Source organism: Symbiopectobacterium sp., from assembly GCF_047692315.1.
Classification (GTDB): domain Bacteria; phylum Pseudomonadota; class Gammaproteobacteria; order Enterobacterales; family Enterobacteriaceae; genus Symbiopectobacterium.
Genome location: NZ_JBLLJS010000021.1, coordinates 115,343 through 173,013 on the forward strand (window position 1 = coordinate 115,343; position 57,671 = coordinate 173,013).

Annotated in this window: 32 protein-coding genes, 22 pseudogenes and 1 riboswitch (2 of these 55 running past the window's edge); of the genes and pseudogenes, 23 read left to right on the forward strand and 31 right to left on the reverse strand. The window is 53.0% G+C overall.

All coding sequences use genetic code 11. The annotated features are described in order from the left end of the window. Positions 1-10: pseudogene (locus ACMZI0_RS11480) on the forward strand (DUF3750 domain-containing protein); it begins 756 nt to the left of the window's first position. Between the two features lie 49 nt (positions 11-59). On the opposite strand, the gene ACMZI0_RS11485 reads toward ACMZI0_RS11480, so the two are convergent. After that, on the reverse strand, positions 60-617 hold the full coding sequence (locus ACMZI0_RS11485) for a helix-turn-helix domain-containing protein (protein WP_415673062.1): 558 nt from the start codon (positions 615-617) through the stop codon (positions 60-62). 124 nt (positions 618-741) lie between these two features. On the opposite strand from ACMZI0_RS11485, the gene ACMZI0_RS11490 reads away from it, so the two are divergent. Both ACMZI0_RS11490 and ACMZI0_RS11495 read left to right on the forward strand, forming a co-directional pair. Beyond that, positions 742-1,449, forward strand: a complete 708-nt coding sequence (locus tag ACMZI0_RS11490; RefSeq protein WP_415673063.1) for a DMT family transporter — start codon at positions 742-744, stop codon at positions 1,447-1,449. Positions 1,450-1,835: 386 nt separating this feature from the next. After that, entirely contained in the window at positions 1,836-2,234 is a 399-nt protein-coding gene (locus ACMZI0_RS11495; protein ID WP_415673064.1) for a VOC family protein, read from the forward strand. A 257-nt stretch (positions 2,235-2,491) separates the two neighbouring features. Here the strand turns inward: ACMZI0_RS11495 and ACMZI0_RS11500 are convergent, their stop codons facing one another. Next, a complete protein-coding gene (locus ACMZI0_RS11500) occupies positions 2,492-2,890 on the reverse strand; it encodes an H-NS family nucleoid-associated regulatory protein (protein WP_415673065.1) in 399 nt (132 codons plus the stop codon). A 568-nt stretch (positions 2,891-3,458) separates the two neighbouring features. After that, a riboswitch (TPP riboswitch) is annotated at positions 3,459-3,555 on the forward strand. Between the two features lie 37 nt (positions 3,556-3,592). On the opposite strand from ACMZI0_RS11500, the pseudogene thiM reads away from it, so the two are divergent. Together thiM and thiD are read left to right on the forward strand one after the other, a co-directional pair. Further along, positions 3,593-4,389, forward strand: a pseudogene (gene thiM / locus ACMZI0_RS11505) (hydroxyethylthiazole kinase). Further along, a complete protein-coding gene (gene thiD, locus ACMZI0_RS11510) occupies positions 4,386-5,210 on the forward strand; it encodes a bifunctional hydroxymethylpyrimidine kinase/phosphomethylpyrimidine kinase (protein ID WP_415673066.1) in 825 nt (274 codons plus the stop codon). The pseudogene thiM and the gene thiD overlap by 4 nt, the downstream one beginning before the upstream one ends. A 297-nt stretch (positions 5,211-5,507) precedes the next feature. Here the strand turns inward: thiD and ACMZI0_RS11515 are convergent, their stop codons facing one another. Then, a complete protein-coding gene (locus tag ACMZI0_RS11515) occupies positions 5,508-6,245 on the reverse strand; it encodes a hypothetical protein (protein WP_415673067.1) in 738 nt (245 codons plus the stop codon). A gap of 420 nt (positions 6,246-6,665) precedes the next feature. On the opposite strand from ACMZI0_RS11515, the gene ACMZI0_RS11520 reads away from it, so the two are divergent. The 7 genes and pseudogenes from ACMZI0_RS11520 to psiE all read left to right on the forward strand — a co-directional run bounded on the left by ACMZI0_RS11520 (position 6,666) and on the right by psiE (position 13,891). Next, on the forward strand, positions 6,666-8,009 hold the full coding sequence (locus ACMZI0_RS11520; RefSeq protein ID WP_415673068.1) for an amino acid permease: 1,344 nt from the start codon (positions 6,666-6,668) through the stop codon (positions 8,007-8,009). Positions 8,010-8,015: 6 nt separating this feature from the next. Then, complete coding sequence (gene arcA / locus ACMZI0_RS11525; protein ID WP_415673119.1) at positions 8,016-9,299, forward strand: arginine deiminase; 1,284 nt, start codon at positions 8,016-8,018, stop codon at positions 9,297-9,299. Positions 9,300-9,451: 152 nt separating this feature from the next. Then, positions 9,452-10,509, forward strand: a pseudogene (locus ACMZI0_RS11530) (efflux RND transporter periplasmic adaptor subunit). Beyond that, a pseudogene (locus tag ACMZI0_RS11535) lies at positions 10,509-12,185 on the forward strand (efflux RND transporter permease subunit). Before ACMZI0_RS11530 ends, ACMZI0_RS11535 begins: the two co-directional pseudogenes overlap by 1 nt. Beyond that, positions 12,148-12,852 (forward strand): hypothetical protein, encoded by a 705-nt coding sequence (locus tag ACMZI0_RS11540; protein WP_415673069.1) that lies wholly within the window; start codon positions 12,148-12,150, stop codon positions 12,850-12,852. The pseudogene ACMZI0_RS11535 and the gene ACMZI0_RS11540 overlap by 38 nt, the downstream one beginning before the upstream one ends. After that, positions 12,830-13,099: a hypothetical protein gene (locus ACMZI0_RS11545; protein WP_415673070.1), complete on the forward strand. Its 270-nt coding sequence runs from the start codon at positions 12,830-12,832 to the stop codon at positions 13,097-13,099. The genes ACMZI0_RS11540 and ACMZI0_RS11545 overlap by 23 nt, the downstream gene beginning before the upstream one ends. Positions 13,100-13,483: 384 nt before the next feature. Then, a complete protein-coding gene (gene psiE / locus ACMZI0_RS11550) occupies positions 13,484-13,891 on the forward strand; it encodes a phosphate-starvation-inducible protein PsiE (protein ID WP_264623672.1) in 408 nt (135 codons plus the stop codon). A gap of 8 nt (positions 13,892-13,899) precedes the next feature. Here the strand turns inward: psiE and yegS are convergent. From yegS to ACMZI0_RS11570, 4 genes and pseudogenes are all read right to left on the reverse strand, one after another. After that, positions 13,900-14,797, reverse strand: a pseudogene (yegS, locus tag ACMZI0_RS11555) (lipid kinase YegS). A gap of 415 nt (positions 14,798-15,212) precedes the next feature. Further along, positions 15,213-16,566, reverse strand: a pseudogene (yegQ, locus tag ACMZI0_RS11560) (tRNA 5-hydroxyuridine modification protein YegQ). A gap of 151 nt (positions 16,567-16,717) precedes the next feature. After that, positions 16,718-17,659 carry a glutathione S-transferase family protein gene (locus ACMZI0_RS11565; RefSeq protein ID WP_415673071.1) on the reverse strand — a complete coding sequence of 314 codons (942 nt, stop codon included), beginning with the start codon at positions 17,657-17,659 and terminating at the stop codon, positions 16,718-16,720. 278 nt (positions 17,660-17,937) lie between these two features. Beyond that, positions 17,938-18,489 (reverse strand): substrate binding domain-containing protein, encoded by a 552-nt coding sequence (locus ACMZI0_RS11570; protein WP_415673072.1) that lies wholly within the window; start codon positions 18,487-18,489, stop codon positions 17,938-17,940. A gap of 65 nt (positions 18,490-18,554) precedes the next feature. Here ACMZI0_RS11570 and ACMZI0_RS11575 point away from each other — a divergent pair, with 65 nt between their 5' ends. After that, positions 18,555-18,746 carry a hypothetical protein gene (locus tag ACMZI0_RS11575; protein WP_415673073.1) on the forward strand — a complete coding sequence of 64 codons (192 nt, stop codon included), beginning with the start codon at positions 18,555-18,557 and terminating at the stop codon, positions 18,744-18,746. A 36-nt stretch (positions 18,747-18,782) separates the two neighbouring features. After that, the gene (locus ACMZI0_RS11580; protein ID WP_415673074.1) at positions 18,783-19,610 is read left to right on the forward strand and encodes an isochorismatase family protein; all 828 of its coding nucleotides are present in this window, start codon (positions 18,783-18,785) and stop codon (positions 19,608-19,610) included. Positions 19,611-19,663: 53 nt separating this feature from the next. On the opposite strand, the pseudogene baeR reads toward ACMZI0_RS11580, so the two are convergent. The 7 genes and pseudogenes from baeR to galR all read right to left on the reverse strand — a co-directional run bounded on the left by baeR (position 19,664) and on the right by galR (position 31,208). Continuing rightward, a pseudogene (baeR, locus tag ACMZI0_RS11585) lies at positions 19,664-20,394 on the reverse strand (two-component system response regulator BaeR). Between the two features lie 7 nt (positions 20,395-20,401). Then, positions 20,402-21,773 (reverse strand): annotated as a pseudogene (baeS, locus tag ACMZI0_RS11590) (two-component system sensor histidine kinase BaeS). Between the two features lie 7 nt (positions 21,774-21,780). After that, positions 21,781-23,191 (reverse strand): annotated as a pseudogene (gene mdtD, locus ACMZI0_RS11595) (multidrug transporter subunit MdtD). A 51-nt stretch (positions 23,192-23,242) separates the two neighbouring features. After that, positions 23,243-27,396: pseudogene (locus tag ACMZI0_RS11600) on the reverse strand (efflux RND transporter permease subunit). A gap of 27 nt (positions 27,397-27,423) precedes the next feature. Continuing rightward, positions 27,424-28,651: pseudogene (locus ACMZI0_RS11605) on the reverse strand (MdtA/MuxA family multidrug efflux RND transporter periplasmic adaptor subunit). A gap of 156 nt (positions 28,652-28,807) precedes the next feature. After that, positions 28,808-30,186: pseudogene (locus tag ACMZI0_RS11610) on the reverse strand (NupC/NupG family nucleoside CNT transporter). A 23-nt stretch (positions 30,187-30,209) separates the two neighbouring features. Then, on the reverse strand, positions 30,210-31,208 hold the full coding sequence (gene galR, locus ACMZI0_RS11615) for an HTH-type transcriptional regulator GalR (RefSeq protein ID WP_415673075.1): 999 nt from the start codon (positions 31,206-31,208) through the stop codon (positions 30,210-30,212). Between the two features lie 238 nt (positions 31,209-31,446). Here galR and galT point away from each other — a divergent pair, with 238 nt between their 5' ends. Both galT and galK read left to right on the forward strand, forming a co-directional pair. Continuing rightward, complete coding sequence (gene galT, locus ACMZI0_RS11620) at positions 31,447-32,508, forward strand: galactose-1-phosphate uridylyltransferase (protein WP_415673076.1); 1,062 nt, start codon at positions 31,447-31,449, stop codon at positions 32,506-32,508. Continuing rightward, positions 32,495-33,556, forward strand: a pseudogene (gene galK / locus ACMZI0_RS11625) (galactokinase). The gene galT and the pseudogene galK overlap by 14 nt, the downstream one beginning before the upstream one ends. Here galK and mgtE read toward each other — a convergent pair. Together mgtE and ACMZI0_RS11635 are read right to left on the reverse strand one after the other, a co-directional pair. Beyond that, positions 33,545-34,972: a magnesium transporter gene (mgtE, locus tag ACMZI0_RS11630; RefSeq protein ID WP_415673077.1), complete on the reverse strand. Its 1,428-nt coding sequence runs from the start codon at positions 34,970-34,972 to the stop codon at positions 33,545-33,547. The pseudogene galK and the gene mgtE sit on opposite strands and share 12 nt — an antisense overlap. A 223-nt stretch (positions 34,973-35,195) precedes the next feature. Next, positions 35,196-35,387 carry a YfgG family protein gene (locus ACMZI0_RS11635; protein WP_415673078.1) on the reverse strand — a complete coding sequence of 64 codons (192 nt, stop codon included), beginning with the start codon at positions 35,385-35,387 and terminating at the stop codon, positions 35,196-35,198. A 552-nt stretch (positions 35,388-35,939) separates the two neighbouring features. Between ACMZI0_RS11635 and ACMZI0_RS11640 the strand changes: the two are divergent. From ACMZI0_RS11640 to ACMZI0_RS11650, 3 genes and pseudogenes are all read left to right on the forward strand, one after another. Beyond that, a pseudogene (locus ACMZI0_RS11640) lies at positions 35,940-36,563 on the forward strand (nitrate- and nitrite sensing domain-containing protein); the annotation flags it as partial. Between the two features lie 219 nt (positions 36,564-36,782). Further along, complete coding sequence (locus ACMZI0_RS11645) at positions 36,783-36,965, forward strand: HAMP domain-containing protein (protein WP_415673120.1); 183 nt, start codon at positions 36,783-36,785, stop codon at positions 36,963-36,965. A 171-nt stretch (positions 36,966-37,136) separates the two neighbouring features. Next, a pseudogene (locus ACMZI0_RS11650) lies at positions 37,137-37,690 on the forward strand (methyl-accepting chemotaxis protein). A gap of 196 nt (positions 37,691-37,886) precedes the next feature. Here ACMZI0_RS11650 and ppx read toward each other — a convergent pair. The 8 genes and pseudogenes from ppx to ppiB form a co-directional block, all read right to left on the reverse strand. Then, a pseudogene (gene ppx / locus ACMZI0_RS11655) lies at positions 37,887-39,228 on the reverse strand (exopolyphosphatase). A gap of 9 nt (positions 39,229-39,237) precedes the next feature. After that, positions 39,238-41,301, reverse strand: a complete 2,064-nt coding sequence (gene ppk1, locus ACMZI0_RS11660) for a polyphosphate kinase 1 (protein WP_415673079.1) — start codon at positions 41,299-41,301, stop codon at positions 39,238-39,240. A gap of 729 nt (positions 41,302-42,030) precedes the next feature. Next, positions 42,031-42,888: pseudogene (locus ACMZI0_RS11665) on the reverse strand (L-serine ammonia-lyase); the annotation flags it as partial. A gap of 131 nt (positions 42,889-43,019) precedes the next feature. Beyond that, positions 43,020-44,286 (reverse strand): annotated as a pseudogene (locus ACMZI0_RS11670) (HAAAP family serine/threonine permease). Positions 44,287-44,792: 506 nt separating this feature from the next. After that, a complete protein-coding gene (purK, locus tag ACMZI0_RS11675) occupies positions 44,793-45,857 on the reverse strand; it encodes a 5-(carboxyamino)imidazole ribonucleotide synthase (RefSeq protein ID WP_415673080.1) in 1,065 nt (354 codons plus the stop codon). Next, entirely contained in the window at positions 45,854-46,363 is a 510-nt protein-coding gene (gene purE, locus ACMZI0_RS11680) for a 5-(carboxyamino)imidazole ribonucleotide mutase (protein WP_415673081.1), read from the reverse strand. The genes purK and purE overlap by 4 nt, the downstream gene beginning before the upstream one ends. Before the next feature lie 200 nt (positions 46,364-46,563). Further along, positions 46,564-47,286, reverse strand: a complete 723-nt coding sequence (lpxH, locus tag ACMZI0_RS11685; RefSeq protein ID WP_415673082.1) for a UDP-2,3-diacylglucosamine diphosphatase — start codon at positions 47,284-47,286, stop codon at positions 46,564-46,566. A 10-nt stretch (positions 47,287-47,296) separates the two neighbouring features. Further along, positions 47,297-47,791 carry a peptidylprolyl isomerase B gene (gene ppiB / locus ACMZI0_RS11690; RefSeq protein WP_415673083.1) on the reverse strand — a complete coding sequence of 165 codons (495 nt, stop codon included), beginning with the start codon at positions 47,789-47,791 and terminating at the stop codon, positions 47,297-47,299. Between the two features lie 341 nt (positions 47,792-48,132). On the opposite strand from ppiB, the pseudogene ACMZI0_RS11695 reads away from it, so the two are divergent. Continuing rightward, a pseudogene (locus ACMZI0_RS11695) lies at positions 48,133-48,567 on the forward strand (DoxX family protein). A 204-nt stretch (positions 48,568-48,771) separates the two neighbouring features. After that, a complete protein-coding gene (cysS, locus tag ACMZI0_RS11700; RefSeq protein ID WP_415673084.1) occupies positions 48,772-50,160 on the forward strand; it encodes a cysteine--tRNA ligase in 1,389 nt (462 codons plus the stop codon). A gap of 98 nt (positions 50,161-50,258) precedes the next feature. Here cysS and ybcJ read toward each other — a convergent pair. From ybcJ to ACMZI0_RS11720, 4 genes and pseudogenes are all read right to left on the reverse strand, one after another. Continuing rightward, positions 50,259-50,470, reverse strand: a pseudogene (gene ybcJ / locus ACMZI0_RS11705) (ribosome-associated protein YbcJ). A gap of 85 nt (positions 50,471-50,555) precedes the next feature. Further along, a complete protein-coding gene (folD, locus tag ACMZI0_RS11710) occupies positions 50,556-51,419 on the reverse strand; it encodes a bifunctional methylenetetrahydrofolate dehydrogenase/methenyltetrahydrofolate cyclohydrolase FolD (RefSeq protein ID WP_415673085.1) in 864 nt (287 codons plus the stop codon). A 115-nt stretch (positions 51,420-51,534) separates the two neighbouring features. Next, on the reverse strand, positions 51,535-53,085 hold the full coding sequence (locus ACMZI0_RS11715; RefSeq protein WP_415673086.1) for a diguanylate cyclase domain-containing protein: 1,551 nt from the start codon (positions 53,083-53,085) through the stop codon (positions 51,535-51,537). A 237-nt stretch (positions 53,086-53,322) separates the two neighbouring features. Then, a pseudogene (locus ACMZI0_RS11720) lies at positions 53,323-54,487 on the reverse strand (MFS transporter). Between the two features lie 153 nt (positions 54,488-54,640). Here ACMZI0_RS11720 and ACMZI0_RS11725 point away from each other — a divergent pair. Then, a pseudogene (locus ACMZI0_RS11725) lies at positions 54,641-55,543 on the forward strand (LysR family transcriptional regulator). On the opposite strand, the gene ACMZI0_RS11730 reads toward ACMZI0_RS11725, so the two are convergent. From ACMZI0_RS11730 to ACMZI0_RS11740, 3 genes are read right to left on the reverse strand one after another with little or no spacing between them, the layout of a single operon-like run. Beyond that, on the reverse strand, positions 55,540-56,463 hold the full coding sequence (locus ACMZI0_RS11730; protein ID WP_415673087.1) for a dihydroorotate dehydrogenase: 924 nt from the start codon (positions 56,461-56,463) through the stop codon (positions 55,540-55,542). The pseudogene ACMZI0_RS11725 and the gene ACMZI0_RS11730 sit on opposite strands and share 4 nt — an antisense overlap. Next, complete coding sequence (locus tag ACMZI0_RS11735) at positions 56,460-56,738, reverse strand: hypothetical protein (RefSeq protein WP_415673088.1); 279 nt, start codon at positions 56,736-56,738, stop codon at positions 56,460-56,462. Before ACMZI0_RS11735 ends, ACMZI0_RS11730 begins: the two co-directional genes overlap by 4 nt. A 23-nt stretch (positions 56,739-56,761) precedes the next feature. Beyond that, complete coding sequence (locus tag ACMZI0_RS11740; RefSeq protein WP_415673089.1) at positions 56,762-57,220, reverse strand: FAD-binding oxidoreductase; 459 nt, start codon at positions 57,218-57,220, stop codon at positions 56,762-56,764. A gap of 215 nt (positions 57,221-57,435) precedes the next feature. On the opposite strand from ACMZI0_RS11740, the gene ACMZI0_RS11745 reads away from it, so the two are divergent. Beyond that, a protein-coding gene (locus ACMZI0_RS11745; protein ID WP_415673090.1) for a helix-turn-helix domain-containing protein crosses the window boundary here: on the forward strand, positions 57,436-57,671 show its beginning. Its footprint extends 652 nt past the window's final position; the window shows 236 of its 888 coding nt (coding positions 1-236); the start codon lies at positions 57,436-57,438; the stop codon falls past the right edge of the window.

Genomic DNA, 57,671 nt, shown 5'->3' on the forward strand with positions numbered 1-57,671 from the left:
GGAACTCTGACGGTGAAGGCGTGGTGTGATAGCCGGTGTACCCTGCGGAGAGCACCCCGCTATGGGTGCTCAATAATCATTATCGCGCAGGTATCCTTCTCCAATGCTTCGAAGGTGTGTGGCCCATCTGCGGCATAGCTGATGTAGTCACCTGCGTTAAGCTCAATCTCATGTCCCTCAGGACCAAGCATGGCACGCCCACTGCTTAGCATGACATGTTCTAGCGTGACGGGTTGATGGGGGCCAGATCGGCGTACACTTCCCGGCTGCGCTGTCACGCGATAGATATCGCGTTGCATCCCCCTCGGACAGACGGCGAGCAGTGTCACAAAATAATGTGCCTGCTCAGCGGCTACGATTTCTCCCTCATGCGCACGGATCACCTGTACACGGGGCTGCGGTGCTGCAATCAACTGTGTTACCTGCACATCAAGTGCCATCGCCAGCGCCCACAGCGTTTCCAGACTGGGATTACCGCTGCCTGATTCCAATTGGGATAGCGTAGATTTTGCGATACCGGCACGTTTGGCCAGTTCACTGACGGAAATACCTATCCGCTCGCGTTCACGTTTTACCGCTATGGCAAGAATACCAATAGGCGTTGACGAGAGTTGCATGTCGTTCTCCATAAAAAACGATCGTTCTTTTTGACAGTTGATGATGCGATGGCCATTATACCACGCGTTCTTTTTGTCGAACAATCGTTCGTTATGTGGTTTTCTTCTGTGCGGGGTAACATGTATGGCATCTGATCAACGTGCCGAGTGGGAGGCGGGATCACTAAAGATGGCGATTGCCATGATCATTTCAGGAACTGTGGGATGTTTTGTGTTAGCCACAGACTTACCTGCGTTAACTGTCGTCTTTTGGCGCTGTGCATTCGGAGCGATAGCCATGGCGATGTTCTGTGCTGCGCAAGGTCTTTTGCGTCGTGGAATTCTTTCGCGCAGGCAGTTTTACTGGGTTATTTTAGGCTGCATTACTCTGACGCTGAACTGGGTTTGTCTGTTTACCGCGTATGCACAAACCTCTATTGCAGTCGCAACAGTAACCTACCACGTACAGCCGTTTATTTTGGTTGCTCTAGGGGCAGTGTTGTTCAATGAAGTGCTTACACTTCATAAGCTCGGGTGGATGGTCATTGCCTTCTTCGGTGTGATGCTGATTATGTTGGGAGGTCAGTTCCAGGATCAGGATTCCGGCCAATACTTCTATGGGATAGGCTTTGCATTGGCTGCTGCATTTTTTTTACGCCATCACAACAGCGATTACCAAGACATTGCGCGATGTACCTCCTTGCCTGATGGTCTTTATTCAGTTAGGGGTTGGTTGCGTGATATTGCTGCCTTTTGTCTCGCTGCCCACTGCACCCTCTGTCAGCTACGTTTGGGGGCTGCTGTTAGTGATTGGCTTTGTGCATACTGGCCTGATGTCTGTGCTACTTTATAGATAGCGCGGTACAAAAAATTCCGACAATATTGGTCGGCGGACTCGCTTTTATCTACCCTGTCGTGGCCATTTTGGTCGATGCTTGGGTGTTGCGTCGACCATTGAATGTGTGGCAATTGACTGGAACCCTGATCGTTCTGGCTGCGGTTGCCGGCATTAATTTCCGGTGTCGTTTTTTCCCCAGAGACGTCAGCTCTAATCTTCCTCATTAACGCGTTATGCTGGCCTGCGTTAAAATTGACCAAGGTCAGCATCAGGTATGGCGGGTTTAGGCTACGATGCGGCACCATCGCGATATTTTCTCGCTAAAGGGTATGAGTTTTCAGGATGAAAACAGGATGCATGAATGTGCAGGCGGTTTAGTTTTATAACAGGGGGAACGTTCAATGTTAGATCATTTAAGTGTTCCGGTGACAGATATTCATCGCAGTCGGCAGTTTTATGAAAGTGCACTGGCACCGTTAGGTTATCGTCTGATTAAAGATTTTAATCATGCGGTAATTTTTGGCGTGTTGGAAGGATATGGAAAGTCCAGCGATCCTGGCGGCGAATTTTGGATCTATCAGGGAAAAGCATTACCTTGCCCGGCGACACATTTTGCTTTTAGTGCTGCCTCGCGTGAAGTTGTTGATGCTTTTTATCTGGCGGCAGTCGCGGCTGGTGGACAAGATAATGGTAAGCCGGGAATTCGAGAGCATTACCATGCCCATTATTATGCGGCGTTTGTGCGCGATCCTGATGGATATAACATTGAAGCCGTTTTCCATCGTAGTATTGCGCCTTAGCGTTATCACTTCATATGTTGGCGATAGGGATCGAAGGAAATCGGATCCTGATTGCTACGCATGCTAATACATCTGCGGTATTAATTTATCGTCATTTTTAATCGGGTCTTTTAGTGGCGAAAAGTTTTTGTCACGGAAAGTATGAACGAAAGGCGTGATAAAGATCGCGGATGGGTAAAGATATGTATGGAGTACGGCTGCACTCCATGTATAACAGGACAAGTGATGCGCGCTAATACGGCAAGGAAGAGAGCAAATTAAATCTCAAAATCTTCCAGCGTTTTGCTTCCGCCATCAATGGCTTCACGAATTGCTTTTGGTGTACGGCCTTGGCCGGTCCAGGTTTGTTCCGTGCCATTCTCATCAATATATTTATATTTCGCCGGGCGAGGATCGCGTTTGGCCTTGGCCGGTTTAGATTTCACGCTCTCCAGCAGCTCTGCCGGATCAATACCGTCTTCAAGAAGCTGTGCACGAATGGCATCCAGTTTTGCCAAACGTTCTTCCTGCTCTTTCTGAATTTTGCTGTCTTCTTCGCGACGCTCTTCCACAATTGCAGTGAATTTGCTTAACAGCTCTTCCAGGGTTTCAAGATCGGTATCTCGGGCCTGAGCGCGAAGAGAACGAATATTACTTAGCATGTCAAAACTCATCATGGTGTTCCTTTAAAAGAAGAGACATTATTAGCTTACAAGATATTTTTTGATTTTCCAATATACACCAGATGTGTCGGCATGAAATATTTTTTTATAGTGACTTGTGTAAAAAAATGCGTAACGGGAGGAGTGAGTAAAGCGGGCGTGTTAATCGTAAGGTGGTTAATAACTCTACAACCAGTGGTTGCCTCTATTTATTATTCATAACTGTACCAACCATACTTTAGGTTAGTTGTACGCTAGCGACATTGGCATAGCGAATCGCCCAACAGTGCCAGCCTATCTGGACGCTCTCATTTTAGGTCTCTTCATGATGCTAATTATTTAAGGGTATAAAACGTAAATGAGAAGAATATAATGCCAATCTGACATACACCGGTATGAAGGTGGCTGCGGTAGGCAAGTGCGAACAGCCATACCGTTTTGCTTTCATTTCAATCGGGATTGAAAGAATGTCTGCGTGGCAGGTACCCTCTGACTTTACGAGAATACAAACCAATTTACACATGTGCGTTTGGTGATTATCCTGAATATGTTTTGCTGTGACAGTAACTCGGCAAATGTATGTTGCGATGACTCGGGGTGCCCTTCTTGGTGAAGGCTGAGAAATACCTGTACCACCTGATCTGGATAATGCCAGCGTAGGGAAGTCTCGGTATTCCGATCGGCTACCGTCTTCTTGCACGTCGGTTGGGAGTAATGATGAACGACCTGCCCACCGATTTTTCTGCTGCCCAAGTGGCGGCAGTCTTGCACGATTTCTCAACGGCTTCGCCGTTAGTCCATTGCCTGACCAACGATGTGGTCCAGTCCTTTACCGCCAATGTATTGCTGGCACTTGGTGCATCTCCTGCGATGGTAGTGGATCCCAGCGAGGCAACACAGTTTGCTGCGCTGGCCGATGCGCTTCTCATCAACGTGGGGACATTAGAGCGAAGCCGAGCCGATGCGATGCTGGCAGCGGTACACAGCGCTAATCAGGTATGGAAACCCTGGGTGCTGGATCCCGTTGCGGTTGGCGGATTGCGTTTTCGAACCGATTTTGTGCGCGAACTGCTGCCTTGCAAACCGGCGGCGATTCGTGGCAACGCATCGGAAATTATCGCGTTGTCTGGCGTTGCTTCGCAAGGACGAGGGGTTGATAGCGTAGACGCCTCCTTTACCGCCATCCCGGCCGCGCGTGAACTGGCGACACGTTGGTCAACCGTGGTGGCGGTGACGGGGGAGGTGGATTACGTGACGGACGGTACTCGCATTTGGGCGGTGAACGCGGCGGCCATCCGGTGATGACGCGCGTTGTCGGCACCGGGTGTGCACTCTCGGCGGTGGTTGCTGCATTCTGCGTGCGCGGTGAGGATGTCCTGTCTCAGGTTGCGACGGCCTGCGCAGTTATGGCGCGGGCTGGAGAGCGTGCCGCCGAGCAGTCCAACGGGCCGGGCAGTTTTACGCCGGTGTTTTTGGATGCGCTTGCGCAGTTGCGTCAGGAGGCACAGGCATGAGCGTTATAAAAGAAAAGGCTCCCCGAATAAATACGCTAACGATAGCGGGCACCGATCCTAGCGGCGGCGCGGGGATCCAGGCCGGTCTGAAGACCTTCTCTGCCCTGGGTGCCGATGGCACCAGTGTGATCACCGCGCTGGTGGCGCAAAATACTCAGGGGGTGCAGTCGGTTTATCGTATTGAACCTGATTTTGTGGCGGCTCAACTGGATTCAGTACTGAGCGATGTGCGTATCGACAGCGCAAAGATCGGCATGCTGGCGCAGAGTGATATTGTGGAAGCGGTCGCTGAGCGCCTGCAACGTTATGCGGTACCTTATATTGTGCTGGATACGGTGATGCTGGCGAAAAGTGGCGATCCTTTACTGGCACTTGAAGCCGTTGCCGCTATTCGCCATACGCTGTTGCCTCGCGTTTCACTCATAACCCCTAATCTGCCGGAAGCGGCGGCGCTGTTGGCTTGCAATGTGGCGACGACGGAAACGGAGATGAAAGCGCAGGGGCAATGGTTGTTGGAACCGGGATGTCAGGCGGTATTGATGAAGGGAGGCCACTTGAGCGAAGCGGAGAGCCCAGACTGGCTGTTTCAACGTGGGCAGGCTCCGCGGCGCTTTTGCGCACCACGCGTCAATACGCGCCACACGCATGGCACGGGTTGTACACTGTCTGCGGCGCTGGCAGCGCTGCGTCCCCGTCATCACGATTGGGAAAATACCGTTCAGGAGGCGAAAAATTACCTCCAGCATGCATTACTGGCGGCAAATTCACTGGAAGTGGGGCTGGGGATTGGGCCGGTGCATCATTTTCATCAATGGTGGTAAACATTACGCTTAAGATTGTCGGCGGGCGGTCAGTCGCCGACATGTCTGTTGGGTGACCGCCAGATCAGAAAGAGATGATCCTGGCGGTAAACCTGTTTAGCAGCAGTAAGCGGCACAACAGAACCGATACGATAAACACCAATACCAGCAAAACAAATTTCAGGTTAACGTAGTTGAAATCATATAGCGTGCTAATGAAATAAAATACGCTGTAATGGACAATATAGACGCCTATCATTGCCGGGCCGATAAACTCGACGACGTACGTTATAAATTTGTTTTTTTATAGTGATATTCTCAAACACAATGAATAATGCCAGACACATGGCCAGCAGATGCACATGTTCCAGAATGAGCCACGGTGTGACAATATTCTGAGCGTGGGTTGACAGAAAGCGTTCGTAAAAGAACATCGAAATACCAACGGGTACCACCATCATGCGGGCCAGCCAGATGATGCCGGGCTGGTGTGTAAACAGCCTGCCAGCGGGGGGTTCCCAACATTCTTCCCAGAATATAGTAACCGCCCCATATCCATATAAATGAGTAGCTGTGTATAAATAGCGGGTCATCGCGCATATCTAATGGGCTGAATATATCGAACAGAAAGATAATAGCGAACAAGCTCGCAAAAAATGCCAATGTCATTTTTACATTATGCATTGCTTTAATAATAAGGGGGTAGATGATATAAATTATCCCAATGGTTAACATTATTCCATTTTGCAGGATATATCCCTGTTGAATATATTGAAATGTAATCAATAACAGGATAATATTCCAAAATACGATGATGAATACCACGTTTTTTATTTTTATCCTGACCTCTTTTCTTGTCAGGTTATCGATATTATCAAAACAACAAATTAGCATAAAAAATAATGGATTAGCTATTGTTGATAAAAAGTAAAGCACGCTCATGGCGTTAGCATTAATAAAACATTCGTTAACACAAAGTTGACTGGTTGAGTAAAATGTGACGGCGGCAAAACAACTCAAGCTTTTCAAGGCGTGTTGGCTGACATCTCTGAGCATGGCGCATTCACCTTTGGCCGTAAGTCCTATGGTTATGTTACTGTTTTTACTAAAGATAAGAGTAGTGTTAAAACGGTTAGCCGCCTAGTGATAGATTAATGCAAAGCGCGTCGCCACCGCGTTTATCTCGATACTCACCTTATTTTACTTCATGATTTTTAATGTTTTTAGTGGTGCAGAGTAATCAATATCCTAATTTTTTCGGATTGATGAGTGTCGTCTGGATATTGCGACTTTTTCTAATATTATTGAAGTGATAGCAATAATAAATAGGAGTGAGTGCCACTCACTACGCTCAAATCAGATATTTCCCTTAACGAAATCTTGTTGTTTGTATCCTTACAGAAAAAGAGTAGGTCAGAAAATTAATACTCTTCTATAGCCCATCACATCAATATCCTTGTGTCAGGAAGGAATACCATGGCGAGCTCATCAGTAAATAAGCTGTCCTTATGGTCTCTCACGGCGTTGGTCGTGGGATCCATGATTGGTGCTGGAATATTTTCATTACCGGCGACATTTGGACGCGCAACCGGGGGATTTGGTGCCATTATCGCATGGTGCATCGCGGGCGGCGGCATGTTAATGTTGACATTTGTTTTTCAGTCTCTGGCGCAGCGTAAACCCGATCTTGATTCTGTAGTATTTATTTATGCGAAGGAGGGATTTGGTGATTATCTGGGGTTTGCCTCTGCATTAGGGTTCTGGGCAGGAACCTGTATCGGCAACGTCTCCCATTTCGTGCCGATTATCGCGTTTGTCGGGGTGCTGATCTTCGCGTTCCAAAGTGACATCTTCATACAAAACTTCTGGGGTTCTCCGGCGACTGCGCCCGTGACGCCCGACCTTGAGCACCTTAACGATTATGGCTATGTCGGTCATGCGGCGGCAGCGATTATGCCGGCTCAGGAGCCTGAATCTCTGTTCAGTCAAATTCGCAGCACCATGTTGGTGACCGTTTTTGTGTTCCTGGGAATTGAAGGTGCCAGCGTCTACTCCCGCTATGCCAAAGAACGCCGTCATGTGGGAATTGCCACCGTGATGGGGTTCATCGGCGTATTAGGGCTGTTGGTGCTGATCACGCTGCTCTCCTACGGCGTGCTGCTGCGACCGGAATTGGCTGGCATGCGCCAACCCTCAATGGCGGGCGTGTTGGAAGCTGTAGTGGGGCCCTGGGGGCGCGTCTTCATCAGCGTGGGTCTGATCGTTTCTGTCCTCGGTGCCTATCTGTCCTGGTCACTGCTGGCTGCCGAAGTGCTGTTTTCTGCCGCGAAGCACCAAAGTATGCCGAAAGTCTTCATGACGGAGAACAAGCATGCTGTTCCCTCTGCTGCTGTGTGGCTTACCAATATCACCATTCAGGTGTTCCTGATCCTGATGTTGTTTAGCCAGTACGCTTTTCAACTGGCGATCGAACTGACCAGTTCGTTAACGCTTATCCCGTATTTATTGGTGGCTGCCTACGGACTGAAACTGGCCTGGACGGGGGAAACGTATGAAACCGACAAGCGCGATCATCGCAAAGATCTCACATTTGCGCTCCTTGCCACGCTATATGCCCTGCTGATGCTGTACGCCGGGGGGATGAAATACCTGCTGCTGTCAGCCGTGATTTATGGGCCCGGCACCGTGTTGTACATCATGGCTAAGCGGGAGCAGCGGGTTGCGCTGTTCAATAAAACTGAGCTTGGGCTTTTCGCTATCGTTATGGTCGCCGCCATTGTTGCAATCTACAGCATTGCGACAAGCATTATTACTATCTAAGTGAGGCTGCTTATTATATCGACAAAAAAGAAGTCCGAAAAGAAATATGGCGTGCATTCGGAAGTCGGGAAATTGCATAAAGTAATGGTGTGCGCACCAGGCAAAGCACACAATCGGCTCACCCCGAGCAACTGCGATGAACTGTTATTTGATGATGTGCTATGGGTTGAACGCGCCAAGCGCGACCATTTCGATTTTATGACCAAAATGCGCGAGCATGGTGTCGATGTGGTGGAAATGCATAACCTGCTGGTGGAAACGGTCGCACTGCCGGAAGCGAGAAAGTGGATTCTTGATCAGCAGATTGTGCCGGATGAAGTCTCTCTGGGCATTCTGAACGAAACCCGCAGTTTTCTGGATGGGCTGGCACCGCGCGCCTTGGCCGAAGTGTTGATTGGCGGTTTGTCGACCATAGAACTGGCGAAAGAAGGCTATGCCGATCACGAAGAGCTCAATCTGATCCGCGATGCTGCGGGCATTACCGAATATTTGCTGCCGCCGCTGCCGAACACGCTTTATACCCGCGATACCACCTGCTGGATCTACGGCGGCGTAACCTTAAACCCGCTTTACTGGCCTGCTCGTCACGAAGAAACCATTCTGACTACCGCCATCTATAAATTCCACCCGGATTTTGTCGGTGCGGATTTCAATATCTGGTACGGCGACCCCACCAAACACCACGGTACCGCAACCCTGGAAGGGGGCGATGTAATGCCGATTGGTAATAAAACGGTGTTGATTGGTATGAGTGAGCGAACCTCGCATCAAGCTATCACGCAACTGGCAGCCTCGTTGTTTGCCAATAAAGCCTCGGGCGTTGAGCGGGTGATGATTGCGGCGATGCCGAGATTGCGCGCTGCCATGCATCTGGACACGGTGTTTACCTTCTGCGATCGCGATGTGGTGACCCTTTACCCTGCCATTGTGAACCAGATTCGTACCTTCTCTTTGCGTCCGGATGATGGCCCTACGGGGATGAAACTGTATCGCGACAAGGGCACCTTTGCGGAAGCGATCGTGGGCGCGTTGAACCTCAAGAAACTGCGCGTGGTGGAAACAGCTGGTAATGATTACGACACCGAACGTCAGCAGTGGGACAGCGGTAACAACATGGTGGCGCTGTCTCCTGGTGTGGTACTGGCCTACGATCATAATACCAAGACCAACACCCAACTGCGTAAGGAAGGCGTCGAAGTTATCGAAATCGTCGGCAGTGAATTGGGGCGTGGGCGTGGCGGCGGTCACTGCATGACGTGCCCGATCATTCGCGAACCTGTGGATTATTAATGCCACCTCATCAGGCGCTCCGGCGGAGCGCCTGATGAACACGCACTGTCAGTGCACGAGATGTTTATTCTAACCAGGTGCCAGGCCTGATTTACCTTTCTGCTATGGCGATGACGTAGCGGCGCGTGAATCTGATCCGAAGAGATTGCATCGTGAAAATAAAATTTATCGTTGTTTTGCTTCTCGCGTTTTTTATTTCTGCTTGTGACAGGGAGGCGCCCGAGAAAAGTATTACGGTACGGCCAGTGAGTATTCTGGAAGTGAGTAACAGCACACAACAAGGAGTGCGTATCTTTCCTGCCAGAATTATTGCTGGCGACAGAACGGAGTTGGCCTTTAAACGTCCCGGACAATTAGAACGGTTGTTGGTCCGAGAAGGCAAATCGGTCAAACAAGGGCGGAGCTTAACAGCAACGATGCGCGGCTGCGCTTACAGGATCGTCAGGCCACCTTTAACCTGTCTCAAACCCAATTTAGCCGTTACGCGGCGCTGAGTGAGCGCCACATTGTTGCGCGTGCTGAACTGGACGTGCAGCGGGCCGCTCGTGACTCGGCACAGGCCGCGTTGAAACTGGAGAAAGAAGAGCTGGACGATACGATAATCCGGGCACCGTTTCCCGGTGTAATCGCCATGGTTAACGCCCGAAATTATCAAATTGTCGCAGCTGGGCAATCTATTGCTACCTTGAACGCGTTGGAATTGCTGGACATGGAATTCAGCATCCCCGAAAGCCTTTTTATTCTCATCGATGCCAACAACGCCAAATATCAACCTGTCGTCGAATTGAACAACCTGCCTGGACGTGAGTTTGTGGCCAGCTACAAAGAGCACACCGCGCAAACGGTGTCGGGCGTGCTGACCATGCCGCGTCCACAAGATATCCCTCTGTTGTCAGGCATGAGTGGCAGGGTGAAGATCAACTTGGGGAATCTTCCCGGCAGCACCGCAGCAATGGCGGTGGTTGTGCCGGTTGAAGCAGTATTCAATCCAGATACCAGCGCTGAACATAAACCGCATGTGTGGGTCGTTAATGAACGTGATGGCAAGCTGTTTGTGACCTCGCGCCAGGTTGAACTGGGCCAACTGACCGCCAATGGCATTCAGGTCGTTTCCGGGTTGTCGCAAGGTGAGCGGATCGTGGCAGCCGGCACCCGTGAACTAACGCCAGATCAGGAAGTGCGTGCATGGGTTCGTGAGCGAGGTCTCTAATGAAACTGACAGAGAGCTTTATCAACAACGGCACTCGCATCTGGCTGTCGATTATCTTGTTGGGCATAGGCGGCGTCATTGCGTTCCTGAATATTGGCCGATTGGAAGACCCTGCGTTTACCATCAAAACGGCGGTGGTAGTTACCCGTTATGACGGTGCTTCTGCGCAGCAGGTCGAGGAAGAGGTTACCTTACCGCTGGAGAATGCCATTCAGCAGTTGCCCTACATCGATAACATCTCCTCGATTTCCAGCGTGGGGTTGTCGCAAATTACCATCAATATCAAAGCCCAGTACGGGCCGGATGATTTACCACAAATCTGGGACGTGCTGCGGCGTCGTATTGGCGATGCGGCGCGCCAACTGCCACCCGGTGCCAGCCCGCCTTTCGTCAATGATGATTTTGGCGATGTGTATGGCTACTTCTTTTCTCTGTATGGCGATGGCTATTCCAATCAGGAATTGCGTAACTTCGCTGAGGTATTACGCCGCGAGTTGGTGGTGGTGCCGGGGATCGGGAAAGTGGCGATCGTGGGGATTTTGCCGGAAGAAGTGCAAATAGAAATCTCCCGTGCGCAGATGACCGCTGCCAATATCGTGCCGCAGCGCTTGTATGATTTGCTCAGTCGGCAAAATGTAGTCTCCAATGCCGGTGAACTCCTGGTTGGCAGCGAATCGATCCGCTTGCACCCCACCGGTGAGTTCGACAATGTGCAAGAACTGGGCAATCTGTTGATCAGCGAGCCAGGCAGCCCGCGCAGCGTCTACCTGCGTGATATTGCCACCATCAGCCAAGGGGTGACGCACTCACCTAACAATATCTACCCGCGCCAATACCCAGCCAGCGCTCTCCGTCGGGGTTTCCTTTGCCCCCAACGTGAATGTGATCGTGGTGGGTAAAACGCCATCAAGGCACGGTTGGTTCAACTGGAGGCTGAGCGGCCAGCAGGTATGGCATTAAATGTGTTTTACGACCAATCCCATGAAGTCGAGGGGGTGGTAAATGGTTTTATCATGAGCTTCCTTATGGCGCTGGCGATTGTGATCGGCACACTGCTGATTTTTATGGGGGTTCGCGGCGGTCTGGTCATTGCTGCTTCACTGGCGCTGAACGTGCTGGGTACGCTGCTGATCATGAAACTGCTGAATATCGAATTGCAGCGCGTTTCGCTCGGGGCGCTGGTGATTGCGCTCAGTATGCTGGTGGATAACGCCATCGTGATTGTTGAAGGCGTGTTGGTCAGTCGGTAGCGCGGTGCAACGGCGATGGATGCGATCAACCGCGTTATGAAGCAGACCATGTTCCCGCTGCTGGGCGTGACCATTATTGCCGTGCTGGCGTTTGCGCCTATTGGGTTGTCTAACGATTCTACTGGGGAGTATTGTAAATCGCTGTTTCAGGTGCTGCTTATCTCGCTGATGCTGAGTTGGTTTACCGCGCTGACGCTAACGCCTGCGTTCACCAAATGGGCGTTTGAAAAGCAGAAAATGGCACCGCAACACCCTGATGCTCCGGTAAAAAAACCCTATGACGGTTGGCTGTTCCGTGTCTATCGTTCTTTACTGGGTAAGTTGCTCAACCAGCGTGCGCTGACGCTAACATTATTGGCAGGCTTGTTAGTGGCGGCGGTGGTCGGTTTTGGCAGCGTGCGACAAAGCTTTTTCCCACCGTACTAACACGCCTATCTTCTTTGTCGACCTCTGGTTGCCCTACAGTACCGATATCGCCTATACCGAGAAGATCGCGGCGGAGGTAGAAACGCACATCAATGCGCAACCCGGCGTCGACAACACCATGGTAACGGTAGGGCAGGGAGCGCTACGGTTTATGCTCACTTACAACGCCCAGCGGCAATACGCCAACTATGCGCAGATACTGGTGCGTACGGACGCGCTAAATCAGATCCCCTCCTTAATTGGCGATATTGAGGCTTATATACGTGCCAACTACCCGGAGGTGAAGGGGCAAGCGAAACGCATTATGTTTGGACCATCCAATAACAGCTCTATTGAGGCACGGTTTATCGGTAATGATCCCACAATACTGCGTTCTTTGGCGGCCGAAGGCAGAGCATGGCGGCCGAAGGCAGAGCAGGTGGCGAGTGCCGATCCGGATTCTGATGGCATCATGCATGACTGGCAGGAGAGCAGCAAGGTGATTCGTCCGCAGTTTTCGGATTACCTTGGGAGAGAGTTGGGGGTAGACAAACGTGAGATCGACAACACCTTGCGGATGAGCTTTGGCGGTATCAACGTGGGGTTATACCGTGACGGTACAAGGTTAATGCCTATCGTACTGCGCACCCCGGGATGCGGAACGGTTGAATGCCGACAGGCTCAATGACGTGATGATCTGGAGTCAGGCGCGACAAGCATTCATTCCGATCGATAACGTGGTCAGTCGCTTCACGACCGAATGGGAAGATCCATTGATCATGCGTCGCGACCGCACCCGTACGCTTACGGTACAAGCCGATCCCGCGTCGCAGAGTGGAGAAACCTCCGCCGAGTTGCTGGCGCGCATCAAGCCCGATATTGATGCTATTGCTCTGCCGCATGGATACCGCCTCGAGTGGGGGCGGCGACTATGAGAGCACCAAAGAGGCACAAGCTGGGCTGTTCACCAGTTTACCGTTTGCTTTTATTATTATGTTTATCATCACCGTGCTGATGTTCAGTTCCGTGAAACATGACATCGCCATCTGGCTTACCGTACTAGCCAGGTAGCGTGCTACCTGGCTATGTCATTTATCCTCATGATGTAAGTTGCGCGATGAAATAATGTCAAAACGTTATGAGTAAAAACGGGGCTTAGTGTGGTAAAAAACACATCTATGACATGACAACGACTGACGGCGCACGCCTCAGCGGCATAATAACGACATCTGCCTGCCGTACCCTTGCAGGAGCCATGCCATTGTGCTGCATGGTGCGTTGATGATGTAAGGTAAATACCTATGGATGAAGGACTGCATATGCCGGGTTCTGCGCGCGGGCTCAAAGTGGCGAAAATGCTTCAGACGATACTCAATATTGGGTTATTGCTGCTGGCGACCATTCTGGTGATTTTCCTAATGAAGGAGACATTTCATCTGGCGCAAGTGCTGCTGATCAGCAGTGAAAAAGATTCTTCTTTTCAGCTTATTGAAGGGATTGTTATCTACTTCCTCTATTTTGAGTTCATTGCGCTCATCGTGAAGTATTTTCAGTCGGGCTACCATTTCCCGCTGCGCTATTTTGTTTATATCGGCATTACCGCGATTATCCGTTTGATTATTGTTGACCACAAAGATCCTCTGGATACTCTGGCGTATGCCGCCGCTATTCTGGTGCTGGTGGTGACGCTCTATCTGGCGAACAGCAAACGGCTCAAGCGGGAGTAATAGGGTATTCAGGTCAGCAGTGGACACTGTGGTGGCAGCCGACAGGTCAACGCAGCGGGCAGGATCTCAATACAGAATTGGTTGGCGCTTAACGGTTCGCCGTCCAGGTTAAAAGTGATGTTGTCAGGGGCGACGATCTCCAGCCAGGGCAGCGTCGCGGCGATCACATTTGGGTTTTCGCTGCCAGTAAACAATGCCTGAAGCATGTTAGGCAATAACTCTTGGGCGGAAAGCACGCGCAACTGTAACTGCCCATCGTTAATCAGCGCCTCGGGGCACAGTGGCTGGCCGCCGCCCGCTTGCCGTCCGTTGCCGATGGCGATCACCAGCGTATCCCCCGACCATTGAAAATCGGGGCCGTGAATGTCACAGCGTTCTGCGGTTAGCATATCCATACGCAGCAAGGCGTGCAGCACATAGGATGCCCCACCCAACGCGGATTTTATCTTCGAGGGCGTTTCTGTGGTGATACGAGTAGCAAAGCCGCCAGTCGCCATATTGATAAAATTAGTGGCTGTCGTTGACGCAGGCGACATCTATCGGCGTCGCGTGCCCTTTCAACGCCAACTGTAGTGTATGTTCGATATCAAGTGGGATCTGGCAACTGGTGGCAAAATCATTCGCTGTGCCGAGTGGGATGATACCCAAAGCCGGGCGCTGGGCTGGTGCGCATTGCACCAGTGCACTGGCGACCTCATTGATGGTGCCATCGCCGGCGGCAATCACATTATTCACCTTAAGCTGCGCGGCCTCCTCAACGTAGCGTTTTGCATCACCGTGTTCCCAGGTCACGCGCACGTGCAGCGTAAACCCCGCTTCTCGGCTCTGTTGCACTGCGCTGCGCAAGGCATCGTTATCCGTGTTTTTACCATTGAGAATCAGAAGGGATACGGGATGTTGGCTCATGGTGTTCTCCTTTTCTGCGCTGAAAAGAGGCGATTGCAAGTATAAACAGCGTAGCCAGAAATGGCCGTGAACGGTATCAGAACAGAGGATAAAGCAGGAAAAAAGGCAAAGAAAAAGCCAGCCCAAGGGAGATTGAGCTGGCCAAGGAGGTGGTTCCTAGTAGTATCACTACGCTTATTTTTCGTTCTAGATTTTCTCAGCGACGCAATACTAACCAGATAGTAGGGGTATTGATGTGATCTGTTTCTAAAATTTGCGAAAAGTCGCAGGTCGTGCTGCGTAGTGAGCGAAAATCTGCTGGCAGAGATCGCGATTTTTTTACCTTGTTAGCATAAAAAACGCGATACCCGAAAACAGTATCGCGTTGTAATGAGGTATACGCTTATGAGCCAAGCGGGAGGCCGATTATGCTGCCTTACGCTGCATTCGGGTTACGCGTGCTCACGTCACTCGGCAGGTTGCGTAGCAGCAAGGCAAACTCCAGCGCCACGTCATCCGGCACCGGCAGGTAGACGATATGCTCGTTACCTGGCGCGACATCGATGGCTTCACCTTTGGCGTTTTGCAGCATATCGAGCGTGAATTGAATGTTGCCGTTCGGCGTCATCATCTCCACGCTGTCACTGAGGGAGAACTTGTTTTTCACCGCCACTTCAGCCAGCCCGTTGCGCCGCTCCCCGGTAAATTCACCCACAAACTGCTGACGATCCGATACGGAATAGCCGTATTCATAGTTCTGATAATCTTCATGAACGTGGTGATACAGGAAACCTTCGGTATAGCCGCGGTGTGCCAGACCTTCCAGCGTTTGTAGCAATGTCGGGTCAAACGGTTTTCCTGCTGCGGCATCGTCGATCGCCTGACGGTAAACCTGTGCCGTGCGTGCGCAGTAGTAGAAGGATTTGGTGCGGCCTTCAATCTTGAGCGAGTGCACTTGCATCTGGGTTAAGCGTTCAACGTGCTGAATGACGCGCAGATCGCGCGAGTTCATGATGTAGGTGCCATGTTCATCTTCGAATGCACTCATGTACTCGCCGGGGCGCTGGCTCTCTTCCAGCATAAACACTTTGTCGGTTGGCTCACCAATGCCGAGCGTGGGGTCTACCGTCTGTACCGGGATCGGTTCATGCAGGTGAACGATATTGCCTGTATCGTCTTCTTTCCCTTCCTGCACCTTGTATTCCCAACGGCAGGCGTTGGTGCAGGTGCCCTGATTCGGGTCGCACTTGTTGATATAACCGGAAAGCAGGCAGCGACCAGAGTAGGCCATGCATAAGGCACCGTGCGCGAAAATTTCCAGCTCCATCTCGGGGACTTGCTGGCGGATTTCGGCAATTTCCTCCAGTGACAGTTCGCGGGAAAGGATCACGCGGCTCAGCCCCATCTGCTGCCAGAATTTCACTGTCGCCCAGTTCACCGCGTTGGCTTGCACCGAAAGGTGAACCGGCATGTGCGGAAAGTTTTCTCTTACCAGCATGATCAGACCGGGATCGGACATGATCAACGCATCTGGACCCATATCAATCACGGGCTGAAAATCGAGCAGGAAGGTTTTCAGCTTGGCGTTATGCGGGGCGATGTTCACCACTACGTAGAATTTTTTTCCCAGCTCGTGGGCTTCATTGATGGCGAGCGCCAGCGTCTGGTGGTTGAATTCGTTATTACGCACCCGGGGGTTGACCGGCATAAATCGCATCGGCGCCATACGCGAAGGCGTAGCGCATATTTTTCAGCGTACCGGCCGGAGAAAGCAGTTCCGGTTTAAACATGGTGTCTCTCTGGTCTGATCACAAGTCAGGCTGTTCCCGAAGGGAACAGTAAAGGAGGGGGGATTCTAGCGCTAATGCCGGTAAAAATCAGCTAACGACGCAGAAAAAGTGTGGCTATTGCCCACGCGCGAGTTGGCGCGGGCAAAGAGGGCTATTTCCCAAGACTGGCGCGGTTGTGTGCACGCAGCAGGTCGACCTGCGGGCCCAGTGGCACAATGCCGGTCGGGTTCAGCCAACGGATACCGTAATAACCCGCTTTGATATGGTCGATATTGACCGTCTCTTTGATACCCGGCCACTGGTAAAGCTCGCGCAGATAATTTGACAAATGAGGGTAATCCTCAATACGGCGAATATTGCATTTGAAAGCACCGTGATAGGCAACATCAAAGCGCACTAAGGTAACAAACAGTCGCCAGTCGGCCTCGGTAATCGTATCACCGGCAATATAGCGATTCGTCGCCAGATGCGTCTCAACGCGGTCCAGCGTATCGAACAGTGTCGTCACGGCGCTTTCGTAGTGCTCTTGGGTTTTGGCAAAGCCGGTTTTGTACACCCCGTTGTTGATGTTGTGGTAAATCAGTTCGTTCCATTCATCAATGGTGGAGCGCAGAGCGAGGGGATAATAATCCTCACGGTTGCCGGTCAATGCGTCAAACTGGCTGTTAAACAGACGAATGATATCGGCCGATTCGTTATTAACGATACTCCCTTCGATACGATCCCACAGCACTGGTACTGAGACTTTGCCGGTGTAATGGGCGTCGCTGGCGGTATACAACTGATGCAGATAACGCACGGGAGCAGCGTGCTCGCCCGCATCTTGTGGGGTAGTAAACTCCCAGCCGTTATCAGCAATTACCGGTTGTGCAATGGAAAGGGAAACAATATCTTCCAACCCCTTCAGCTTGCGGAACATCAAGGTGCGTGACGCCCACGGGCAGAGATAAGAGACAAAAAGTTGATAGCGGCCTGCTTCTGGGATCAGCGTCGTTTGGCGAAACATCGTTTCCTGGCGCTGAAAAGCCCCGTTTTTGATCTCTTCTGCGGCGACATCGCCATTGACCCACTGGCCGTTTACTAAACCTGACATGGTGTATGGTTCCCCGTCTTGCATGTTGTTATTGAGACAAATCTAAAAATAATCATATACCCGTTATACTTCAAGTTGCAGGAGCGTTGGCTGCGCTCACTCACCCGAATCACTTACCTGAGTAAGCTCATCGGGATTCCCTCACTTGCCGCCCTCCTGCAACTCGAATTATTTAGGGTTTAATTATTGTTGTGACGTTCTCCATGTTAACAGCCGGGGGAAAGCGGAACAGGGGAGATTTTTCATCAAGTCGGACAGTTTTTTTGACAGGATATACCTTACATCTTATTCACTGCCTTGGCCGTACAGTCATCCCAGGGCGGGGTGCTGAGTTGTTCGGCCAGGAAATCGATAAAACGTCTTACCTTGAGCGGCAGCAATTTGCGCGTCGGATAGACGGCATAGATATTTAGTTCCAGCGTGGTGTAATCGGGTAACACTTCGACCAGTGTGCCAGCGCGTAAATCGTCTCCCACGAGAAAATCCGGTTGCAGGATAATGCCCTGATGCGCCAGTGCGGCATAGCGACAGGTATCACCGTTGTTGGCATGAATATGTGGCTGTGTTTTCACGGCGATAGCATCACCGCCGCCATTGGGATAAAACTGCCATTCATTGCCCGGCGCCCAATAGCTGTAAGAGATAACGCGATGATCGCGCAGCGCCAGCGGGTGTAGCGGTGTGCCATGTTGCTCCAGATAGGCTGGAGAGGCACACAGCACCATGCGTGTTTTGGCGAGCGGGCGACACACTAGCATTGAGTTAGGCAATTGTGCGATACGAATCACCACATCGTAACCCGCGGCGCACATCGTTAAAGCGTTTAACATCACCTTTGCGCAGGTGGTTGCAGAAGGTCCGGCCTTTGCCGCAGGGCAGGTTGCGCCGGTGTTCTATGCCAGGGATGGACGCTGAGGCAAAAGCCACTGTTCAGACTTTGATTGCCAGCACGGGCTTCAAACCGGTGGATGCTGGCACGCTGCGCAATGCCCGTTATCTCGAGCCGTTAGCCGGCTTGAATATCTATTTTGGCTACGGAGCCAGATTAGGCACCGATATCGTTCCCGCCTGGCTGAGCCGCGCGTAAGCAATACCTTATAAACTGACGAAACAGGAGAATGGAATGAAAAAGATACTTAGCGTCGCGATCGCCTCGCTGCTGCTGGCAGGGGTTTGCGCCCCATCGTTTGCTCAGGATCGTCCGGCAGACATTATCAGCCCGATATCCGATCAGATTCTGCCGAACAAGGTTAGCGCAGCCGATGCGCGTAAAGCCGGACGAGTGGCCTATGACAAGCCAACCCCCGAAAACACCATTATGCTGTTTATCGATCAGCAGGTGGGATTGATGGCCAGCACCCGTGATTTCAATCAGGCATCCGGCTATAAAGCCAACGTGGTCGCGTTGGCAGAAATGGCGAAAGCGTTAAAGATTCCGGTGTTGATCACCTCTTCCAACGCGCAATGGCAAAATGGCGACACACTGCCGGAGCTGAAAGAAATATTCAAAGACCAGCCTATCTATCGCCGTACCGGGATCATCAATGCCTATGAAGATCCTTCGTTCCGTAAGGCGTTGGAAGACCTGGTGAAAAAGACCGGTCGTACCCATATCATCATTTCTGGGGTAACGCTGGGCACGTGCGTGGCCTTCCCGACGCTCGCCATGTTGAATGACGGCTATCAGGTTTATCCGGTAGTGGATGCCTCTGGTGCCTGGAGTAAATATGAAGCGGATGCCGCGATGCAACGCATGACGGCAGCTGGTGCGCAGTTGGAAACGGTCTATGCGTTAGGGGCTGAGCTTCAGGCCGACTGGAAGAAACCCTCCGCCGATGCCATGCTGAAACCCTTTATCGATGGGCTGCCGGAATACGGCTGGATCTTGCAGAACTACTGGAACAACGCCAACAAGCACACCGTGCCGGATCCGTTTGGCGTAGTGAAGTAAGTTGCTATCAACAGGTTCCCGCTTGCCGGGAACCTTGGCATAAGAACGTGGCGCTACACCACTTCACAAGATCCCGCTTCCCAGCGGTATCCCATGCCATAAACGGTGCGGATAAATGATGTGTTCGCTCGTCCAGTTGCTCCAGCTTGCGCCGCAGATTCTTGATATGGCTGTCGATGGTACGATCGGTCACGACGCGGTAGTCGTCGTAGAGCTTATCCAGCAGCGCTTCGCGCGAAAATATCTTACCGGGCTCTGCCGAAAGGGTTTTCAACAGGCGAAACTCTGCGGGTGTCAGATCGAGCGGCTGCCCGAGATAGCTGGCCTGAAAACGGCTGTTATCGATCTGCAAGGCGGCTTCTTGCCCCTCTTCGGGGGGCGGTGCAGACTGCCAGCGGCAGCGGCGCAGCAGGGTTTTCACCCGTACCACCACTTCCCGTGGGCTGTAGGGTTTGCAGATATAATCATCCGCACCAATTTCCAATCCAAGCAGCCGGTCAATCTCTTCGCTGCGCGCGGTAACCATAATAATCGGCACATTGGAAAACTGACGGATGATGCGGCACAGCGTCAAGCCATCCGTGCCCGATAGCATCAAATCCAGCAGAATCAACGACGGTGAGTGCTCGCGTACCCAGGGCAGCACCTCATCGCCGTGGGTAATTCACTGCGTGCGATACTCTGCGGCCTGCAGGTAGTCCACTAGAAGTTGGCCGAGCTTGGGCTCATCTTCAACAATCAGCACCTGCTCTGGCCGCGTCTCGTTTGATAAGGTTTCAGTCATCCGCGTTTCAGGATTCCGGTGGGTGAAGCGGGAATTCGGCGGTCATTTGCAAACCACCGAGCAAGGAAGCGCTAGCATACAATCGTCCCCCGTGGGCCTCAACGATATTCTTGCAGATAGCCAGCCCCAGCCCTGAACCGCCGCTGGCGCGATTGCGTGATCGTTCAGCGCGGTAGAAACGATCGAAAATCCGTGCCAGTTGCTCTGCGTCGACGCCAGGGGCGCTGTCTTCCCACACAATGGTGCACACACCATTTTCACTGTGGGCACGTATCAGTAACTGTCCGCCATTGTCGGTGTAACGCAGGCTGTTCTCCAGCAGGTTGTTAAACAACTGGCTTAACCGGTCAGGATCGCCAAAGGCACTGATGCGTTCTGGCAGTTGTGTGATGACTTCAATGTGTTTTTTCTGAAAGCGCTCGTTGAATGAGGCGACGCTGATATGCAGAAGCTGGATCAAATCCACCGAAACTCTGCGGTAGGCGAGCGCGCCGACATCGGAGAGCGACAGTTGATGCAGGTCATCCACCAGCTTGGGTCAGCGTGGAGACTTCATTTTGCAAAGAAAGCAGGGAGCCAGCATCTGCCTTGCGCACGCCATCCTGTATTGCTTCCAGTTCGACGCGCAGTACCGCCAAAGGCGTACGCAGTTCATGGGAGATATCGGCCATAAAAGCGCGGTGCGACTGCTCGTTTTTTTCCAGTGCGGTGGCAAGTTGGTTAAAATCCTGCGCCAGTCGGCCCAACTCATCACGGGTATTGACCGGCACGCGTGCGGTAAACTCCCCGGCAGCCAGACGGTGAATTCCCTGCATCAGTCGTTTTACCGGTGCCAGCAGGCCGCGCGCCATCAGCCAGGTCACGATGATGGCGAGCAGCGTTGACAGCCCGACGATAAACCAACTGGTACGCTGTTGCTGCCGGTCAAAATTGATATCCGCATCGCGCGTCAGGCGTTCACTAGGTGATGCCACCACCCAACCAACCACCTTGCCCTGATGGTGAATGGCTTGCCAGGTGCTTTCGGCGGCAATGGGGGCTGGCGAACCAAATAGTCGGTTACGCTGGGCATCCAACACCCAGAGCCGGACTCGCCAGCCGCGCATGCTGTTGCCGTCATCCTCATTTTGGACCATGGTGTGCAGCAGTTTGAACACCAGACACTCATTATTGCGCAGAAATGTCCAGTCGCCGTACTGCGCGTACTGTTCCTGTAATGCATCACGCAGCTGCTCGACGCGCTGTGCGTTGCCTTGCTTGATGTAATCAACAAAGCCGCGCTCGAAGCTCATTCGCACGCCCCAATGCATGGTGATCAACACCAGCATGCAGGTGGCAAAAATGGCGAGAAACAGTTTAGCGGTAATACCGAATCTCATCGTATCCTCACCTTTTTCCCGGCAGCACGTTCTGCTTGATTTGGTCCGGCGGCACACGCAGGAACAGCAGGGCGGGCAGCGCCAATATGACGGCCATGCTCAGATAGGTATAGCGAAATACCTCAGCGGTTGCCGGGCTGGCGATGTCCAGCGTCCCCTGCTGGGCAAAAATACCGAGCAGAATACCCGCCAGACTCACGCCGAGGCTCATGGAAAGCCGCATGGTCATCGACAGCAGGCTGTTGCCTCCGCTGGCGATATTGTCCGGCAGGTCTTTCAGCGTCAGGGTATTCATGGTTGAAAAGCGTACCGAATTGGCCACCCCCACCAGTATCAACACCAGCGGCAGCAGCCACAGCCAGTTTAGCAGCGCGACGGTGGCAAACAGCAGAGTACTGAGCGACAGCGCCAGGGTAGAAACGACCAGGGCCGTGCGGTAGCCCAATCGGTTAACGATACTGACCACGATCCGCTTGGTACCCATGCTGCCCAGAATCATCGGGATCATCATTAAACCGGCGTGAAAGGGCGAGAACCCCATGCCCAGCTGTAAAAACAGCGGTGTGGTGAAGGGCAGCATGCCGCTGCCGATACGCGCCAGAAAACCGGCGCTCAACCCAATGCAAAAGGTAGGCGTATTGAACAGGGCATTTTCATTTTGGCGTGCATGTAGCCAGTAACTTAGCAGTGCGATAATACCAACAGCAATCAAACCGACGATAGCAATTGGCGGTAATGCCAGACTTTTGTGCCCGTCCAAGGCTAACGTCAGGGTTGCCATACCGATGGCGAGCCAGAGAAAACCGCTGAGATCAAAGCGCGAGGTTTCCGTGGTGTAGTTTGGCATGATCAGCCAGGTGGCGATAGCATCTATAATACCTACCGGCAGGTTAATCAAAAAAATCCAGTGCCAACTGGCGTATTGCACCATCCCCGCCCAGAGTGGGGCCGAGCAATGGCCCAATCTGGGCGGGGATGGTGATAAAAGTCATGGCGGCCATAAACTGGTCTCGCGGCACAATCTTCATTACCGTCAGGCGGCCTACGGGCACCATCATAGCGCCGCCTACGCCTTGGATCACCCGAGAGATCAGCAGCGCATTCAAGGTTTCTGAACGCGCGCACAGCAGCGAGCCCAAGGTGAAAATGATGATGGCGGCAAAAAAGACCCGTTTCACCCCCAGTTTATCTGCCAGCCAGCCGCTGGCAGGCAGCATTACGGCCACGGTGAGTACATAGGCCACCACCACCGAGTGCATACGCAACGGGTTTTCGTTCAGGCTGAGTGCCATCGTCGGCAGCGCGGTATTGACGATCGTGGTATCGAGCGTTTGCATAAAAAAGCCAAACGCTACAATCCAGAGTTGCCAGCGCGCGGAGGCCGGTTGGGTCGTTGACGGGGTGGACGAAAAACTCATGGAATAACGGGCCTCACGGAATCTGGATTCTTCTTGTTCACTCGCAGCGTGTTAAGACGACGTAACGCTGGCGAGGTTGCGGCGCCGAGCCAGCCAGCCGCGCAGACGATCGAAATAGAGGTACACGACCGGTGTGGTATAGAGCGTGAGCAACTGACTCATCACCAGTCCTCCCACAATGGTGATGCCGAGCGGCTGGCGCAGTTCAGCACCATCGCCACTGGTCAACACCAGCAGTAGCGCGCCGAAAATCGCTGCCAGCGTGGTCATCAGAATGGGGCGGAAGCGTAGCAGACAGGCCTGAAAAATCGCCTCTTGTGCGCTTAGCTGTCCGCCGCGCTGCGCTACCAGCGTAAAATCCACCATCATGATGGCATTTTTCTTCACGATACCGATCAGCAACAAGATGCCGATCAGGGCGATCAGGCTAAACGGTGCACCAAACCCTTTTAACGCCAGCAGTGCGCCAACTCCGGCAGACGGCAGCGTAGACAGGATAGTCAGCGGATGTACATAGCTTTCGTAAAGAATCCCCAACACGATGTAGACGGTGACAATCGCCGCAATGATCAGCAACACCTGCGCACTTTGTGACTGTTGATACGCCTGCGCCGTACCGGCGAATTGTCCGCGCACGGTCGGGGGAACCCCCAACGCCGTCATCGCGCGTTCAATCGCGGCTGTCGCTTCAGAGAGTGATACACCTTCCGGCAGATTAAACGAAACGGTTGATGCTGCCGAGAGTCCCTGATGGTTGACGGACAGCGGGGCGTTAATCGGCCGCCAACTGGCGAACGCAGAAAGTGGAATCGGCTCCCCTGCGCTGTTGAGCACAAACATCTGATCCAGTGCGCTAACATCCTGAGTATATTTGGATTCCACCTCCATCACCACTTTGTACTGATTGAGTGGTTGATAGATGGTAGATATTTGCCGCTGCCCGAACGCATTGTTTAACAAGGCATTGACGCTGGAGACGCCGATACCGATGCGCGCAAGGGTATCCCGATCGTAGGTTAGGGCCATCTCAGCGCCTTTATCCTGCTGATCGGAGTTGACGTCAGCCAATTCCGGCAACTGGCTGAGCGCAAGGCGAATTTTGGGTTCCCAGGCGCGCAGTTCATTCAGATCGTCTGACAGCAAGGTAAACTGGTAGCCCGCGTTAGACTCTCGTCCACCGATGCGGATATCCTGTACCGGCATCAGAAACAGGTTGGTACCTGGCTCCTGCGCCAGCTTGCCACGCAGGCGAGCGATCACCTGCTGGGCGCTCATCTTGCGTTCTGCCAGCGGTTTTAGCGTAATAAACATCGAGCCTGCGTTACAGAATCAACAGAACCCAGCGCGCATGCTGCAACATCCTGCGCAGCGAACGGCCATACTGCTGTTGCAGAGCAACTAACAGGCGACCAAAACCGCGCTTGCGCGGCTGGCTGTGTTTTTCATGACTGCGCAGCAGACGCGCGCACATCATTGGCGTCAGAGTGGCGGAAATGATCAGCGAAATGCCTATCGCTGCAGAAAACGTGATGGTAAATTCGCGAAAGTAGCGCCCTGGCCGTCCTCCCATCAGCAACAGCGGCAGGAAGACCTCCACCAGCGACAGACTCATCGCCAGCACGGTAAAGCCGACCTCTCGCACCCCTTTCAGCGCTGTCTGCATCGGTTTCATGCCCGCTTCAATATGGCGCGAAATGTTCTCCAGCACCACGATGGCATCGTCTACCACGAATCCGGTGGCGATCGTGAGTGCCATCAGCGAGAGATTATTCAGGCTGAAAACGCACAAATACATGGCCGCAAAGGTTCCAATCAACGACACCGGTACGGCAATCGCCGGGATCAGCGTGGCGCGACCGGAGCGCAGGAACAAGAACACCACCAGTATCACCAGAGCGACGGCAATCACCAGTGACTGTTCCACCTCGGCCAACGAGGCGCGAATCGTGGGCGAACGGTCTTGCGCGATATTCAGTTGAATGGCGGCGGGCAGGCTGGCACGCAGTTCCGGCAGCGCGGCGCGCACGTTATCCACGGTGGCGATGATATTGGCATCGGGGGCGCGCTGCACCACCACCAGCACGGCGGTTTTTCCGTTTGCCATCCCGGCGTTGCGCGTATCCTGCACGCCGTCTTTGACCTGGGCCACGTCGCTCAGCCGTACCGGTGCACCGTCTTTATAGTGAACAATAATCGGCGCATAGTCCGCGGCGGTTTTTAGCGCATCGTTGGTTTGCACCTGCCAGCGTGCCTGTCCGTTATCGATGTTGCCCAATGGCTGTTTTACGTTGGCTCTGGCAATGGCCTGGCGCACCGCATCCAATGCGATGCCTTGATTAAACAGCGCCTGAGGGTTCAACTCAACGCGCACTACGGGCTGCGAGGCACCGCTCACCGTCACATCACCTGGGAGATGCGCTGCGACAGTTGATTGGTGGAGAAGTCGTATAGCTGGCCCGAATTATAGGTGTCAGAGGTTAACGTCAGCACCAGAATCGGCGCGTCGGCCGGATTGACCTTACGATAGGTCGGTCGGCTTGACATGCCGGAGGGCAGCAGGTTCTGTGCGGCGTTGATTGCCGACTGTACGTCGCGTGCGGCACCATTGATATCACGCGAGAAATCGAAAACCAGAACGATACGGGTTCTGCCCAGCGAACTGGTGGAGGTCATCTCTGTCACCCCGGCGATGCGCCCAAGGGAACGCTCCAGCGTGCCGATCGCCACGCTAAGGGTCATCCAGGGATGGTTCAGCACCCGGCGTAAGCCTTTGCCATACAGTGCCCAGCCGTGAGAAAAAACGTTCGCTAGCACGCGTCAAGGCGTTTTGCCGGCTCAGGCTCTGATGGGTAAGCAGCCGGGCGCACATCATGGGTGTCAGCGTCAGGGAAACCATGCCGGAGATCAGAATAGCGACCGCCAGCGTAATGGCAAACTCGCGGAACAGACGGCCAATGATATCGCCTATAAACAGCAATGGGATCAGCACCGCAATCAGCGAGAAGGTGAGTGAGATAATGGTGAAGCCAATTTCTCCGGCACCTTTCAGTGCTGCGTGCAGCGGTTTTTCCCCTTTTTCGATATAGCGCGAAATGTTCTCGATCACCACGATGGCGTCATCCACCACGAAACCGGTGGCGATGGTGAGTGCCATCAGCGTCAGGTTATTGATCGAGAAACCGAGGAAATACATGGCGGCGAAGGTGCCGACCAGCGACAGGGGCACCACAATGCTTGGGATCAGCGTGGCGATGGCATTGCGCAAAAACAGGTAGATCACCATGATCACCAGCGCAATGGCCAGCATCAGCTCAAACTGCACATCTTTCACTGATGCGCGAATACTGGCGGTGCGATCGGTCAACATCGTGACGGTCACCGATTTCGGCAGGCTGGCGGTTAACGTAGGCAACAGATTCCGCAGGCTGTCCGTGGTGGTGATCACGTTGGCACCTGGCTGGCGCTGGATGTTGATGATAATCGCCTGTTCACGGTTGGCCCAGGCGCCCAGCGCGGTGTTTTCCGGTGCTTGTTCCACGGTGGCGACATCGCGCAGCCGTACCGGTGCCCCATTGCGCCAGGCAACGATCAGTTGGCGATAATCCTCCGCCGATTTCATCTGATCGTTGGCCGACAAGGTTACTGCGCGTGTCGGGCCGTCCAGGCTGCCTTTCGCTGAGTTAACGTTGGCGCTGGTGATGGCGCTGCGCAAGGTTTCGCTATCCAGCCCGTAAGAGGCCAGCGCGTTGGCGTTAAAATTGACCCGCACCGACGGGCGCTGCCCGCCCGCCAGCGATACACGACCGACGCCTGACACCTGCGCCATTTTCTGCGCGCACCATATCTTGCACTTGCGTCATCGGCATGGCAGTGGAAGTGACCGCCAGCGTCAGCTGGAATTGCAGGGTGATCACCGATGCGCCGCCAGAGCTCTGCGTCGACATCTGTTTCAGCCCGGACATTTGCCCTAACTGGCGTTCAAGGGGCGCGGTAATCGCTGATGCAATGACATCCGGGCTGGCGCCGGGGTAGAGTGTCACCACCTGAATAGTCGGGTAGTCCACCTCAGGCAGTGCAGAGACCGGTAATGCCCGATAGCCAATAATCCCTGCCAGCAGGATCGCCAGCATCAACAGCGTGGTGGCAATCGGACGCAGAATAAACAGGCGAGATGGGCCACCGCCTGCCGGAATCTCCCCTTGCATCAGGGTTTCTCCCCGCGCGTGGCGCGTTTAGACGGCGGTGTGGTGGTTGGCAGAGGCGGTAATCACTTCCACCTGCGCCCCTTCAGTTAACCGGTCGATACCGTCGGTGACTACGCGATCCCCTTCATTCAGGCCGGCCGTCACCACCATCTCTTGCCCGTATTGAATGCCTACGGTAACGCTGTGTTTACTGACCTGATTTTTCTCATTCAACACCCAGACAAAGCGTCCTTCGCTGCCCATCTGGATGGCGGAAAGTGGTACCAGCAGCGCATTTTGCAAGGTGCTGACTTGCATACGCACATTGACAAACTGGTTGGGAAACAGTGCATCATCGCTATTTTCAAAGCGGGCTTTCAGCTTGATGGTGCCGGTGGTGGCATCAATCTGGTTGTCCATGCTGAGCAGGCTACCTTGCGACAGCTTGTGTTGGTTGGCGCGATCCCAGGCTTCAACCGGTACCGGTTGACCCGATTTTTGCGCGCTCAGTACCGTAGCGATATCACTTTCCGGTAACGTAAAGATGACATTCAATCGGATGCGTTTGGGTTAACACCACAATACCGGTGCTGTCGCCGCTGGTGATGTAGTTGCCCACATCCACCTGCTTTAACCCAACGCGTCCATTGATAGGCGAGGTGATTCGGCTATAGGTGAGCTGCAATTCTGCGCTGGCGACAGAACCTTCATCGGCCTTGACAGTGCCTTCCGCCTGATGCACCTGTGCTGCCTGCGCATCCAGTTCCTGACGGGAAATCAGGTTGGTTTTAATCAACTGTTGATAGCGTGCCAGATCCTGACGCGCATTGGCCAGCGCGGCCTGATCTTTTGCCAGTTGTCCTTGTGCCTGTGTCAGCGCAACCTGATAGGGGAGTGGGTCGATTTCTGCCAGCAGATCGCCCGCCTTGACCTGTTGTCCTTCCTGAAAATGCAGCGCCATCAGTTCGCCATTAACGCGACTGCGCACGGTAACGGTATTGGCAGCGGTAATGGTGCCTAAACCCGAAAGGTAATAAGGGACCGCCGCGGCGCGCGTGGTAGCGGCCTGTACGGGCGGTAACGTGCGCATAGCAGCGCGTCGTCCGCCTCCACCGCTACCGGCATTGCGTGCTGGCGCGCCGTTATTACTGGCTTCCTGACGGGCTGAAGGGGCCGCTGTCGGGGGATCGGCGGGGCGCAAGTGACGCCAGATGACAACGGCGGCGATAACCGCGAACGCAAGCAACAGCAGACGAAAAAGACGAGTGGTATTCATCATGGTTTACGAATCGAGTGGCAGCCAGTATTAACACAATGAGGGTAGTCTACTGTGTTTTACTCAAATAATAATGAAGGAAATGTGGAAGAAATGTCAGGGTTTGTAGCGGAGCGTGGGCGACCGGATGGCCGCCTAGACAATTATTATTGCAAATTACAGCACCAGCCCAGCGATTGACGCAGAGAGAATACTGACCAGCGTAGAGCCGTAGACTAACTTCAGGCCGAAACGGGAAACCACATTCCCCTGATTTTCTCTCAACAATTTGATTTCACTGGAAATGATTCCGATAGAGGAGAAGTTAGCGAACGACACCAGGAATACGGAGAGAATCCCACGCTACGCGGCGACAGTTGGCTCTCCACTTTTTGCAGTTCCAGCATGGCAACGAATTCGTTGGACACCAGTTTGGTGGCCATGATGCTGCCCACCTGCAACGCTTCGCTGGCAGGAATCCCCATGATCCAGGCGAAGGGGAAGAACACGTAGCCCAGCATTTCCTGGAAACTGATGCCAAAGATGGCGCTGAAAATGGCGTTGATCATCGCAATCAGAGCGATAAAGCCGATCAGCATGGCGGCGACGATACAGGCCACTTTGAAGCCCGCCAGGATATATTCCCCCAGCATTTCAAAGAAACTTTGATTTTCATGCAGATCGCGCAATTGCAGCTCGGGTTCGGCATCGACTTTATACGGGTTGATCAATGACAACACGATAAAGGTGTTGAACATATTCAGGATCAGCGCCGCCGCCACATATTTGGAATCCAGCATGGTCATGTAGGCACCGACGATAGACATCGACACCGTAGACATGGCGGTTGCCGCCATGGTGTACATGCGTTTTTCCGACATCTTGCCCAGAATATCTTTATAGGCGATGAAGTTTTCCGATTGCCCCAGAATCAGCGAGCTGACGGCGTTAAACGATTCCAGTTTCCCCATACCGTTCACTTTGGACAGCACAGTACCGATGGCGCGAATAACGATAGGCAGCACCTTGATGTGTTGCAGGATCCCGATTAATGCCGAGATAAACACGATAGGGCAAAGCACTTTGAAGAAGAATGAAATCAGATTCTTTTCGTGGTTGACCATATCACCAAATAAAAAATCGGTCCCTTGTCCGGCAAACCCCAGCAATTTATCAAAGACGGCGGCAAAACCTTTTACGAAGCCCAAGCTCACGTTGGAATACAGGAAGAACCAGGCGAGCAGAATTTCAATCACCAACAGCTGAATAATAAAACGGATACGAATGCTTTTACGGTCGCGGCAGACAAGCAACGCCAAACCGGCAACGACAAGCAATGCCAACGCAAATTGTGCAATATGAGTCATGAGGGCTCCGAATAGTAGGCGGGTTAACGTTTCCCACGCCATTCTAGGTAACGAAAAAGCTAAAAATGCGATAAAACACGCAAAAGTATAATTATATCGTGGGAATAGCGCTAAGTTGAATAGCTTATCGCAGAGCGCTGCGTGGGTATGGTAAGCAAACGTAACCAGTGAGAGGGCGGACAATCCCATTTGAGGATGCCCGCATTGGCCTGTTAACGTGTGCTGGTGATGGACTGCACCGAGTGGCGGCGCACCAGCGTGGGCGTAAAGGTATTGGTGACTGTCGCCAGCGTGTGACCTTGTGCCAGCGCAATCGCCAATTCGGCGGCTTGTGTCGACATGGCAATAACCGGATAGCGGATCGTGGTCAAGCGTGGGCGCAAATAGCGAGCGATAAGCACGTCGTCAAAACCTATCAGTGATACCGCTTTCGGCACCTCAATGCCGTTGTCGCTTAATACCGCCAATGCACCTGCCGCCATCGAGTCGTTGTAACACACCACGGCACTGAAAGGGATGCCATGGCTCAGCAGCTCTCGCATGGCGGCCTCGCCGCCAGCTTCATCCGGTGCTGCACGGGCGATCAGTCGCGTTTCTAGCGCGATACCTTGCTCATCTAGGGCGGCACTGTAGCCCTGTAAGCGATCGTCGGCATCGGAAATCCGGTGATCGGAACAGATAAAGGCGATGGCGCGATGCCCTTCTTGGATCATATGGCGGGTTGCCAGCCAACCGCCGTGGCGATCGTCCAGCGCCACACAGCGCGACTCGAATCCGGGCAGGATGCGGTTGATCAGTACCATTCCCGGCACGTGTCGCATAAAGGCGCTCAGTTCCGCATCCGGCAACATTTTTGCGTGTAAGCAGCAGTGGCGCAGCGGTTGTTCAATGGCCTGACGCTCCATTTCCGCGTCATGGTAGCCGTTGCTGATCAACAAAAAATTGCCTGTTGCTCTGGCGGTGCTATCTACCGCTTTTACCATCGCGCCGAAGAAAGGATCGGAAACATCTGCCACCACCAGCCCCAGGGTTTCTGCATGCTGGTGCGCCAGTGCGCGCGCATTGGCGTTGGGATGATAGCGCAGTTCTGACATGGCATTATGCACCGCTTCCCGCGACGCCTGACTGGCTTTCGGCGAGTCGTTGATGACCCGTGAAACCGTTGCCACTGAAACGCCGGCCAGGCGCGCAACATCCTTTATGGTTGCCATCGGTTGTTTCCCTGTCTGTGTTTATGTGTATCGGTTTATGTGATCGGTATCAATATCAATCGCGCGTGTCGCTATTCTCATTCAGGACACTTACTGCCTACAATGAGGGTAATCGTTTACACAGCGTTTGCAACTGGCTTTTTTTGCGATTTTTATCGCGCTGAGTGAAAACGGGTTACATTCCATTTCCGACTGCTAAAGAGCCAGGGACATTGCTGCTGTTTAAGGAGTGTCAGGAATGTCATTCGATCCTACAGAGCACCCGCATCGTCGTTATAATCCGCTTACCGGTGAATGGGTGTTGGTTTCTCCCCACCGCGCCAAACGCCCCTGGCAGGACCAGCAGGATGAGCCAGACAGGCGCATCTTGCCTGCCCACGATCCGGATTGTTATCTCTGCGCAGGCAACCCGCGCGTTACCGGAGATGTGAATCCGAATTACACCCACACGTATGTGTTTCGCAATGATTTCTCAGTGCTGATGGAGCAAACCCCTGCGCTGGCGGCAAGCGGCGATCTGCTGTTTCAAACCCAAAGTGTGCAAGGCACCAGTCGTGTTATCTGCTTTTCTCCTGACCACAGTAAAACGTTGCCGGAACTTTCACTGGCGGCACTGGCGCATGTTGTCGCGGCCTGGTGCGAGCAAACCGAAACGCTGGGAAAACAGTATCCGTGGGTTCAGGTGTTTGAAAATAAAGGCGCGATGATGGGGTGCTCTAACCCGCATCCGCATGGGCAAGTGTGGGCCAACAGCTTTTTACCTACCGATATCGAGAAAGAAGATCGGCAGCAGCGCACCTATTTCGAGCGTCACGGCACGCCTTTATTGCTGGATTATGCCGAGCGCGAACAATCTGAGCAGGTGCGCTGTGTGGTGGAAACGGAACACTGGCTGGCGGTGGTGCCCTATTGGGCGGCCTGGCCGTTTGAAACGCTGCCGCCGCCGCGCAGTGCCGTGCAGCAGTTGCCGCAACTGACAGCCGCGCAGCGCAGTGATTTGTGTCTAGCGCTGAAAAAGTTGACCAGCCGTTACGATAATCTGTTTCAGTGCTCGTTTCCGTATTCCATGGGCTGGCACGGTGCGCCGTTTGTCGAAGGCGATAATGCGCACTGGCAACTGCATGCGCATTTCTATCCGCCGCTACTGCGTTCGGCCAGCGTGCGGAAATTTATGGTGGGCTACGAGATGCTGGCGGAGCCACAACGTGATTTGACGCCGGAGCAGGCGGCGGAACGCTTGCGCAGCGTAAGCGATATCCATTTTCGGCAACAGCATGAGGTGAACGATAGGACGAATTAACAGCGTGCGGCAACAGGTGGATGCCGTGTTCAACGCCACCTTTGGCTATGTGCCAGCCGTGCAAGTGCAGGCTCCCGGGCGTGTCAACCTGATTGGTGAGTACACGGACTACAATGATGGATTTGTGTTGCCCTGCGCCATCGATTATCACACGGTAATCGCCGCTGCACCGCGCGCTGACAGCCTGGTGCGGGTAGTAGCCGTCAATATGGAAGAGCAGCAGGATAGTTTTGATATAACGCGCGCGATTGAACCTCATCCACAGTATGTTATGGCCTAACTATATTCGCGGGGTAGTGAAATATCTGCTAGCACGCGGATTAACCCTGGGCGGCGTGGATATGGTGATTGCCGGAAACGTGCCAACCGGGGCTGGACTTAGCTCTTCCGCCTCGCTGGAAGTCGCTGTCGGACAGGTGTTTAAGACGCTTTATGCTTTGCCGCTCAGCCAGTTGGATCTGGCGCTCAACGGCCAGCAGGCGGAAAACCATTTTGTCGGCTGTAACTGCGACATCATGGATCAGTTTATTTCTGCACAGGGCGTCGAAGGCCATGCGTTGCTGATCGACTGCCGTTCGTTACAAGGCAAGGCTGTGCCGATCCCGCCGGGGTTGGATGTGCTGATCATTAACTCCAACGTGCGTCGCGGGTTGGTGGACAGTGAATATAACACCCGGCGTGCCATATCATTACCGAGAATCAGCGCACGCTGGAGGCGGTGGAGGCGCTTACCGCAGGCGATATCCCGCATCTTTCGCGCCTGATGGCACAATCGCACCGTTCAATGCGCGATGATTTCGCAATTACGGTGCCACCTATCGATACCCTGGTTACGCTGATTGACGAATATATCGGTGAGCGCGGTGGGGTACGCATGACCGGTGGTGGTTTCGGCGGCTGTGTCGTCGCGCTGTTGCCTGCTGCGTTAACGGCAGAGGTGTGCGAACGGGTGGCGCGGGAATACCCGGCTCGCAACGGCTTGCCGCCAACACTCTACATCTGTCAGCCGTCAGCCGGCGCGGGCATTTTGCCGGAATCAAGGCAGTAAAAACAGGGTCGCCAGCCCAAGGAAGATAAAAAAGCCGCCGGTGTCTGTGATCGCGGTGATCATTACGCTGGAGCCGACGGCGGGATCGCGGCCCAGTTTTACCATCGCCAGAGGAATAGTCACGCCCATGGTAGCCGCCAGCAGCAGGTTGAGCAGGATAGCCAACATCATTACGCCGCCCATGGCGACGTTGCCGTACAGCAGCACCGTGATGACGGCGAGCACGGCTCCCCACACCAGACCATTGACGACGGCAACGCCCAACTCTTTAAACAACAGCGTTGATTTTTTGCCGTGATCCAACTGGTGCAGCGCCAGCGCGCGCACGATCATAGTGATGGTTTGGTTACCGGTATTGCCGCCGATGCCGGCGACAATCGGCATCAGCGTTGCCAGCGCCACCAGATGCGCCAGCGTGTCTTCAAACAGCCCGATAACTCTGGAGGCGATCAAGGCGGTGCAGAGGTTGATTGCCAGCCAACCTAAACGATTTTTTACCGCTTTGGCCACGGGCGCATAGACATCTTCTGAGGCAGTTAACCCACCCGAACGACGCAGATGGTGATCGCTGGTGCGGTTGACTCTGTCCAGAATATCTTCCACGGTGACGCGTCCCAGCAGTTTGCCTTTGCTGTCCACGACTGCGGCGGAGATCAGATCGTAGCGTTCGAACGCGCTGGCGACATCGTCGGTTTCCGTTTCAGGTTCAAACAGAATCGGTTCAGGGTCCATCACCTGCTCAACCGGCGTGTTTGGCGTATGCAGCAGGATATTGGTCAGCGTGAGTTCACCCAGTAAACGATTTTTTCGATCGGTGACAAACAGTTTGTCAGTGGCATCGGGGATCTCTTTATGCCGACGCAGAAAACGTTGTACCACGGCCAGCGTAACGTCCGGGCGTACCGTTAGCAGATTGAAGTCGACCAGATAGCCGACGGAATCTTCATCGTACTGGATGGTTTCCCGCAGTTGCGCCCGCTGGCGGGGTTCCAGTGCGGTAAGAATGCGACCCAGCAGATGGCGCGGCAGGCGGCGCGCGAGCTGCGCCTGCTCATCTATATCCAGCGGACGTATGGCGCGCAGGATATCTTTATCGCTCATCTGAGCGATAAAGCCATCAGAAATGGTGTCTGAGGCCTCATACAGCACAAAGCCGCGTTTATCGAGTGGTGTCAGACACCACAGCGCCTGTCGTGCTTCAGGTGGCAGTGATTCCAGCAGGTCGGCAAGGTCAGCAGCATGTAATTCGGTAAGAAGCGTACAGATCTCAGCGGTTTGATCGAGAAGCAGCTTTTTTTCATCTTCAGCGGCAGGGGGCTGCTGGGTGATGATGATGCTTTCCACCAGCGCAGGATTATCCAGCAGCAACAGTGAAATGCGGCGGCGAATGGCCGAGAGTTTTTTGATGCTTGGCATGATTGTTTTTCTCAGTGATTATCACATGACACGTACACGATTCCCATGATCTCCGTGGGACGTGCGACGCAGCAATAGGTAATCCTAGCGCAGAGTGGCCTGTACGGCAGAACAACCTTTCGAAAAAAGTTTCAGGAGAAAAATGCAAAAGCTAGTGTATCCCGCAATGCAGGAAAGAATAATCACTGATGGTGTGGCACGCAGGTGCAAAACAGCGTGTGCGCTACTCTTTTTTAACGAAAGAAAGCGTGGGATTCACAGGCGATGATTTCAGCGTTTGTTCGATACGTTGCTGTTTATCTTGATGATGGAAAAATGAACTAACAGAGGAGTAGGCGAAACGGCCAACGAGGATAAAGAAACTGATAATTAAGAAGAACTGCTTGCGCAATCCGCGAACCGCTTCGTCGCTCACGGGACGATCGTCGCTTATGGGACAGGGCTGCCAGGGTGGTTCGTCGCTTGTGTATCAGGGTAGCCATTATTATCACTCTCGTATCCGCGCTTATGCGCTGTTTCTATTTATTCACAATTGATGATGTTGGTCAATCATTAGACGTACTTTTGTGATCCTGCCGTGTCTGATCCAGGATAACACCGTGAATATTTGGCATTTTTGTGCCATATATAATGCGTATGAGCAGCGTTGATTATTCAGGCCGAAACTAAAGGATATACCCGCCTTATCTATTTTACGGGGCGGGTGCGGCAATCGCTGTTTTGACATATGAAAAGTGCCCTTTAATGGAATACGGAGCGGCTTCCCATGATGATACTTCATCGCATTTCGATACGTAATAAATTCCTCCTCGCGCTATTGCCAATGGTATTGGCATTGCTGTGGCTCAGCCTGCTGGGAATGATGGAACGCCGCCAGACAGAGCAAGAAATGAACCGGATGGAAAAGCAAATCTTGCTAGCGCGTGATGCGGGAGAGCTGGTGCATCAACTGCAACGTGAGCGAGGAATGAGCGCCGGCTATTTTGGCAGTCAGGGCAAAGCCTTTGGCCCCGAGTTGCAGACGCAGCGTCAGGATACGGATAAAGCGGTCACCGCTTTTCAGCAGCGCTATGGCGGCATGGATACCACATGGATAGGACACGATGTGGCCAAAAACTTTAATCAGGTAGCGGATTCGCTGAATACGCTGGCCTCGCTCAGAAGTTAGGTAGACAGCATGTCGATACCGGTGAATGCCGCGCTGGGTGCCTATACGGAAAAAGTGACTGCGTTGTTGGAAGGTATCGGTCTGATGGCCCATCTGGTGCGAGATGCGGGGGTGACGCAGCAGATCACGGCCTATTACAGCCTGTTGAATGCCAAGGAGCAGGCCGGGATTGAGCGAGCGGCGCTGGCTAACGTTTTTTCTGCTAACCGTTTTGGTGAGGGCGTGTTTGTTCGCCTGAACCAATTGGTCGGACGTGGCGATGCCTATATTGCCAGCTTCAGAACTCTGGCATCGGAATCGCTCCGTCAGGCGTTTGACCGTGCGATAAGCTCCAGCGTGGCGCAAGAGGCGCTAGCGCTGCGTGAACGGGCGATTGCCGCACCAGAGGGCGAATGGAACATTAATGGCGCACAGTGGTTTTCGCTGCAAACGCAGAAAATTGATCAGCTCAAACACATTGAAGAGCAGGCGGCAACCACGCTTCTGGCCAACGTTCAGCGTTTGTCTGCTGTGGCGCAGCAGGCCTGGATCAGTTACCTCTGCGGTACGTTACTGGCGATCGGGCTTGCGTTGGTGCTCGCTGTCATGATTATGCGCAGCATCAATCGACAGTTACAAGATACCTTAAAGACCATCGCCGAAATGGGCGGGGATTTAACGCAGCGCCTGCATGTCCCGGGAACGGATGAACTGTTTCGATTAAACCGGGCATATAACCAGTCATTGGAGAATATCGCCAATCTGGTGACGGAAATTAAAAACAGCGCCTACACCATAGGCCATGCCAGCAATGACATTTCCAATGGCAATGCGAATCTGGCGTAACGCACGGAGCAGCAAGCGGCTTCACTGGTGGAAAAGGCCAGCAGCATGGAACAGATTACCGCCACAGTGCAGCAGACCGCCGATTTTGCTGCCGAAGCGCGAGAATTGACCACCCGCGTCGATGAGCGGGTGCGTCAGATTGGTGATATTACCTCGTCAGCCAGTAATGCCATGAACAAGATCCAGCAAACCAGCCAACGGGTGACCGAGATTGTCACGGGCATTGATGCCATCGCGTTTCAAACCAACTTGCTGGCGCTGAATGCGGCGGTGGAAGCGGCCAGAGCGGGAGAGCACGGGCTGGCTTTGCGGTGGTGGCAACAGAAGTGCGCCAACTGTCGCAGCGTAGCGTGGATGAGGCCAATCAAATTCGCGCGCTGATTGCCGACAGCCTCTCCAGCGTGGAGGAGGGAAGTGCGCTGGTGTCGCAGTCCTATCGCGGGCTACATGAGATTATCGACGGAACCAGCAGAGTGAAAGCACTTGTCGGCGATATCGCCATCGCCGCAGGTAAGCAATCGCTGGGAATTGCGCAGATCAACGTTGCATTGAGCCAGCTCGAACAGGTGACTCAGCAGAATGCCACGCTGGTGGCCGAGGCCTCTACGGCGAGTCAGATGCTGGATGGACAAGTGGCGGATATGCGGGCGTTGGTGGGGCGCTTTCGCGTCGAGCCTTCCGAACCGGCTGCTGAAAATCCCCCCTTTCTACTGGCGAACGTGTAGCTTATTGGGAAACTAATGAGCTTCTGAATGGAGCACACAGACTGCTGACAACGTCTGTTGTTCGGTGAAGTGCGGCGATGGGGTCGTAGCGGCGTAAGCCGCCGGCGCGCCCCTCGTCGTGATTCGCCGGGAAACATGGACATGCCGAAACGTGTTTATCAGCAACCTCATGCGCCCCTGAATGGAGCGCGTTGCTTTAGTTACCTTCTTCTATCAGTAGCTTCCAGCCAGTCACATCCAGCCAGTAAGCCTGTTCTGCTTCCAGATCGAGCTGTACCAGCGCGTTTTGCGCGAAATAGCTCTGTGGGAAGGTGAGTGTCCAGTGGTTGTCATCCGCGCTCAGGCGCAGCGAATCTGGCGGTGTGGTCGCCTGACGTTGGTTATTGAGCAGACTTGCCAGCCGCAGAATCTGCACTATGGGCAAATACTGCTTTTTCTTGAACAGGTTAAAGCGCGGTAATTCTTCCAGCTTGGTGGCTTTGCGCTGACCACTGCGTAAACAGTAACTCGGTGGTTTCTCGTACCCGACGCGCCTGTTCGCGATCGATATTGTAGTGACTGGCCAGGCTCAACGCGGTACGGATACGAGTATCCTGATGGCGGAAGCGGCCTTCCATTTCATACAGCACACCTTCGCGTAGCGCACCGTCCGACAGGCGCAGCGATTTTATCGCCAGCGCATCAAAAATCCCGCACAGAATGGCCAGCCCCGGAACCAGCACGGACTGCCGATCTTCCGACATGCCCGGCAAACTGAGGGATTTGAAATTCTTGAACTGCAAAATCTGGTCACGCAGCATGTTGAGCCGCTCGAGCGTAATCAGGCCATCTTTCTCTCCCATTTCCACTAAAATTTCATGGGCGGATTTGATGGTGCCGGAAGCACCGAGCGCGTAATCCCAGCCGTAAATACGGTACTCCCAGGAGAGTGTCTCCAGCTTCTGTACCGCGGCCAGACGTGCACGACGAAAATTCTGCTCACTGATCTCGCCATTGGGGAAAAATTGCTGGGCGAAGCTGACGCAACCCATTCGACGACTTTCGACCAGTATCGGCTCAAAATTTTCCCCGATGACCAACTCGGTGGAGCCACCGCCGATGTCGATCACCAGTTTGCGCCCTTTTTCTGGCTGGGTATGTTCCACCCCCATAAAAATCAGGCGCGCTTCTTCATGACCCGAAATGATTTCGATCGGATAGGGGATAATGTCTGCGGCGCGGCGCAAGAAGGTCTGGGCGTTAACAGCTTCACGCAGCGCATGGGTGCCCACGATGGAAACGTTATCCGGCGAAAAACCTTGCAGCCGTTCAGCAAACAGCGCCAGACAACTAAGCCCACGCTCCATTGCTTCTTCGCTCAGCATGTTGTTGCTGTCCAGACCGTCCGCCAGATGTACCCGCTGTTTAAGGCGGCTCAACACTTGCAATGCCCCGTTGACCACACGGGCGACCACCATATGGAAACTGTTGGAGCCAAGGTCAACCGCGGCGAATTCCTACGGTGCTTCTTTATCAGTATCTGTTTGTATCAGTGGCATTTTTCTTGCCTATTCGTCGGGTTGCTCAAGGGCCTTGAGGTACTCGTGAATGGCCGTCTGCGCGCGGACCTTACGCCGGTTGCCGCGTGCAACATAGCGATTACTCAACTCTTTATCAACAATACGTGCTTTAACGGTATCGCTGAACAGCAGATCCAGCGTGTCCAATATCTGTTTTTTCAGCGCCGGATCGAGCACTTCGGCAGCTACCTCGATACGATAATCGATGTTGCGCGTCATCCAGTCCGCCGAGGAGATATACACTTTGTTGTCTCCTCCATTGTGGAACACATACACCCGATCGTTCTCAAGATAGCGATCTAAAATGCTGATGACCTGAATATTCTCGCTGATGCCGGGCAGCGCAGGGATAAGAGAACACATGCCGCGCACCAACAGGTTAATCTTAACGCCCGCTGCGGACGCTTCATACAGCTTTTCAGCCAAATCCTTGTCGACCAGATTATTGACCTTAAGCGTAATCGCCGCTGGAATGTTCTCTTGCGCGTTGGCGATTTCGCCATCAATCAGCTTGTTCAGTCGGGCACGAGAGTTTTGCGGTGACACCAGCAGATATTCGAAGCTGACTGGGCGATAGGGGTTTTCGATAAAGTTGAACACGCTGCGCACTTCATTGGTGATGCGTTCATCGGCGGTCAGCAATGAATAGTCGGTGTAAAGCCGGGCGGTTTTTTCATTAAAGTTACCGGTGCCAATGTGGGCGTAACGCACAATACTTTCCCCTTCACGGCGAGAAATCAGGAACAGTTTGGCGTGAATTTTCAGCCCCGGCACCGAGAAAATCACGTGCACACCGGCTTCCGTCAGGCGTTTGGCCCACTGGATATTCGCCTCTTCATCAAAGCGCGCCTGCAATTCCACCACCACGGTCACTTTTTTACCGTTGTGTGCAGCGTGGATCATCGCATTAATGATGCGCGAATCTTTTGCCACGCGGTAGATGTTGATTTTAATCGACAACACGCTCGGATCGAACGATGCCTGACGCAGCAGTTCCAGCACGTGCTCGAAGGTGTGGTACGGATAGTAAAGCAACACATCACGCTCACGAATGGCATCAAACCCGTTGCGGAAATGGCTGAAACGGGTGTGACGCAGCCGCGGCAGAGGCTTGTTTTCCAGATTAGGGCGGCCCACGTTGGGGAAACTGATAAATTCTTTAAAGTTGTGGTAGCGCCCGCCGGGAATGATGGAGTCATAAGAGGAAATCCCCAGTTTTTCCATCAACATATTGACCATGGTGTCCGGCATGTCGCGCTGGTACACAAAGCGCACCGGCTCGGCGGTGAGGCGCTGTTTCAGGCTGGAGGACATCAATTCCAGCAGGCTGGACTCCATTTCCGTGACCAGATCGTATTCAGCATCGAGCGTCATTTTCATGGAATAGGCGTTGAGCGCATCGTAGTCAAAGAAGCCTCTGAAGATATCATCCAGGCAGTAACGCAGAATGTTATCCAGCAAAATCATGGTTTTTTTTCTGCGCGATGACTCTGACGGCAGATTGACGAAGCGGGGCACTTTATCCGAGGGGATCTCCAGCAGCGCATAGCGAATCTCGTTGCCGCGAATAATCTCTACCGCCAGATAGGTGTAGTCATCTTTTAAAAACTCGACCAGATCGGTTTCTGGCAGGATCAGAATCGGCGTGATGTGCTGGCGCAGGTTCTGGCGAAAATAGTCGCACAGCCACTCCTGCTGAACGGGGGAGACCTGACGCTCATTCACCAAAAAAATGTGGTTGCGCGCCATTTCCAACAGCAGCTCATTATAGAGATTATCGAACACCTGATCGGTTTTCAGTACGCGTGCCTGAATTTTACTCAGCAAATGGCGTAAACCGCTGGCGGAGCCTTGTTCTTCGTTGATCAGAATCCGTCTTTTCAGATCGGCGAAGCGCACTTTGTAAAATTCATTGAGGTTGTTGGAGTAGATCCCCAAAAAGCGCATGCGCTCAATCAACGGATTACTCTGATCCGCAGCCTCTTGCAGTACGCGTTCGTTGAAGGATAACCAACTTAGTTCTTTCTCGATGAAGAGCTTGTCCTGACTCATTGTCACTCCGTTAAATCGTTTACTGACGGTGCACACACTCTCTACACGCCAATGATGGCGGATTTATGACGACGCGACGCTATCTTGTTCGTTAAAGAGGTTTTTTTCGCGACGCGGTATCATTGCCGAATGACAGGCGGTCTTTTTGTTCATAAAACGACCTGAATGACGCACCAGACGCGGGCGAGCATTAAAATCGTTTTCACTGAACGTCTTACCGTTGTCATATTATGAGCGTAAAGGCAACATATGCTACCCCGATTTCATATTGGGGATGAGAAAAGCGAATCCGTCACGATGCTTGAGGCAACTTCTATCGTGCGGGATGGGCGACGTGGGGTTTTTGTTCGCCATTCACTAAAGAACCTGGCGGGTGGTGTAGGTATAATGGCAGAAACAGACAGCAGATTCGCCTATCAGGATGCCCGACGGCGGCGTCTGGATCGCGTAACACAACATGTCGTAGTCGGCAGTGGCCTGCTGGTGATGATGGCATTAGTGCTGATTTTTTTCTATCTGCTGTACGTGGTCGCGCCGTTATTTGTTTCCCCTACCGTGACGCAGTACGTGGTGTCGCCGCGTGCGCAGTCGGTGCCGTCCGTGGCGGCCGGGATCAGCGATGACGGTTCTCTGGGGTATCGCATTGATGAACAAGGTTTTGGTGAGTTTATCGCGTTTGCCGGTGGGCAATCCCTGCCTCGAATCGCATTGAGCGTAACGCCGATTACGAGCGCCGTTGGTGGGGGCGGTCACGACGCGCCCACCTACGGCGTTCTCTTCAGAGACGGCCATGGCAAACATATTTACCCAGTCCATGGGATCTTTAGAGAAGCGATCGTTAATAAACAGCAAGCGATGTAATGCCGAGGCGCGGCGTGGAACGCGTAGCGGACCGGGGAGAATGCCTTCCGTGTTCATGCCACGGTGAATGGCGTTTTGCATGGTTTGCCATACGTCGGCAAAGTAGTGCTCGATAGCTTCACGCCCGTGCATGGCAATTTCATTCTTCATCACAATGGCTGAGAGTGACAAGCAGTGATCGTGACAGTGTTGCAACAGTTTTTGCGCGGAATAAAACGGATAGGGCACTGTCTCTTCCGTTATCAGTGCCTTGCCAAAATGTTCCTGATCGACAACGAAGCCGCCACCGATAGAGTAATAGGTTTTGCTATGCAGTAATGTCTGCTGTTGGTAGGCACGGATCGTCATGCCATTTTCGTGCAGCGGCAGGTTTTCCGCCTGAAAACGCAGTGCCGTCTCCAGCGGGAAGCTGATTTCATACTTGCCGCCCAACAAGGGGAGGCGCTGTGTCTCTTTAACCCGTTGTATAAAAGCTGGAATATTGTCGATATCTACGCTGTCCGGCAGGTTTCCGGCCAGCCCCATAATGATGGCGATATCGGTATGGTGCCCTTTACCGGTAAGGGAAAGCGAGCCGTACACGTCCACCACGATATGGGTGACGGAATCGATAAGTGACTGGCTGACCAGCTCATAGGTAAACATTTTTCCCGCTTTCATCGGCCCGACGGTATGCGAACTCGACGGCCCTATACCAATTTTGAAAATCTCGAATACGCTGACCATGGCGATTTCCTCTAACAAGACGTTGGCAACACAGATGCATTGCCAACAGATTCCGTCATCAGGTGTGCCGGCCGTCTCCTGACATCAGTGAGGGGGAACAGGGAAGCGGCGCAGTACCGCTTCTGGATGGATTAGTACAGGCTATAGACGATGGCGGTAATGGCGATCAGGCCCATTACGGTAACGAATACGTTGCTGATCTGCCCGCTGTATTGCTTCATCGCCGGGACTTTCTGAATGGCGTACATTGGCATCAGGAACAGTAAGCAAGCAATAACCGGGCCGCCCAGCGTTTCGATCATACCCAGGATGCTGGGGTTGAGCGTGGCGACAATCCAGGTAGTCACCAGCATAAACAGCGCGGTGATGCGGTTCAGCTTTGCGTGCTCGATGGTTTTACCGCGGCTGCGCAGTGATTTAATCACCATGCCGTTAAAGCCTTCACCCGCCCAGATAGTGACCAAGGAACGATTTGGAGATAGCGATGGTCGCGATAACCGGCGCCAGATACGCCATGACCGGATTGTTAAAGTGGTTGGCCAGGTAAGACAAAATCGAGATGTTTTGTGTTTTGGCTTCCATCAGTTCCGTGGGCGACAGGCTCAGTACGCAACTGAACACAAAGAACATCACGGTGAGAACCATCATGATATGGCTGTAGGAGAGAATGCGGGAGCATTTGGGCTCAGCATCGTCACCGTACTCTTTGCGCTTGGCAACGGCAAAGGAGGAGATGATCGGTGAATGGTTAAAGGAGAATACCATTACCGGGATCGCCAGCCACAAAGTAGACAGCAGTCCGTTGCCGGTTGCGCTATTGGTGAAGGAAATATTATCAAAAATCGCTAAATTCTAATGTGGAATTAAATAAAGTGCCAGCAACATCAATACCATGACAAAAGGATAAACCAGAATGCTCATGGCTTCACCGAAGAGCACAATAAACATCAGTCCCAGGATTAACACCAGAGGCAGCACGGCGCGCGGTGGAGAAGGTAAATGAAGTTGGTGAGTAATAAAGCTGTCTACCGTATTGGTAATGGCAACGCTATAAACCAGAAGAATAGGGTAAATTGCAAAAAAGTAGAGCAGTGTGATTAATTTCCCTGCACCCACACCGAAATGTTCTTCGACTACTTCAGTAATATCTTCACCACCTTTCTTCTTACCGGATAAAACAAATCGGCACAGTGCGCGGTGAGAAAAGTACGTCATGGGAAAAGCAATAATTGCCATAATAATCAACGGAATTAATCCACTGATGCCGGCATTAATCGGCAGAAACAGCACGCCTGCGCCAATGGCCGTGCCGTACAGGCCGAGCATCCAGACGGTGTCGCTTTTACGCCAGCCAGAAGCGGGTGCGACAATCGCACTGCTTTCTTGGATTGTGCCCATAATAGGTTCTCCTTGGTGAACACAGTTTGCAAATCATGTCAATATCGGTAGCGACACCGACATTGTGTAAATAATAAACATCGAGGCGTTTTTATAACGTGAGCGCATGTCTGAGGGTCAATACTGATTGTGGTGGCATTCTATATTGAGGCGGTCAGCGAATAATATTGAGATGATCACATAAGTGAATTGACACGTTTAAATTTTATCAAAATTCGACCCCAAATAAAATATCAAAGCTGATACTTTACATTGTTTATTTTTAAGGTCTCTTGTTTGATACTTTAACTTAATATTTATGCTAAATAATAACCAATAACGCTGTTGCTAATAAATAGAGTTAAATTAATAGCGATTAATAATAGACCTAATAATCTAGATGTCACGCCAAAATATAACCATACATATCGTTTGTTTATTTTGGTTTGCCTAAAAAACAGACATGATAAGGGAGGAACCGACTTCCCGCCAATGCGTCAAGCCGCAAGGCGGGAAAGGAACTACTGTTAAAGCGTTGCCTGCGCCCACTGTAACCCGGAGTGATAGGCTTCAGGTAACAAGGGTACCAGTGACTGTAATGTGTGTCGTAGCTGACTACGATCGCTGTGTGTCAGGTTCAGATGACCGACTTTACGCCCTGGGCGCACGTCTTTGTCATACCAGTGAAGATGAATCAACGGCAGTGACAGCCAATCCTGATTAATCTCTGTGCCGATCAGATTGATCATGACGGCAGGCGCATCAATCACCGGTTTTGGCAACGGCAGATCCAGAATGGCACGCAGGTGCAATTCGAACTGACTGATAGATGCACCGTTTTGCGTCCAGTGTCCGCTGTTGTGTACGCGCGGAGCCAATTCGTTGATCAGCAAACGATCGCCGACAATAAAGCATTCCATCGCCATCACACCGATGTAACCAAGGGCGTTCATGATGGCAGCAAGCATGGTTTCTGCCTGTTGCTGCATGCGTGCATCCGGTTCCGGTAGCGCGACGCTGGCGCGCAGAATACCATCTTCATGCAGGTTGTGTGTCAGCGGATAAAACACGCAGTGGCCATCTGCACCGCGCGCACCCACCATCGACACTTCGCCGGAAAAAGCAATGCCTTGTTCCACGATGCATTCGCCATAACACTCTTGCGGCAGCGTATCGGCAGTGTCATGGCGTAAGCGCCATTGCCCGCGGCCGTCATAGCCACCCACGCGAAGTTTGACGATTGCCAGCTCGTCCAGTCGGGTGAAGATGGCGGGCCACTCTTGCGCCGAGGCCAGCAACTGCCAGGGCACGGTGGGCAACTGCAACGAATCCAGCAGTTGTTTCTGCGTCAGGCGATCTGCCAGACGCGGAAAAATATCGCGATTCACGAAGGCAGCGTGCTCTGCCAGTTCTCGCGTCAATGCGGTTTCTGGCCAGTGCTCAATCTCGGCGGTGATGACGACGTGATGAAACGGTACGGACTCCGGCTCGGCATCCAGACCCACCGGATAAACAGCAATCCCCAGAGGCTCACCAGCCTGACGTAACATACGGCCTAACTGGCCATTTCCTAATACGCAAACGGGCTTCATGCATCCTCCCGCGGATTGGGATGAGACAGTACTTCATCCGTTTGCTGTTGGCGCCAGGCGGCAAGACGTGCCGCCAGCTCGCCATCGTGTAGCGCCAGAATCTGTGCGGCAAGCAAGGCCGCGTTGGCTGCACCGGCTTTGCCGATGGCCAGGGTGCCCACCGGAATGCCACGTGGCATCTGCACAATGGAGTACAGACTATCGACGCCTCTTAATGCTGCACTCTGTACCGGCACGCCCAGCACCGGCACCAGCGTTTTGGCCGCCAGCATCCCGGGCAAGTGCGCTGCTGCTCCTGCGCCCGCGATGATCACATCAAAACCGTTTTGCGCGGCCTGCTCTGCAAAGCTAAACAGCTTGTCCGGCGTGCGGTGCGCTGAAACGACTTCGGTGTGAAAGGGGATAGCGAGTGTGGTGAGAATTTCCGCAGCAAACTGCATCGTAGCCCAGTCACTCTTTGAACCCATGACGATGGCAATTTTTGCCGGGGCAGCGTTGGATGACATACCTGTAGTGCTCCTGTGATATGACGTATTGAGACGCAAGGCTGCGTCGGCCAGAAAACGGATGACGCTCTGGCTGGAGGGCGCAGATCATACCATGGGCTGGCGGGAAGGAAAACGGTTGCGTAGCGGTAAATCACGGTATTCTTGCCGTTTCCTGCATGGCAGGTTTACGACAAAAAGTGTGAAAAAGTCGGAAGAAATCAGAAGGGAAATGAAATCAACGCAGTATCGTCAGCCGTGACTTTTATCATCCACCCTTGCTCATGCCAGGCACCGAGCACAGCACGTTGCGCTTCTCCGTGTTCGGTAACGACGGTATGAATTGCCGGTCGATGGGTGTGACCATGAATCAATGTGTTGATGTTATGCGCGTGTAAACACGCCAACACGGCCTGCTGATTGACATCCATGATCTGCTGCGACTTATTCTGGTTGGCCAGCTGGCTTGCTGCACGCATTTTTGCCGCCATCTTGAGACGCAGGCGCAGCGGTAAACGCAGAAATAACCATTGGATGACAGGATTGTGTACCCGGCGACGATATTTCTGATAAGCCTCATCGTCGATGCACAGGGTATCGCCGTGCATGATCAATATCCGGCGGCCATAGTGTTCGATCACCTGTTCAGTCGGTAACAACGTTATGCCCGCCCGCTTGGCAAAATGCTTGCCGAGCAGAAAATCACGGTTGCCGTGAATGAAGTAGCAGGGAACCCCACACTGTTGCAACTGATACAGCGCTTCGGCAACGGTTGTATGCAGTGGTTGCGGATCGTCATCGCCGATCCAGGCATCAAACAGATCGCCCAGGATGTAGAGCGCATCCGCCTGCTGTGCATCACGTTCAAGAAAACGCAGAAAACCGGCGGTGATCGCCGGTTCATGTACGTTCAGATGCAGATCGGCAATAAACAGTGTTGCCATGCTGCCGCGATTATTCGCTGACGGTAACGCGGGTTATTACCACATCTTCTTTCGGAACGTCTTGATGCATACCGCTACGGCCTGTTGCCACGCCTTTGATCTTATCGACCACGTCCATGCCTTCAGGCACTTCAGCAAACACACAGTAGCCACAACCGTCTGCGCGTTCAGAACGGAAGTTGAGGAAATCGTTATCAACGACGTTAATAAAGAACTGCGCGGTGGCGGAATGCGGATCGTTGGTACGCGCCATTGCCAGCGTGCCACGGGTATTTTTCAGGCCGTTATTGGCTTCGTTAGCGATAGGCGCTCCCGTTGGTTTTTGTTGCATACCGGGAGCGAAACCGCCGCCCTGGATCATAAACCCATTGATCACACGGTGAAAAATGGTGTTGTCATAGAAACCGTTACGGCAGTAGTTCACGAAGTTTTCCACGGTGGCAGGTGCTTTATCTGCAAACGTGTTAATGACGATGTCACCGAAGTTTGTATGGAACGTAATCATAATGAGTAAACCCTGATAACCAGAAGGATGAGATACAAACTGCCAGGCAGTGCTGTCTGCGCAAAGGCTGAATAACTAAGGCGCTCTTATAGCATAATTGACTGCCCGAGTCAGTAAGGTATGGGAACAATTACCCAGACATATGTGGATAGTTTGGTTAAAAAGTAACACAATGTCAATAAAATTGACTATATGTCATAAAGTTGCGTTATTTTATTGAATAAAATTTTTATTGTTGTAGATCAAACATTACTGATTTGGGAGTAGGATTTGCAATCAACCCAGATTAGTCTTAAATGATTCGTATTACTGACTTTATTAACAATACTAACAGGTGAATCATGCTGGGCTTAATCAATCGTGTACTGGATAAACCCGATGCAGGCAAGCTGCTGCTGCGTCTCGCTTTTGGCATCTTGTTGATTTTTCATGGATAGCACAAAGTTGTTGATGGCGTGGGTGCCATTGCGGGTATGCTGGAAAGAGTGGGGTTGCCAACATTTATCGCCTATGGCGTCTTTGCGGGTGAACGGGTGAAGTGGTTGCTCCGATCCTGTTGATTCTCGGCATTTTGACGCGTCCTTCCGCGTTAGTGGTAGCGGGCACCATGGTGGTCGCTCAATTCCTGGCTGCACCAGCGGGCTTTGTTTCACTGGCGAAAACCGGTGCCTGGGGCGCGGAACCCACTGCGGTGTTCTTCTTTATTTGCCGCACTGGCTATCGCTCTGTTGAGCAGCGGAAAATACTCCGTGATGAGTAATCCGAATTTGCGTTAACGAGCGTTCGGTTTAAGTCGTAACACGAAGCCCGGCACCCAGTTGCCGGGTTTCTGTTTTTTTAATCCTTATCAATTATCTTCCTATTACGCCGTCTCAGTCTTGCAATAGGCCGAGGTTCAGGTTTCAATACGCTGCTGGGCTTGCAGAACTTCCCTTTATCGGGTATTGTTCCGTTTGCTGCGAATACTATGGAATGCTTTGATGTTAAAGATTTTTAATACGCTGAGTCGCCAAAAAGAGGAATTCAAACCTATTCATGCCGGGAAGGTGGGCATGTATGTATGTGGCATTACCGTGTATGACCTGTGTCATATCGGTCACGGGCGTACTTTTGTGGCTTTCGATGTCGTTGCCAGGTATTTGTGCTATTTGGGATATTCACTGAAGTATGTGCGCAACGTAACGGACATTGATGACAAAATCATCAAACGTGCCGCGGAGAATGAAGAGAGCTGCGAGCAACTGACGTCACGCATGATCGCCGAAATGCACGCGGATTTCAATGCGCTGAACATTTTGCGCCCCGATCTGGAGCCGCGTGCCACACACCATATCGCAGAAATTATTGAGTTGGTGGCGCAGCTTATCGCGCGCAAACATGCTTATGTGGCAGAGAATGGTGATGTGATGTTTTCTGTGGACAGCGCGCCGGGTTACGGTGTGCTTTCTCGTCAGGATCTCGAACAGTTGAAAGCGGGCGCGCGTATTGAGATTGCGGAAGTGAAACGCAATCCGATGGATTTTGTGCTGTGGAAAATGTCCAAACCTGGCGAGCCGCACTGGACCTCTCCGTGGGGGGAAGGCCGTCCTGGCTGGCACATCGAGTGTTCTGCCATGAACTGTAAGCAACTCGGCGAGCATTTCGATATTCACGGCGGCGGTTCCGATCTGATGTTCCCGCATCATGAGAATGAAATTGCCCAGTCAACCTGCGCCCATGACGGCCCTTCTTACGTCAATTACTGGATGCATTCCGGTATGGTGATGATTGACCGCGAGAAGATGTCCAAGTCGCTGAATAACTTTTTTACCGTGCGCGATGTGTTGAAGTATTACGATGCAGAAACCGTGCGTTACTTCCTGATGTCTGGTCACTATCGTAGCCAACTGAACTACAGCGAAGAGAACCTGAAACAGGCGCGGGCATCGTTGGAACGTTTGTATACCGCGCTGCGCGGCACCGATCCTGCGGCGAAAGCGCAAGGCGGAGAAGCGTTTGAAGCGCGTTTTCGCACGGCGATGGATGATGACTTTAATACGCCGGAAGCTTACTCCGTGCTGTTTGATATGGCGCGTGATGTGAACCGTTTGAAAGCGGAAGATTCTGTGGCAGCGAACGCGCTGGCCGCAGAGCTGCGTCGTTTGGCGGGGATTTTGGGACTGCTGGAGCAAGATCCGGAAGCTTTCCTGCAAAGCGGTTCGCAGGCGGATGATGATGCAGTGCAAGAGATTGAAGCCCTGATTCAGCAACGCAATGATGCGCGCCAAGCGAAAGATTGGGCGCAGGCCGATGTGGCCCGAGCGCGTCTGACGGAAATGGGCATCGTGCTGGAAGACGGCCCGCAAGGCACCATGTGGCGCCGTAAATAACGTTTACTGCGCGAAACTTGATACTGCGCTAAAAAATCGCCCGCGAACATGTTACCTGTCGCGGGCGATTTTTATTGGGTCACACTGATGGCTGTCGCTTAGGGCACCACATTTACCGATTGCCCGGCAAAGTTAACGCGTTGACCGGAGATGATTTTGCGGCGTTTGCGCGTTTCTACCTGGCCGTCAACGGTGACTGCGCCGTCAGCAATAGCGGCTTTGGCGGCGGCTCCGCTTTCGCTCAACCAAGCAGTTTAAGCAGATCGCACAGTTCAACGTGCTGGTGTTTATCGAGATGAAAGGTTTCCATAACATCCTGCTGTAAGAAAGAAAAAAGGCACGCCTGCGCGCGCGATGTTAACGATAAGCTTATACATTAACCGTATTCAGCGCCGTTACGCGTTGCCGTCGTGGTACTCTTCGCAGGCTTGCAGCGTGTTTTGAATCAGTGTGCCAACGGTCATTGGGCCTACGCCGCCAGGCACAGGCGTTATCAGTGATGCACGCTCTTGCGCGACGGAAAACTCCACGTCACCCACCACTTTTCCGCTGTCCAGTCGATTGATGCCGACATCAATCACGATGGCCCCTGGTTTAATCCACTCGCCGGGAATAAAGCCCGGTTTGCCAACGGCAACGATCAGCAGATCTGCCTGCTCAACGTGTTGACGCAGGTTTTTGGTGAAACGGTGGGTGACCGTCGTGGTACAGCCCGCCAGCAGCAGCTCCAGACTCATCGGGCGGCCAACAATGTTCGATGCGCCGACTACCACGGCGTTCAAACCGAACATGTCCACATTGTGGCGTTCCAGCAGCGTGATGATGCCACGCGGTGTGCAGGCGCGTAGCAGCGGATCGCGTTGACACAGGCGGCCCACGTTGTAAGGGTGGAAGCCGTCAACGTCTTTATCGGGCGCGATACGCTCAATCACTTTGGTGTTATCAATCCCTTCGGGGAGCGGCAACTGGACCAAAATACCATCGATGGTGCTGTCGGCATTCAGTTCGTCAATCAGCGCGAGCAGCGCGGACTCCGTGGTGCTGGCGAGTAAATCATAAGAACGGGATACAAAACCTACTTCATCGCACACTTTGCGTTTGCTTGCGACGTAAATCTGCGAGGCGGGATTATCGCCGACTAACACGACTGCCAGCCCGGGCGCACGCTTGCCCTCGGCCAGACGTTGCTTGACGCGCGCACAAACTTCATCCTTCACCTGCTGCGCAATCGTTTTACCATCAATAATCTTTGCTGCCATCTCTGAGGAAATCCATCAAATAAAACTACGGGGGATGGCGCTATTTTGTCAGAAGCGACGCGCGCTGTCAGGCTCTGTATCAATATAAATTCGCCCGATCCTGACCGGTATCGGCTTATTCTGTCGCAATTTTAACGCGATTTCTGCCGTTGTTCTTCGCCTGATACAGCGCTTTATCTGCACGAATAATCACGCTTTCCGGTGCCTGAGCCGGGGTTGTACCGACAAAAAGATAGACACCTGCGCTGGCGGTGACAATTTTTTCGTTCAATGTGGTGAGTTCATGGGGGATGCGCTGATGTCGGATGGCCTCCAGTGCGCGTTCCGCGAACGCCACAGCACCTTCTTCCGTCACATCTATCAGAATGATGACAAACTCTTCGCCGTCATAACGCGCAATTAAATCCTCTTTGCGGCGCGGCATGCTGCTTAATGCATGACTCACGGTTTGCAGGCACTTATCGCCTTCAACGTGGCCATAGTGGTCATTATATTTCTTGAACATATCGACATCGAGCATGATAAGTGCAATCCGCTTGCCGGAAAGGGCTGACTGCGCGATGGTCTCGCGCAGGAAAATATCAAACTGTCGCCGGTTGGCCTGGCCGGTGAGGCCATCCAACAGTACCAGCGTTTCGAGCGTGTGATTCATTGCGGTAAGCTGATCGCGCACTTTGGTCAGATCCGTTTGGTTTTTTTCGTTGATCTTGATCTGCTTAAGTACGATGGCACCCATGCTGCTCATGATCAGCAACAAGGTAAGGGCGATGGCGGTATAAATGGTGGAATCGACTTTCCAGTTGGAGAGTATCTGCGTTTTGTTATAACCCGCAGCAATCATAATGGGATAACGTTTAAGACGGGTATAGCCATAGATGCGCTCGACGTGGTCTACGGCGGAATAGAAAGTAGCAGTACCGCTGGTGGATAATTTCAAATGCTCCATAAAAAGCGGGCTACCCAATACATCGCGATTAATTTGCGAATCATCAAAAGGGCGACCATACAGAATATGCTCGTCCGACAGCAAGATGGCTAACACATCAGTCTCACCCATTGAGTAATAGCTATAATAGAGTTTGAAGTAATTAATCGAAATGGTGGCGAGCAGTACGCCAGCAAAAGTGCCATCGTCGTTATTTAAACGCATGGAAACAGGAATAATCAGATCGTCGGTCGTGCGGCTACGGATGACATTACCGATATACAAACCGCTACCGGGATTATTTTGATGATATTTGAAATATTCACGATCCGAATTATTCGCATTTTTAGGAATGTAATCTGCGGCATTCACCAGCCAGTGTCCTGAGGCGTCATAGATAAAGATGCCATGCAGTTGTGGCAGCGTTGATTTACGATTTTTTAGCGTTTGTTGCAGACGGGGAAGCTGTTGCACGCCAAACCCATCTTGTTCAATACGTTCATTGAGATCCTGAAGCAGCAGTTCAACTTGCAAGAAGGTGTCTTCTGCATGACGCGATAGCGAAAGCGATAAGTTATCCGCCTGCTTTTCGGTAGCCTCAAGGGTGCGTTGATAGGAGTTAAAAACCACCCATCCGTTAAGTACCACGACAGCCAAAATAATGAACAGGATAAAACCTGCCATCAGATTTTGCAGAGAAGGTGATGTGCGTTGTTCTGTAGACTGTGCGCGTGTATTCATGCAATGGTGTCCCTTGTCCCCCATGCTGACAGGTCCGCATTACTTACCCATGTCAGTTTATCCCGCGAGAAAAAGTCTCCCTGCCAGTGTGGGATACAGCGCGAAGCTGACGGTATTAAATGGCAGCATGGAAAATGCAGGATGCGAATACACTAAGTGTAGCTGTGTTATAAAAAAACGAATCTGAACTGCCGATTTTTAATAACGGGCGGCATGATTTGCCGCTTGCTGTTGCCACTAACTGTTATTTTTTTCTGAGCGGAGCCTGACGATAAGGCACACAAGGCTGGCGAGCGTAGCAAGCAGCGTGACACCTGGCCAACCGGCTATCGACATCGCTTTGGCACCCAAGGCCGATCCTGCTGCCATACCAATGAACACGCCGGTGAATAACAGGGCGTTAAGCCGTCCGCGGGCCTGTGCGTTCAAGCTGTAAACCAGCGTTTGATGCGCCACCAGCGCCGATTGTAACCCCAGATCAAAACCTACAGCGGAAAGTGCGATTAATGCCAGTTGGCCGTGCAGTGGCAGCGTCGGTAACAGAAACAGGGTGGCAAAAGAGACCGCAGAGAGCGCTGCACCTAACTGCGTGACTTTCCCTGCGCCAAAACGGTCCGACAGGCTGCCAGAGAGCGGTGCTGCCCAGCTGATAGTGCTGTTCCAGCATCAGCGCAAGCGTTGACCAGAATGCGCTAAAGCCGACGGAGAGCAACCCTTGCGCCAGTGCTGCGCGACGCAGTGCAGGATAGCTGCGCCACAGTTGCAACATGGAGCGCAACAAACCGGGATAGCTGAGGGCAGAGTGTTGGGCAAATACTGGCAGAATGCGCCACAGGGCGATGCCGATAATCCCGATACTGAGTGCCGCCAACTGATACATGGCGCGCCAGCCAATATACTCACCCACCACGCCGCTCACGGTTCGAGACAGTAGGATCCCAATCAGCAGGCCGGTCATGACGGTACCGACGGCTTTTCCCTGTTTTCCCTCGGGTGCCAAAATGGCAGCTACCGGCACAATATCCTGTGCCAAGGTGGCCGCCATACCGAGCAGCAGACTGGAAAGCCACAGTGCGCTGGACTCAGTCACCTGACTGCACAGCCAGAGCATGGCGGTCAATGCTGCGCTTTTAACGGCGATGATCTTACGCCGATCGTAGCGATCGCCGAGCGGTAATAAAAGCAGAATTCCGAGCGCATAGCCGATTTGCGTCAATGTGGGCACCAGTCCCATGCCGTCGAGCGTCATGTGCAGATCGTGGCCCATCTGTGGCAGAATAGGTTGAACATAATAGATTGAAGCCACGCTGAACCCTGCCCCAATGGCAAGAATGAGCGTCATGAGGCCAGAAAGTGTTGGCTGTACAACGCTTTCGTCCTCGGTGTTTGAGATGGTCGACATAAAGATTTCCCCGTTGCGCTGTCGTGTTGGGCGTATTGTTCAGCAATGCGGGGTCGCGTTGTAGATGGGTTAGTGGTAAAATAGTTATACGTATGACGTATGACGTATGACGTATGAGTGATGGCAGATTGAGCAATAGATCGTATAGAACTGATGCAGACGCTGACTCGCATTATTGAAAGTGGTTCTCTGTCGGCAGCAGCACAGCAGATGGGGAACCACCCAGGCAACCATCAGCCGCCGCTTGCAAGCGTTGGAGCAGTTGCTGAATACCAAGCTTCTGCTGCGGACGACGCACGCCATGAAGCTGACGGATGATGGTGAACGCTGTTACCAACACGCCCGATCGCTGATTGCTGCATGGGAAGCGCTGGAGGACGATTTGAAAGGGGCTGATGCTGAACCCACGGGCGTGCTTCGAGTGCGCGCTCCACATGCGTTTGGTCAGGAGCAGCTTATTGCGCCGCTGACGCAGTTTCTGAATCAGTACGGGCAACTTTCCGTGGAGTGGATGCTTAACGACAAATCACCAGATTTTATCGCCGACAACATTGACTGTGCGATACACGTTGGGCCTGCCACCGATCCGGTCACGGTGGCCACACGTTTGGCGGAGGTGCCGCGTATTATTGTGGCATCCCCACGCTGTTGGCTCAGGCTCAGAGCACCGTTGAAGATATTGATGCATTGGCGGCTTTACCGTGGATCGCCATCCGGCAGTTTTATCATTACGACGTGAGCTTGTCTCACAGTGAAACCGGGCAGAGCGTGCACTTTTCTATCGCTCCCAGACTCACGTCCGACAGCCTGTATGCTGTGCGTCAGGCCGCATTGAGCAGTATCGGCGCCGTCATTATTTCGGCCTGGCTGGTGGAGGATGACATTCGTTCAGGCCGACTTATTCATGTGTTACCGCAGTGGCAAGCATCGCCACTGCCGGTTTTTTTGCTCTATCCCTATGCAAACTACTACCCAGCGCGATTGCGCAAATTTTTGACGCTGATGCGCGATGCCATGCCAGGGTTAGTGGGGATGCGTAAACCCGAATCGCGTTAGCGCAAATCTGCCACCGGCGCATCATCCAGAGCGCCTGTCAGTTCGCCGATATGACGAATGCCCTGTTGTTGACAGTATTGATGAAGTGAATCCAACAGGGTAATCATGGTTTGCGGTTGGATAAACGTCGCGGTTCCCACCTGTAGGGCGCTTGCCCCGGCCAGCATGTAGGCGATGGCATCTTCCGCGTCGGCAATGCCGCCGCAGCCGATGATGGGAATGGAGATGTGCTTGTGGCACTGGTAAACCATGCGCAGCATGATGGGCTTGATGGCCGGGCCAGAGAGCCCTCCCATGATATTGCCCAGTCGAGGCCGACGGCTGTGGATATCAATGCTCATGCCCAGCAGCGTGTTACCCACTACCACCGCATCTCCGCCCTCATGCTCTACCGCCTGCGCAACAGCAGCGACATCCGACGTGTTCGGCGTCAGTTTGGCCCAAAGTGGAAGGGATGTCGCCTGGCGCAACGCTTTGATCACCCGCGCCGTTGCCACAGGCTCAATGGCAAAAGCGCGCCCGTCTTCTTCGATGTTAGGACAGGAGATGTTGGCCTCGATAGCGGCAATGTCCGGCACCTCGCTAAGGCGCGCCGGCGTGGTAAACTCCTGCGCTGTCGGTGCAGAGATACTGGCGATCAGCGGCGGCGCATACTGCTGGTAAAACGGCAGCATGTGGGCAATAAAATCCTCGACGCCTTTACTGGGAATACCAATGGCGTTGAGCCTGGCCGAATCCAGCTCACACACGCGCGGCAGCGGATTGCTGCTGCGCGGATGAAGCGTGAAAGTTTTGGTGACGAAGGCACCAAGGCGGTTGAAATCAATCACCTCGGCCAACCCTTCGGCAAAGGTGCCGGACGCAGGCATCACCGGGTTCGCCAGACGCAGCCCATTGATATCGACGCTCAAATCGATCATAACACCACCTCATGCAGCGGAAATACCGGGCCGTCGTAGCAGACGCGTTTGTCGGAGAGCGCTTGGCTATCCTTATCGCGCATTGGCCGAACGCAGCAGTAACACATGCCCAGACCGCACGCCATCTGCTGTTTAAGCGCCGCTTCGCCGCTGAAGCCCAATTCTTGCGAAAGGCGTTGTAACAGCTGGATAATCCGGGATGAACCGCAGGTATAGACGGCATCGATCGGACGTTGCTGATGCACGGCGCGAATGCGCTGCTCAACCTGCGCCATCGCGCTGGAGCCGTCGCTGTCCGTTACTTCGATAAGATCGGCGCCGCGTGCTCGGCTAGCGGTGCCAGCGTTGCCAGACCCACACCGCGTCCGGCGACCAGAATATGACGGTCGCCCGGTTGAAGCGTGAAGCCGTTGCCCAGCGGGCCCAGCACATTCACCGCATCTTCCGGGCGCAAGGTGGCCAGACCCCGGGTTCCGGCACCAACCACTTTATACAGAAAATCAACGTATCCCTGCTCCGCATTGGCAAACCAGGTGCTCATGGGGCGGCGGAAAAAGGGTTTATCCTGTTCCGTTTGCGGGCATTGCAGGTTAAAGAACTGGCCCGGTTTCACGTGCGCGGCCGACGCATTAACCCGAACGCGCAGATGTTTGTATTCATCATTGACCCATTCATTGCTGAGCACGCTGGCTGTATTCTCGTGCGCAGTACTCGCTCTACGGGTACAGGCACGCGCGGCATTGTCACGCATTGTCATAAAAACTCCGTTGATATACGTAATATAAATTTCCCTGGCACTGCACAAAAAAGAGAAACAGGTCCGCGCATAATGGTTTTTGCCCTGGTGTGGCATTGTATTTTTTAGCTAAAGCTATAATGAAGCGTCATCACGGTATTCACCGCAGGTGGCTACATTTGTCAGTCAGAACCGTTGATGATAAAATAATGCAAATTTTTCAGTGGCCTGGAATTATGAACCACACGTCGATCGATTATTTGGCTATTGGGCAACGGTTGCGTGCGTACCGGATTGCCGCGTCGCTCAATGCGGAACAGATTGCTGCCGAACTAGGGATATCGCGAGCGGCGGTATACCGTTTGGAAAAAGGCGAAATAAAAAAGATCGAAACCCTTGAGCGTCTGGCGCAGTGCCTGAATACCACTGTCGAGACGCTGTTGGGCGTGGGCATGGAGTATTATCTCCACGC

Bases quoted from the DNA above. Each gene is read 5' to 3' on its own strand.
- ACMZI0_RS11520 (WP_415673068.1), top strand. From the start codon at position 6,666: ATGGCGAGCTCATCAGTAAATAAGCTGTCCTTATGGTCTCTCACGGCG.
- mgtE (WP_415673077.1), bottom strand. From the start codon at position 34,972: ATGCCAAGCATCAAAAAACTCTCGGCCATTCGCCGCCGCATTTCACTG.
- ppiB (WP_415673083.1), bottom strand. From the start codon at position 47,791: ATGATTACGTTCCATACAAACTTCGGTGACATCGTCATTAACACGTTT.
- ACMZI0_RS11740 (WP_415673089.1), bottom strand. From the start codon at position 57,220: ATGACAATGCGTGACAATGCCGCGCGTGCCTGTACCCGTAGAGCGAGT.
- ACMZI0_RS11735 (WP_415673088.1), bottom strand. From the start codon at position 56,738: ATGGCGCAGGTTGAGCAGCGCATTCGCGCCGTGCATCAGCAACGTCCG.
- ACMZI0_RS11715 (WP_415673086.1), bottom strand. From the start codon at position 53,085: ATGAATACACGCGCACAGTCTACAGAACAACGCACATCACCTTCTCTG.
- ACMZI0_RS11495 (WP_415673064.1), top strand. From the start codon at position 1,836: ATGTTAGATCATTTAAGTGTTCCGGTGACAGATATTCATCGCAGTCGG.
- ACMZI0_RS11570 (WP_415673072.1), bottom strand. From the start codon at position 18,489: ATGTTAAACGCTTTAACGATGTGCGCCGCGGGTTACGATGTGGTGATT.
- cysS (WP_415673084.1), top strand. From the start codon at position 48,772: ATGTTAAAGATTTTTAATACGCTGAGTCGCCAAAAAGAGGAATTCAAA.
- thiD (WP_415673066.1), top strand. From the start codon at position 4,386: ATGAGCGTTATAAAAGAAAAGGCTCCCCGAATAAATACGCTAACGATA.
- purK (WP_415673080.1), bottom strand. From the start codon at position 45,857: ATGAAGCCCGTTTGCGTATTAGGAAATGGCCAGTTAGGCCGTATGTTA.
- galT (WP_415673076.1), top strand. From the start codon at position 31,447: ATGTCATTCGATCCTACAGAGCACCCGCATCGTCGTTATAATCCGCTT.
- galR (WP_415673075.1), bottom strand. From the start codon at position 31,208: ATGGCAACCATAAAGGATGTTGCGCGCCTGGCCGGCGTTTCAGTGGCA.
- ACMZI0_RS11565 (WP_415673071.1), bottom strand. From the start codon at position 17,659: ATGTCAGGTTTAGTAAACGGCCAGTGGGTCAATGGCGATGTCGCCGCA.
- ACMZI0_RS11500 (WP_415673065.1), bottom strand. From the start codon at position 2,890: ATGATGAGTTTTGACATGCTAAGTAATATTCGTTCTCTTCGCGCTCAG.
- ACMZI0_RS11575 (WP_415673073.1), top strand. From the start codon at position 18,555: ATGCCAGGGATGGACGCTGAGGCAAAAGCCACTGTTCAGACTTTGATT.
- ACMZI0_RS11490 (WP_415673063.1), top strand. From the start codon at position 742: ATGGCATCTGATCAACGTGCCGAGTGGGAGGCGGGATCACTAAAGATG.
- folD (WP_415673085.1), bottom strand. From the start codon at position 51,419: ATGGCAGCAAAGATTATTGATGGTAAAACGATTGCGCAGCAGGTGAAG.
- ACMZI0_RS11485 (WP_415673062.1), bottom strand. From the start codon at position 617: ATGCAACTCTCGTCAACGCCTATTGGTATTCTTGCCATAGCGGTAAAA.
- ACMZI0_RS11730 (WP_415673087.1), bottom strand. From the start codon at position 56,463: ATGATCGATTTGAGCGTCGATATCAATGGGCTGCGTCTGGCGAACCCG.
- ACMZI0_RS11580 (WP_415673074.1), top strand. From the start codon at position 18,783: ATGAAAAAGATACTTAGCGTCGCGATCGCCTCGCTGCTGCTGGCAGGG.
- ACMZI0_RS11645 (WP_415673120.1), top strand. From the start codon at position 36,783: ATGGGCGGGGATTTAACGCAGCGCCTGCATGTCCCGGGAACGGATGAA.
- lpxH (WP_415673082.1), bottom strand. From the start codon at position 47,286: ATGGCAACACTGTTTATTGCCGATCTGCATCTGAACGTACATGAACCG.
- psiE (WP_264623672.1), top strand. From the start codon at position 13,484: ATGCCGGGTTCTGCGCGCGGGCTCAAAGTGGCGAAAATGCTTCAGACG.
- ppk1 (WP_415673079.1), bottom strand. From the start codon at position 41,301: ATGAGTCAGGACAAGCTCTTCATCGAGAAAGAACTAAGTTGGTTATCC.
- purE (WP_415673081.1), bottom strand. From the start codon at position 46,363: ATGTCATCCAACGCTGCCCCGGCAAAAATTGCCATCGTCATGGGTTCA.
- ACMZI0_RS11515 (WP_415673067.1), bottom strand. From the start codon at position 6,245: ATGCTCAGAGATGTCAGCCAACACGCCTTGAAAAGCTTGAGTTGTTTT.